This window comes from Sinorhizobium fredii USDA 257, from assembly GCF_000265205.3.
GTDB classification, from domain to species: Bacteria; Pseudomonadota; Alphaproteobacteria; order Rhizobiales; family Rhizobiaceae; genus Sinorhizobium; species Sinorhizobium fredii_B.
Map to the genome: position 1 here is coordinate 2,567,221 of NC_018000.1, position 55,178 is coordinate 2,622,398.

A 55,178-nucleotide genomic window follows, 5' to 3' on the forward strand; every position below is an offset into this window, starting at 1 on the left:
GGAAGCGACGCTTTAACCCGCGCTCGGGCCAAATTGAGGCGGGTTATCGAGGAGATGGATACATGGGAGCCAGTGACACGCAGCACCGACTTCAGAGATGATTCCGGCGCTAGCTAGCAGGAGGTGAGAACATGGATGCTCGGTCGCCGCTGGTCAGCAACTTCATCGAGGCTGCCCGCGCCGTGTTTTCGTCCACAAAACTGGACGACCACACGGCGTCTGCCCTGAGCGACGTCTTCGAAACGATAACATCGGGCCGCCCCATTTCCCGCGCTGGAAGGGAGACGTTTCCAGTCTGTGCGCTCGTCGAACCGCGTCTCGATGAGCTCGAACGTACCGACGAGGGGCTTCGTGATGTAGCGCAGGCTATGCGGCCGCTGCTGCCTCACATCGGTTGGAAACGAAGACAGCCCGGGAAGAACGCGTCGGACAATTTCATGGACGGGCACGCCACCGGCATGATCATCGGACCCGGCGGCGCTGAGGATCGAGAGGACGTATGGATCGGCATGACAATCATGGGACCGAACGTCCGTTACCCCGACCATTCGCATCCCCCGGAAGAGGTCTACCTTGCTCTGTCGAACGGGGCGTTCCGGCAGGGTGAAAACGAATGGTTCGATCCGGGCATCGGTGGCGTCTTTCATAACCCGCCGGGCATAGTCCACGGCATGCGCTCGGGAGATGCGCCAATGCTGGCCCTCTGGTTTCTTCCGATCGTTCCGGCACCCGCATGGAATTGAGCGTGCGGCTGTCGGCAAGGCCCTTCAACCAAAGTGAGAACACACCGCGTCTGTTGCTTCCGACGCGCCACTGCGAGGAATACCAATGCGAAACGAACTCTTTATCGACGGCCGTTGGGTCAAGCCGATTAGCGGAGGCACCTTCCCCATCATAAATCCGGCAACTGAGGAGGTCGTGCATCATGGACCCGCCGGAACTGCTGAAGACGTTGACCTCGCAGTTAAAGCAGCGCGAAAGGCCTTCGATCACGGGCCATGGCCCAGAATGTCCGGAACCGAACGCGCCCGGTACCTGCGTGCGATTGCGACGGGTATCCGCAACAGGCTCACGGAGCTTGCCCGAATGGAGACCATCGACAACGGCAAGCCAATTCCCGAAGCCGAATGGGACATCGGCGACGCGGCAGGTTGCTTCGATTTTTACGCCGACCTTGCCGAAGAACTCGACCGGAATCCGGAAGAACCGATCGCAGTTTCCGACGCCCGCTTCACCTCGAAGGCAGTCAAGGAACCCGTGGGCGTGGCCGGAGCCATCATCCCGTGGAACTATCCGTTGCTCATGGCCGCTTGGAAGGTTGCGCCGGCGCTTGCGGCAGGCTGCACCATGGTTCTCAAACCCGCCGAATTGACGTCGATCACGGCGATGGAGCTCGGTGCGATCGCAAGGGCTGCAGACTTGCCGCCCGGAGTGCTCAATATAGTAACCGGAGCCGGATCGGTTGCCGGACAGGCGCTGGCCGATCACCCCGATGTCGACAAGCTCGCCTTCACCGGTTCCGTTCCCGTGGGCTCCAAAATCATGCAGGCCGCCGCCCGCGACATCAAACGCGTGAGCCTCGAGCTTGGCGGCAAGTCGCCGTTCCTCGTCTTCGAGGACTCCGATCTCGACGCGGCCGTCGAGTGGGTCATGTTCGGCATATTCTGGAACCAGGGTGAAGTCTGCTCGGCAACGTCGCGCGTGTTCGTCCAGGAAGGTATCTATGAAACGTTCCTCGAGCGCCTTGTCGAGGAGACGAAGAAGATCAAGATTGGCGACGGCCAAGAGCCAGGTGTGCTGCTCGGACCTTTGGTGTCTCGACGACAGATGGATCAGGTCCTCGCCGCCATCGACAAGGCTCGCTCCGACGGCGCTAAAATTGCTGTCGGCGGCGGCAGGCCCGCGGGATTCAACAAGGGCTTCTATGTCGAGCCGACGGTGTTGGTCGACGTCCCGCTGGAAAGCGACGCCTGGAAGGAAGAGATATTCGGCCCGGTTGTCTGCGTGCGGCCGTTCGCGACCGAAAACGAGGCAATCGCATTGGCAAACGACAGCAAGTTCGGTCTCGCGGCGGCCGTGATGTCGACGGACGACGCACGCGCTGACCGGGTTGCCGCGGCGCTGCGCGCCGGCATCGTCTGGATCAACTGCTCGCAGCCGACGTTCACAGAAGCGCCATGGGGCGGCTACAAACAGTCCGGCATCGGCAGAGAGCTCGGCCGCTGGGGTCTCGATAACTATCTCGAAACCAAGCAGATCACTCGCTTCGTCAGCGAGGAACGGTGGGGCTGGTACATCAAGTGAACAGTGAAAATTGCTTCGATCGGGACGCTTCCGCTGAGGCCTTGGCTTCCCAAATTGCCTATTTCTACTGAACTGGAGGTCTCGCAAATGCTCTCGATGGTGCGGCGGCGTTTCAGCATATTCCTTACGGATGGCTTCTCTCTGATGGCCTTCACTTCGTTGACCACTCCCCTAAGGATTGCGAACGATGTTTTGGGATACCAAGCCTATTCCTGGAATATAGTCAGCCACGACGGTCGACCAGTTCGATCGAGCTGCGGCGTCAGCCTGTCCGCCGAATGCGACCTCGATTGCGCAAGGAATACCAAGGCGATTGATCACGCCCGCTTTTTGGCATTGCTGCCCGGGGACAAACACGAGGTGTTTCCGGCTCGGTTGATTTCATGGGTTAGGGAGGCCGTGTCGCGGGGCGTTTCCGTCGCGGGCGTTGGTCGCGGGGCATTGGTTCTTGCGGAGCATGGCCTCCTCGACGGGCGTCGTTGTGCGGTTCACTGGAGTGTGTTCGCGCCGAGCATCGAGAACTTCCCGCAAGTCGTCTTTTCAAGGGCCTACTACGAAATCGACGGTCTCATCCACACTTGTGCCGGCGAGGCGGCAGCGTTTGATCTGGTGTTGGAAATCATCAAGCAGGACTTCGGCCAGGAGCTCATAGACTCGATCAATGAGATCGCGCTGCAAGGAAGGCCGCGAAGCCGAACGGACCGCCAAGCGATGGCGCTGCATATGCGCCTCGAAAGAATGTCCTCCCCGTTACTTGCGGTCGTCAAACTCATGGAGCGAACAGTTTCCGCCCCCCTGACGATGGAGGCCCTTGCCGCGTCCTCTGGCATGTCGCGCCGCCGTCTCCAGCGGTTGTTCCAGCAGCATCTTGGCACGACGCCACGCAGCTTTTATCGTCAACTTCGGATCGAGCGCGCGCAGGCCCTCCTTGAGAATTCCACGCTTCCCGTCATTGATGTCGCGATGGCGTCGGGTTTCGTCAGCCAATCCCACTTCACCAAGGTCTATAAGGCTTTCACGGGCTGCACGCCCCAAGAAACCCGGACGGCCCGGAAACGTGAAGGAGGACTGGTCGGTTCATATCGCGAGCGAGCGATAGTGATGTCCGCGTTCGCCTAGAACACCTGCGCTCCGTCGAGGTCCGCTCAGGGCCCAGCACCGGAAATTCCGGTCGGTCGGCGAGCGGCAGCTCTGGGTTGAAGGGAGCCGTTCTTCACGAGCCCTGTGCTCGGCTTGTTGCGAGGACGTTCACGTTCTGGGCTAAAAAGACCGTATAATGTATCGAATGGAACTGCCGGCGCCGCGAGCCACGGAAACAGCAGAAGTCGCATCAACGCTCGTCAACGGCTTTCCGCCGATGCGATCTCACGCATTGCCTCCAAAGTCGAGGCAAGCAACATTTGCGCGCCGGTGGCCGCGTCGGCTGGCTCGACATATTCCGCCTCGTTGTGGCTGAGGCCGTCGCGACAAGGCACAAAGATCATTGCGGCCGGAGCCACGCGATTGACGAACAGGGCGTCGTGAAAAGCTCCGGAAATCATGCGCTTGGCGGGAAGCCGCAGCGTCGCCGCAGCCCGGCCGAGGCAGTCGAGGAGGTCTTGCGAGAACGTGGCTGGCGGCATCTCGAAGAACCGGCGGAACGCGGCGTCGCAACCGTGAGCCCCAGCGGCGGTTGGGCAGGTGCTGCGGATTTTCGCTTCAAGCGCATCGATTACCGAAGGTTCCGGGTGCCGTAGGTCGACCGTGAATACGACTGAGCCAGGGATCGCGTTTACCGATCCGGGCTCCACCGCAAAGCGGCCGACGGTGAAGCGAGCCCGTTCGTCCCCCGGCATGATGCTCTTGAACAGAATGTCGAGCGCTGCGACGGCAGCCGCCATCGGGTCGTGGCGAAAGCCGAGTGCCGTCGTCCCGGCATGCGCCGCCTGGCCGGTGATCGTGATCTCGAGCCACCGTGTCCCCTGGACGCCATGAACGATGCCGATCGGTATGCCTTCCCGTTCTAGCGAAGGTCCCTGTTCGATATGCAGCTCGAGATAGCCCGACATCCGGAAACCGAGCGGCCGCATCTTGGCCTCCGGCAGTGCGTCGAGCGTGGCCTTGAGCTCGGCGGCGAAGAGTGCTCCGTCCCTGCCGCGAAGATGCGACCAAGCCCCGGGTATCGCGCCTGCCGCGAAGGCCATGGAGCCCATTGTACCGGGAGCGAACCGGCTGCCTTCCTCATTGGTCCATGCCACGACCTCGAGGGGGAGATCGGTCTCAATGCCCGCATCCTCCAAGCTCTCGATGACCTCGAAGGCGCTCAAAGTGCCGAGCGCCCCGTCGAAGCGGCCGCCCGTCGGCTGGCTGTCGAGATGGCTGCCGATGACGAAGGGCGGCCGGTCGGCGAGGCGGCCCTCGCGACGGATGAAGAGGTTTGCCATCGGATCCTGAAATACGCGAAAGCCGCGGGCGCGTGCGAGTTCGGCAAGCAGGCGACGCGACTGCCTGTCTTCCTCCGACAGAGCCTGACGGTTGACGCCGCCAGCGGGCGTCCCGCCGATCCGGGCGAAGTCGTCAAGCCGCTGCAGGAGACGCTGAGCGTTCGTCGTGACCTCCAATGTCATGCGGAATCCCCCGGTCTTGCTTCATAGGGCGCGTCGTGGAAGGCGATCTCGAGCCGCTGCACGCGGCCGAAGATGCCGCTGAGCCGCGCACGCTGCCCGGCACTCAATGTGGCACCCGCCTTGTCGAGTTCGTCTTTCAGCCAGCTGGCCTGAGCGGCGAATTCATCATCCGCATGCATGGCGACCCATTCCTTGAGCAGCGGGTTGCCGGTCACGCTGCCTGCCGCCGCTTTCGACCAGGTACAGTACATCCATTCGGCCGCGAACATGGCTGCGATGATGTCGAGGAATGCGCCCTCGCGCGCGATTTCCAGCATGCCGTTTCGGAATGCTTCGACCGCAGGATGGTTAAGATCATAGCCCGCCGGGTCGATGCCGCGCTCGGCAAAGGTCTTCTCGAAATAGGCGATCTGCCGGTTGGCGAGCGCATCGAGCACGGCAATGAGCCAGCGTTTCTGCTCGATCGTCTCGGCCTTCGCCCCGCCATAGGCGAAGATCGCAATGGCGGTGTCAACGAATGCGCCTTCGAAGACGAGATAGCGATCGAAGACCTCGCCGCTCAGTCGATTGGTCTTGATATCCTCCACGAAGCGGTGGTTCACCATGGCCCGGAATACGGCCGCGTTTTCGTCGAGCATCTGCTCGGAAAGAGTCCTCGACGACACCGCCTCACGTCTCCAGGACTGGGGCTGCCGCGGCCCGCAAGGCCCGCACGCGATCGATATCGACAGGCTTCCACCACACCCCGCAATGTTTCAGCGAGGAGGCGACGATTACACCGTTGGTGCGCCTCAGGATTTCGACGACATTGTCCTTCGTCACGCCCGAGCCGACGAGAAGCGGCAAGTGGGTCGCCGAACCGATTTCCTCGATCTCTCCAATCGAGGCAGCATTGCCGGTGCGCTGTCCGGTAGCGATCACCACATCGGCGTTGAAGAAGGCGAGATCGCGGGTCAGCTCTTCGATCGAGCGGTCGGCGACGATCGCGTGGCTGCCGTGCTTCACGTGGCTGTCGGCAAAAACCTTGATGTGCTCGGCGCGCAGCAGCGACCGATAACGCATCGCCTCGGGCGCGCGTCCTTCCATGAAGCCTTCATTGGCGACATAGGCGTTCGCCCACTGATTGACCCGGATGAATTTGGCGCCGCCCGCCATTGCGATCGCGAAGGCCGGAATCGGGGCATTGGCGAGCACGTTGATGCCGAGCGGCACGCCGACGGCGCTGGCGATACGATCCGTGACCACGGACATGAAGGCTGCGGTCTCATGGCCGATATCCTCCGGTTTGGAGAACGGTATGTCGCCATGGTTTTCGACGATCAGCCCATGCATGCCGCCTTCTATCAACGCCGCGGCGTCGCGCATGCACGTGTCATAAATCTCAGACATTGCCGCGCCGCGGTAGCGCGGCGCCCCGGGGAAGGCGGGGCAATGGATCATGCCGATGAGCACCTTGTCTGTTCCAAATATTTCCCTTATGGCGCTTGATGATTTGTCGGATATTTCCTGCATTTCCGTGCCTCTCAAAGGTCTGTTCATGCGCGCTTACGTCATCGGCAATGTCACTATCGACGAAACCATTGCCGTATCTGAAATGCCGGCCGCCGGGGCCTCCGTGCTCGGCCGTCAACGCTCCCGCGACCTCGGGGGGAAGGGGGCGAACCAGGCCGTCATCATGGCGCGTTGCGGCCTCCCGACAACACTTGTTGCTGCGATCGGCGAAGGGTTCCGCGCGGATGCGATCCGCGAACATCTCGCCGAAGAACCGGTCGTCAACCACCTCATTGCACTCCCCGGCAGATCCACCGATTTCTCGGTCGTCCTGACCACACCCGACGGCGAGAATCTGAACGTCACCACGACGGATGCCGCCCAGAACCTGCCGCTGGCAGAGGCGGTTGCCGGCCTCGCCGACGCCGGCCCTGGCGACCTTGCGGTGCTGCAGGGCAATCTCACAGATGAAACGACCCGCGGTGTTCTCGAAGCGGCCAGCTCCCGCGGCATGATCACCGTCTTCAATCCATCTCCTCTCCGCTCCTTCTTCTGCGGCCTTTGGCCGTTCATCGACATTGCCTTTCTCAACGAAGGTGAGGCCCTGGCGCTTACCGGCACAAGCGGCGAAGAGGCCTGCCGCAGGCTGCTTGCGACCGGCGTTCGCGAAGTCGTACTTACCTTCGGCGGCAACGGCGCCATGCTCGCGAGCGGGGACGCCATGATCCGTGTTCCCTCCGTCCCATGCACCGTCGTCGACACCACCGGCGCGGGCGACACGTTCATGGCAGTCGCCCTTGCCTCCGCTGCACTTCGCGGCAGCCGGCTTGATCGAACAGCGATCGAACACGCGGCCCGGGCCGCCGCCATCACCGTCAGCCGCCCGGGCACGCGCTCGGCCTTTCCGACGAGAAGCCAGCTTGCGGCAATCTTCGCCGTCGGTTGAGCAGTGCGCCCTCGCGGGCTCTCAGGTTCAGCGCCCGCCCTCCGTCATCCAGCCAAGAATATTCTTCCACAGACGGCCGTAGCCTTCCCATTCGCAGAAGGCCGGTGACAGCCAGTGCGGACCGATATCCGAGGTCCAGGCAGCGGTGCGGCCCTTGCCGTAGCTGCCGAGAACGAGCAAGGGATGGCCGCCTTGGTCTTCCGGAAGGCGGGCAATCACTTCAGCGCCGTCGCGAACCCCCACCTCATTAACGCCGAGGAGCAACGGCCAATTGCCCGTAAGTCCGGCCATTACCGGGTGCTCCGGCTTGATTATGTCGGCGACTGCGCCCTCCGGGATCTCGACGCGATCATCATAGGGCAGGCAGGTAACGGGCAGTGCGTCTTCAACGGGTGTCCGCCGCCAGCGGGCCTTTCCGTCGATGCCCTGGAAGGAGAAGTAGCCGCCTACCATCAATAGCGCGCCGCCCTTTTCCACCCAGGCTTTGATGAGCTTCAAGCGGTTGGGCACGGTGCGAGAATGCAGCCACACCTCCGGCGGTAGAAGGAGCGAGTTGGCGCCGATATCGGAAAGAATTATTGCGTCGAAGGCGTCGAGGTCCGCCATCTCGTATGGGAACTTGTCCACGGCCTCGTGCGCGGTCATGTAGGTCAGCTCGAATGCGCTGCCGGCAAGCGCCTTGACTAGCGGCTCGGCGCCGAGGTGGAAGGTGACGCTGCCGAACTGGTCAAAGCCCTTGTAGTGCGTGGCGGAGCTGACCCAGCTTTCGCCGACGAGGAGTACTTTCTTTGTCATCGTCTATCGTCTCTCTTGAATTGCGTTTTGGCGGGGCGATGCCCAAACTCCGGCCTGGAATACCGAGCGGGGATTTCCCCGTATCATCCGATCGAGAACTGGCTCCTCGAGCCCATGGCGCTTCAGGCGCGGCAGAAAATGGCGCAGCACATGGGCGTAGCCGTTGCCGCCATAATGCGTCAGCATCATCTTGAGGAAGACGTCGTGCGACAGCAGGATTCGGTCGAGATAACCGGCCTCCACCAGCCTGACGATGGCGCGCGCCGCCTCCTCGTCGCTCGGGCACTGGACCTGCTGGTCGGAGTAGAAGAAATCCATGCCGATCATGTCGTACTCGATGAAAGCACCACGGGAGGCGAGCTCACTCTGATAGATGAAATCGTCGTGCGACGGGTTCATGTGGCAGAGCACCGTGTGGCGCAGGTCGGCGCCTTCCTCGGCGATGATATCGAGCACGCGATGCCCGAGTCGAAACCAGCCCGGCAGATGCACCATCAGCGGCAGGCCGGTTCTCACCTGCGCCCGCGCAGCACCACGCAGTGATTTCTCCTCGGATGAGGTGAAATCGGCCGAGACGCCAATCTCGCCGATGAGGCCGATCCTGACGTCGGTGCCCTCCGCACCATCGACGGCCTCGTGGACGATCTCGTCAGCGATTTCGTCGGGACTCATTTCGGCAACGTCCGCCGGATGCGAGGAGGCGAGGTAATAGCCGGCCCCCATCACGATATTCAGCCCGGTCGCCTGGGCGATCCGCCGGAGCGCCAACGGATTGCGGCCGATGCCCCGGCAGGTCGGCTCGACCACGGTCTGGCCGCCGGCGGCAGCGAATGCCTTGAGTTCGGTAATCGCCAGCGGTTCGTCGTCCAGCGCGATATTGTGCTTGTTGACGAACGGGTCCTGCCTCAGCTCGCCAAGGATCTCCATGCAGACGAGCCCTTCGGCCAGATACTGCCGCTCCTTGGTCTTCGGCGCATGCCACCAGCAACGGCAATCATTGAGGACATGCTCATGCATCAGCGTAACGCCAAGCGCCTCGGCGGCAATGAGCCCGGTCACGGTCATGACCTGACCGGAGCGGACATGCCCTTCTGACAGTTCGCGGCCCATGGCGTTCACTTCTTTCTGGCCGCGCCGAAGCGGAAGCTGGTGGTGAAGATGCGTGTGTTGAGCCAAATCGCAATCAGGATGATGGCGCCGGTGACGATCTGCGTGAAGAACGGCGAAATATGCATGAGGATCAGACCATTGCCGATGACGGCAATCGTCAGCGTGCCGAGGATGGTGCCGAGAATGGTGCCACGGCCACCCATGAGCGAGGTGCCGCCGAGCACGACCGCCGCGATCACCTGAAGCTCGAAGCCGACTGCGGCATTCGAAGAACCTGACCCGAGGCGGGCCGCGATCAACAGGCCAGCTAGCGCGCAGGCGACGCCGGAGACCAGGTAGACCGAAGCGGTGATCCAGTTCGCAGGCATGCCGACCCGCCGTGCCGCCTCCATGTTAGAGCCGACGGCCACCACTTGGCGGCCGTATTTGGTCGAGCGGATCACCACGTAACCGATGACGGCCACCGCAATCGCGATCAGCGCCGGCACCGGAATGCCAAGCCATTCACCGCGTCCAAGCGCGAAAAAGCCCGGCGCATCCTTGATCGGAATAGAATAGCCCTGGGTCAGATAAAGGGCGAACCCGCGCAGAATCGAAAGCCCTGCAAGCGTGACGATAAAGGCTGGAATGCCCTGATAGGCCGTAAACCAGCCTTGAACGAAGCCGAGAAGCGCACCAAAGGCAAGCATAACAAAAACGACGAGCGGCCAGGGATATCCCATGGCGAGAATGATCGCCGCCACGGCATTGACGAGCGCAACTTGCGAGCCGACCGAAAGGTCGATGCCGCCGGTGACGATCACGAAGGTCATGGCGACCGCGACAATCAGGATGGGTGCTGCCTGACGGATGACGTTCAGGATATTGCCGAGCGTCATGAACGTGTCGGTCGTGGCAGTGAAGAACACGACACAGGCGAAGAAGAAGAAGGCGATTGAAAGGACCTGCGCGTGCTCGGCGAAGAAATCGGCGGCCAGCGAGCCCTTGGCGCGTTCGGTATAGGTCGTCATTGCTTCGCTCCCTCCCCGACGATCAGTCTGACGAGGTCTTCGAGATCCGTTTTGCCGATGTCACGTTCGGCGACTTTCGTGCCCTCATACATCACGGCAATGCGATCGCAGACACGGAAGAGGTCCTGCAGGCGATGGGTGATCAGGATCACCGATACACCTCTTGCCTTCACCCGATTTATCAGCGCGAGCACGGCCTCGACTTCGGCGACCGCGAGCGCCGAGGTGGGCTCGTCCATGATCAGCACCTTGGGACTGAAGGAGGCGGCGCGCGCAATGGCGATCGCCTGGCGCTGGCCGCCCGAGAGCTTTTCCACCTTGGCGGTCAGCCGCGGGATGCGGATCTCGAGCGCATCGAGCATCTTGCGGGCTTCCGCCAGCATCGTCGCCGTGTCGAGGAACGGGCCCTTACTGATTTCGCGGCCAAGGAAAAGATTGCCGACCACGTCGATGTGATCGCAGAGGCTCAAGTCCTGGAAAACCATCTCGATATTGAGACTGCGCGCGTCAGCGGGACCGGAGAAGCGCACCTCTTTGCCCTCGATTGCAATCGTGCCGTCGTCGGGAATGTAGGTCCCGGAGATGATCTTCGTCAGGGTCGACTTGCCGGCTGCGTTGTCACCGACGAGACCGAGACATTCCCCTGGATAGAGGTCGAGATCGACCCCGCGCAGCGCTTGATGCGAGCCGAAGGTCTTGCGGATCCCTTTAAGGGATACCCGCGGCGCAGGGCCAGCGCGGGAGGGCGAAGCCCCCCCGACACCGGATACAGCCGCGATATGCTGTGTGCCTGCCGCCATCACTTGAATACCGTGCGATAGGGTTCGACATTGTCCTTGGTGACGATTGTCACCGGGACGGCGATGTTCTTTTCAACGGTTCCGCCTTCCGAGACTTTCTTCAATGCATCGACCGCCGCCGCGCCCATTGCGGCCGGATCCTGTTGGATGACGGCCACGACGTAGCCGGCGTCAATGCCGGCGATCGCCTGTGCCGTCAGGTCCCAGCCGAAGATCTTGATGCTGTCCTGTTTGCCCTGGCTTTCGACGGCGGCGATCGCGCCCATCAGCGCCGGTTCGCCGGTCGCGTAGATGGCGGTCAGGTCCGGATTGCCGGTGATCAGGTTTTCAGCCGCGGCGAGAGCGGTGTCCTGGACGTTCTGACCGTCGACAACGCCTGCAACCGAAATGCCCTCGGCACCGTCAAGCGTCTGCTCGAAACCCTTTTGGCGGATATTCTGAATGAAGGAGTTCAGCGCGCCGACGATGCCGATCTTGGCTTTGCCGTCGGCATTGGCTTTGACATAGTCCAGGAAGAACTTGCCCATGTCGGCACCGGCCTTCTCGTTATCGACGCCGATTTGGGCCTTTTGCGGCCCTTCCGGGAGAATCGCGTCAATTGCGACCACCGGGATACCGGGCTCGGCCGCCTGATTGACGGCCGGCATGATGCCGTTCACGTCAATGGCGACGACAGCGAGCCCGTCGACTTTCTGCTGAATATAGGTCTCGATCGCGCTGTTTTGAGCGGCCGGATCGTTATTGGCGTTAAAGATAACCAGTTTTGCCCCTGCGGTATCCGCGGCTTTCTGCGCGCCTTCGTTCATCTGGTTGAAGAAGAGCGCCTGCTGGTTGATCTGCACGAGGGCGAAGGTCTTTTCCTGGGCTGCAGCCGGATAAAGACCTCCGAGTGAAGTCAGGGCGCTGAAGCCGAGCGCGGCAACGAAGCTTCTGCGTTTCAAGGTCCAGGTCATGTTCTCATCCTCTGTTGGTTTTACGCTGCGATTATTGTCTCGTCGGCGGCGCAACGGATTTCCGCACAACGATTTCGACCGGCAGGAGGATTTCTTCCGACGAGCGCGGGTTCTCCTGCCAATTGGTTTCAAGAAGCAAAGCCACGGCGCGCTCGCCAAGCGTTCTAACTGGCTGACGGATCGCCGTAATGGGCGGTCCGAAAAGGTGAAGCGGCCCGACATCGTCGAAGCCGACGAGCGAGACGTCCCCGGGGATCGACACACCTTCAGCGCGCAACACCTCGATCAGGCCGATGGCGATTTCGTCAGAGCTTGCGAAGATCGCCGTCGCCGGCCTGTTCTCGGCCAGGAACTGCCTCCCCGCCTCACGACCGTATTCGATCGTGTATTCGCCATGATACTTCGCGATGCTCGCGGGACCTGCCCCGGCCTCGCGGATTGCTCGCTCCAGACCCTGCAGTCGCCGGCAGGAGCTGATCATTACCTCAGGCCCGCCGATGAACAGGATCCGCTCATGCCCGTGTTCGGCAAGATGACTTCCGGCGAGATAGCCGCCGCGCTCATTGTCGCAGAAGAGTTTAGGAACCCTGGCATCTGGCACATCTTCGTCGACCACCACGACCTTGCCAGTGCGATTAATGAGCGCCGCAAGTTGCCCGTCGTCGGGATGATTCGTGACGAAGATAAGCCCGTCAACATGGTTGCGCTCAATAAGCTGCAGATAGGCGACCTCGCGCCCAGACCTGTTCAGAGTGGCATAAAGTGAGACGGCGAGTCCGAGCTTGTCCGCCTCTGCCTCTACGGCAGCAACCAGCGTTGCGAAGAAGGGGTTTGCGATATCGGGAACGACGAGACCGATCGTATCGGAACGACCGCGACTTAGACGGCGCGCATGCGGGTTGGGTTGATAGTTGAGCTCGCGGATAGCGTCATCGATGCGCTTCCTCGTCTCGAACGGCAGTTCGAGCGAGCCATTGAGGAGCCGCGAAACCGTTGCCACGGACACGCCGGAGGCGGCCGCGACATCCTTGAGACTGGTCACTCGTTCCCGCGCCACGGTTCTCTCCACCTGTAAAGCGCTTTAGTAAACCGCTTTACAGGTGAATGCTACAGCGATGTTTTGTCAAGTCCTCACTTTCGACGTGGCCCTGTTTATCGTTCTTCGCGAGCGAATCTGTGTGTAGCCGCCCCGAAGCGAGTTCGAAAGAATCGGCCATCGCGCCCGACGGAGCTCAGAACGAAGGCGGGCTGCGGCTGCCTGAGGTCGAATCAGAGGCAAGCGCGGCGGTTTGATAGGCCTCCGCCACCCTCGGATCGCGCCAGGTGGCCTTGTCCTCGACCGGAATCGAGCGGTCCCACGATGGCAGCAAGGAGGCGGCCGTGTTCAGGCGGTAAGCCCCGAAGCGCTCGACGTGGAACTGGTCAGGGTTATTGGGATCGGCCATGTCAGAGCCCGGCCCCAGGGTCTTGTGACCGGAGTGCGCACCGTAGAGGCTGTTGTAGATCACGAGATGGCTTACCTCGTCCGGGTTCTGGCTGGAGTACATGCCGGCCCAATGACCGCCGGTGGCCCAGCCCAGGAGTGCAACTTGCGACCGCCCTGTCCTCGCCTGCCGAGGAGCTTCACTTCGGCAGGGCCGCCGTCCGTCTTCACATGGCCCAACCGCCGCTCTCGCAGTCGATCAAACGCCTTGAAGCCGCACTCGGCTTTCCGCTCTTCGTCCGGACGCAACGGCGGGTCGAACTGACCCCTGCAGGTCAAGTGTTCCTGACGGAGGCGCGTCGCACGCTACAGCAGGCCGACGAAAGCGTAGGAATGGCGCGACGAGCCGCATCGGAAGATCTGGCCGAAATCACGGTGACCTTCACGAGCGCGGCGCTCTACCGCGTTTTGCCTGCGGCGCTGCGCGCCCACCGCGAACGCTTCCCGATGGTTGAGATCCGCTTGGATGAACGGTCAACCGACGCACAGCTCCAGGGATTGCTGGAGGGCTCGATCGACGTGGGGTTCGTTACGCCGCCCCTGAAGACGGCATCAGGGCTTGAGGTCGAAGTGATCGATCGCGACCGCTTTTGCCTCGCAGTGCCGCGTATGAGCCCTTTGGCGAAGAGGAATCCGGTCAGCTTGGCTGAACTCTCAAACGAGTCCTTCGTACTTTTTCCGCATGTGCAGGGACCATCGCTCCACGGTCAGTTAATGAGGGCCTGCCGGCAGGCCGGCTTCGTGCCGCGCGTGCGCCAGGAGGCCCGCCAGATGCATACGATCTTGAGCCTTGTCGCCGCCGAGATGGGAGTGGCCCTCGTGCCGGAAGGGGCGCGCTCGATGCGGGTGGACGGCGTGGCTATGGTGCCGCTGGAGGGAATGCCGGACGACCTTACCTGGGATCTCGCGATGGTGTGGAAGCCGCGCAGCGCCCGCCGGGCGCTGGTCGCGTTCCTGCAGACGGTCAGATCCCTGCGGCGGAGCTAGCCGTGCGGCGTCGCGGCTAGCTCGATCCGGTGCTTCTAAGATCGCATGCCGACGCCGGCCCGATTTCGATCTACTACGCTAGCCGGACTCTGCTACCCAGCAAGACAAGGGTGTTCATCGATTTCGTATCAGAGGTTTTCCAGCGCGAGCGGTGCCGGAACGATTTGCAGGAACATTAGGCTGATAGCCGCTGTCGACGCATGGCAGGCGCTCCGGCTGAGGTTCATGCTTTGTGCGTTGAAAATCGCATAATGTATCGACGGGAACATGCCCTTGAGGGTAAGCGATGTTTTGACCGCACCTCCCGCATGAGTGCGTGATTGACGATGTTGAACCCGAACGAGGGCTTGGACAGATGTCGATTTCACAGCTTACGCTTACATCCAGTGATGAAGAGCCGGTGCGCCGGTTCGAGGTTTTCACGGGCAGTGTCGAGTGGAACGGCATCGCGAGCGAGTCGCATGCGGTAGTACCAAGCCTCACAATAGCCGCGGCAACCGCCAGCGCCCTCGGTGCCACCACGCGGAAAGAAGTCCTGATCCTCTTCAATCCGATGATGGGCCGGTTGGATTTAAGCTTCCCGAGCCCGCAGGCGCAAGTTGATCGTGGAGCTGACCATTTCGGATTCCAGGTGCAGGGCGGGGATATCGGTGAAGCCAAAGCTTACGGCTGGAGGACCGAAGCTTGGTGCTGATGTGTGCCGCCTGATCCAGATCAAAATGGGAACAAAGCGCCGAGCCGCTCGTTCGAGCGCCTTTGGGGGCGCAAGTCGCGTCCTCCAAACCGGGAGACCCCGCATGGGCAGTGCAAAGGACAAAGTGGCCGGCAAGGCCAATGAGCTCGCTGGTAAGGCCAAGCAGGCCGCAGGCGATGCAACCGACAACAACTCGCTCCGCGCCAAGGGCGCGGCGCAAAAGGCAAAGGGCGGTGCCCAGCAAGCCAAGGGAAAGCTAAAGGACGCAGCTAAGGACGCTGTCGACAAGACTTAAAGCATTGAAGCTGCGGTTAGTGCGAACCTGTTCTGTGCCCTGCCGGAACAGGTTTCTCTTGTGAGCAAAGGAAAGCCCCTGCGAGCGTTTGCCCGAGGGGCCAAGCTACCCATCGGTACGCGGGGTTGAAGCGGCCGATACGGCCGCTCCCTTGAGGCGCCACTAAAGGAGGGCGGATTGCCATGCAGCAGACCGGGCGATGCCCTGCGGCAGCGAGAAGGCCTCGTCGGTCGGGGCGAACACCGGGAACGGGCAGTCTCCTTTCAATGTCGTCTACAAGCGCGGCATCAACGGCGGCAACCAGAGTTTTGAACTGACGGTCGCCACCGCCGTGCCGATGATGTCGTTGTCGGCGGCGATGATCGCCTTGTTGCCGTCAATCCTGCCCCTCGAGGAAGAACCGAACCATTTGAGAAGACGCATCCGGACCATGCGGGTCCGTATACGTTCCAGAGGGATGGCCGCCGGACCAGGCATGGCCGGCACCGTCCACCAGCCAGTATTCGACCGCCGGCCCTGCCGCGGGGTCCGTTACAATGGTTCTTGTATAGCTCCGCCCGCTGGCGCAGCGGCCGGGTTCCTGACGGACGGCGCATCCCGCGCCAGTTGGCGTTGCCGCCGCGACGATCCGATCGGCGTTGGAGGGATGCACCGTCCGATCCGCACGTCCTTGGAAGACGATCGTCCGGAGCCGGTGCCCATTGGCGAGCCGCTTCGGACTGGATGCAGGACCGCCATCGCCACGCATCGCGGAGAAAGCTGACATAACGTCGTTGGCCGATCCGTAAGGCAGGCCGGAATGGATCCCCACGGCGGAATAGAGATCGGGATAGGTCTCGCCCATGACCGCCGCCATTGCGCCCCCTGCTGATAGGCCTGCCACGAAGACTCGGCTGCGATCGAGGCCGAATTCCGACATGATCTCCTTGGTGATCCCGGCGATGATCGAGGGTTCTCCCCCGTCGCGCATCTGGTCGGCGGGCCTGAACCAATTCCAGCAGGACGACGCATTGTTAGCGCCGCTTTGACGGGGATAGGCAATCACCAGACCGTGCGTCTCGGCGACCGCGTTCATGCCGGTTCCTGCAGCAAAGTCTTCGGGGTCCTGCTTGCAGCCATGAAGCATGACGACAAGGCCGCGGGGCCGCTCGGTTGCGGATGCGGGAACGTAGAGCCTGTAGCTTCGAGAGCCCGCAGGGCAGGTGAAGGCTCGCGCCAGGAACTGTGCCCCCTCCGGCATGATGGGCTGGCGGGCATGTTTGGCGGTGCCCGGCAGGCCAGCGCCGTGTAGCGATCCCAAAACGCCGGGTGCCAACCGATTCTCGCGCAAGATCCGTACTGTTTCTCCCAAGGGTTTCCGCAACCTTCGCGACGCGGTGCGATGGGCAACCTCTTGGGCGGGCTCTTCGGCCTCAGGCTTTGCCGACGGTTCGATGATCTCCGCATCCGGATCGACCGGAAATGGGGTGGAACGCTGAATTGGCGGCGGTGGTGTGATCTCCGGATGTGTCGAGGTCCGAGTATAGGAGGCCGGCCGGCCAGCCAGTGCATCCTGGATCACGCGTGTCGCCTCGGCGAGGTTCAGGGCGCGCGTGGACCGTACGGCACGACGCATGGCCGTGGCAAAATCTTCATTCATCGACTTGTCCTTGTTGGTCGGGCAGCAGTTCTATCGGATACGTTCGGCCAACGCCGATTTCAGCTCGGCACTGGCTTGGAGTGCGCCGAGCACGGTGATGGACTCAATTGTTGCCAGAGCAAGTTCCGGTGTGACGTCGGGCGCGATGCGGGCAAGTCCGACCACCTTGATGTGAAGTCTCTCTCCGGCCGCCTTCAGTGATTCCAGATCGGCTCTGCTGTAGTCGCGCAAACCCAGCTCCAGCGTGTGCCGGACGATCGACTGCTTGACGGCCTCGGCCTCGGCCGTGAGCTGGTTGCGGATCGCTGTGCGGATGAAGTCGGTGCGATTGGAATAGAATCCTTCCTGCACGAGAAGGTCGATGCGACCGAGATCGACATAGCCGAGATTGATGGTGATCTTCTCCGATTCACCGCCCTTTTCGCGCAACTTGGAGGCATCATCCTTCATATTGTCCATCCGATTACCAGGTATATGGATGGTATATGGATAGTTCCAGCTCAATTGCAAGAGCCAAAGTGCTCGCGGGCGGCGTAATTACAGTCCGCTCGGCGTTTCTACGGTTTTTGCTCCCTCGCGTTCCGTCGCCGATACACTTCTAACACTTGCTGATGCTCAGGAGCAGTTCTGCCGCTCGCACGGTCTTCAGACCGCGCGGAACTAAGATCAATATCGGATGTTCTTGCTCCATCTAACAGGAGCGGCGCCATGGCAAAGGTGCAGTATGAGATAGTAGAGCATGACGGGGGTTGGGCGTACAGAGTTGTCGACGTCTTCTCTGAAACCTTTCCAACCCATGCCGACGCACTTGCCGCAGCGGAGATTGCGGCGCATCAGCATGAGGTTCCCGGTTCGACGGAGAACATCGAATTCCAAGATTCCGCCGGTCGTTGGCATGAACAGGTGGCGTCTGGTTTCGATCGCCCGCGTACCGAGGTCGTCGATACACCGGACATTCGGCACACGGCAGAACGCCGGTTTCCAGGGCAACGCAGCGCATTTGGTACCGTTATGCTCGTCGCTGGTGTTGCCTTCGCGATCGGCTACCTTCGTCGTTTTACCCGCCGTCGGTAACTCAAGAGCCCTGACCTACCGCGCACATAGAGAGCATACAGACAGGCTCGTCAGCGCTTCGAAGGCGAGGGAGTAAAAGTGTGACACGGCGGCTTTGCCGGTCCCCCCCAAGCGTCCGCATGTGAGGGAAGGACTAAGCCACTCGCGGCAATGGCGCTTGTAGCTGGCGGTTGCAGCCGTCGGCGTTCCGACCTTGATTCTCGCCCAGCAACCCCCAAATCGCTACGTGGGCTTGCTGTCCAGTGGATGACCGGAGTTCGATGGGCACTTTTCGAAGCGCGAGCCGAGCAAACGCAATCGCGCATCGATTTGCCACCGCAATCCAGTCAGGAGTAGCGATGCGGGTATGTGAGTTTCACTGGCAACGCGAATTGATAATCAAGGCACCCTGCCAAGACGGACGATCCGACCTTCAAGCGATCGCTGTAGATCTATCGGGGTGTACCGGTGTCGAGACACGCAGCATACTGGATCATCTTTTGGCGCGTGAGGCTCTGGGATCGACCGGTTTTGGTGGAGGATTTGCTCTGCCCACGGACTCGTGCCGAAGCTTCGCTCACCCGCAAAGGTGCTTATGACGCTTCGACAAGGTATAGAGTTCGGGGCACCTGACGACGAACCGGTGGACATTCTTCTGGCAGTGCTGTGGCCGCAGGACCATCAGGACGGCTTTTTGCCGGCACTTGCCAAATATTGCCGTCTGTTCAGATCGAACCAGGTTCTGCAAGGGCTCCGGAACGCCCGCTCGAAAACCGAGGCAATGATGGTCCTGCAGCCATTCTCCAGCGATGTCTTGGCGCCCTCGGATCGTCCGGAGCTCAGAATCCACCGGCAATAATCCGCGGCGTCAGTGGACGCTCGCAGGCACGACCGGGGACTCGTTCGGTGCGTGACTGCTCGCCGAACAGGCATGCGGTCACGTGCCTGCATTGGCGAACGCTTCGGGCACTTGGAGTTTAGGAAGATCGGTGACGGGCAGGTTGACGAAGATCATGCTGTCCATCCTTATTCCGGCTGTGGATCGGACAACGCCTTGCCGCTTTCTGGGTCCTAGCGGCAGTCCAAGGGCAGTGTTCCCGGCAATTCCGGCTGGGCACCGCCAGATTTTCCGCTGAGAACAATATTTGCTTGGAGCGGTTCTTGCCTCACCGCCCGCCGGTCGTCCCGACCTGACGGGTGGTTCGAGCACTCCTTCCCTTGTTGCGTTGGCCGGCCGGGAAAGTAGAGGCTAGAGATCGCGGGCAAGAAGACGGCAGCGTTGACCACTCACAAGGTGGTGGGTGGGGTGCTTCTCATGAAAAGAAAACCTGTCGCTGACATTCAACAGAGACAGGTTAGATCGGACGCTGCCGCTGAAGGCGCTGTCCAGCGATGCGCTTGGGAGGAATTTCGCATCGCACATTGTTCATTTAATTGATGTCTGCCTAAAAAGAAAGCAAAATCGTAATTGCCTTCTTCGTGAGCATCAGACGGCTGTCTGCTTTCGGCCCCGAAGCGGCCCTGCCGCACGGCTGCCAATCCGTTTCCCTGCGATCGGGACATTTGCGGAACGGATGCCAATTGGAAACGTTCTTCCAGCCTCAAACGCGCTTGCCTTCGATCGGCCGTGGCAGGGGTGCTAGCAGCCAGTCAGGACTGGTGGAACAGGAACACTCATTCACGCCGAGCGTATCACGAGCTGAGACCATATCTCGAAAATGCAAAGAACGCGGTCCGACGCTGCGTCGCCAGGTCAGGAGGTCGAGAACACAATGGCTAACCAACCTGGCCAAGATTATTCATCCGGCAAGAACATCGTGACGGTGGTCGGCGGAACTGGCTTCCTCGGGCGGCGGATCGTGAGCAGGCTTCTGGACAGGGCCGTGGATGTACGTGCCGTCTCGCGTCATCCACACAAGGATAAAAGCGCGTCCGGCAAGAGGCCATCTCAGCAGATCGAGGCGGACATACTGGACCCTTCCTCGATCGCCGCTGCGGTGGCTGGATCTCGCGCGGTTGTGAACGCGGTCAGCCTTTATGTCGAGCGCGGCGAGCAGACCTTCGAGCGTGTTCATGTAGAAGCCGCCGCCGATCTGGCGACCGCTTCGCGGCATGCAGGCGTCGAGATGTTCGTCCAGATTTCCGGCATTGGCGCGGATCCGAAATCCCGTTCGAATTATATCCGGGCCCGGGGCCGCGGCGAGGAGGTGGTGAAGGCGGCGTTTCCAGGCGCGGTGATCGTCCGTCCCGCTGTCATGGCGGGACCCGACGACTTGTTCATCACAACGATCGCCAGGCTGGTGCAGATCCTCCCGATCTATCCGCTGTTCGGCGAAGGCGGCACACGGCTGCAACCGGTTTATGTCGAGGACGTGGCGGAAGCCGTGAGCCGCCTGGCCTTGGGGCAGCATTCCACGGCTGCTTCGATCTTCGAGTGCGCCGGTCCGCGCATTTATTCCTATCGGGAACTCGTCCGGCAGATTGCCTCTCAACTCAAGGCGCGAATCGTGCTGGTGCCCGTGCCATTCGCGGTATGGGGCATATTGGCGACTGCTACGGAGTTTCTTCCCGCCGTGTCGCTGACGCGCAACCAAGTCGATCTCATGCGCCATGACAATGTCGCGGCGAAGGATTTGCCGGGCCTGGAAGAACTGGGCATCGAACCCCGCGGCCTAGAAGAACTCATCCACATGATCGATCACAAGGCTCGAGCCGGAACCTAGGACGGAACCTATCGCTACTCGCGAGGTTGGTCGGACGGAACAGGAGGAATACAGCCATGGCCAAATGCGACCAGTGCGGCAACGACTATGACAAGGCCTTCCAGGTGAATCTGGGAGGTGAAACCTACACCTTCGATAGTTTCGAATGCGCGATCCAGAAACTCGCTCCGACATGCCCGCATTGCGGCGTCCGGATCATCGGGCACGGAGTCGAGCAGGGTGACATCATTTACTGCTGTGCGCATTGCGCCGAACAGGAGGGAGCCGACGCTCTTACCGATCGCGCGCCTTGAGGCCAGCCCCGGCCGCTCGTCAGGGGCATCTCTAGAACCTCGATTCTTCCTGGTCCGAGCGTTGGCGGACCCTAAGTGGATTCCGCTCGTCACGCGCGGTGGGGCCGCACTTCGGATTGACGCCGAAGAAATATCAATCGGGCGAGACCGATCATAGCGGTCGCATCTCGAAGATCGGCGACGGCAGCGTGCGCACCGCGCTCTACGAGGTGGCCAACGTCATCATGACACGACCGGTCAAAGGTTCCGATCTGAAGGGCTGGGCACTGGCGGTCGCAAGACGTGCCGGTCCCAGAAAGGCGCGTGTGGCGCTGGCCCGCAAGCTGGCGGTGGTGCTGCATTGCCTGCTCAGGGACAGAACCAACTTCATTGCTCATAAGGGAGCGCCAGCCCTGGCGGCTTAATCGGGAGGAGCGAGCAAGACAGGCTTTCGGACGGGCACAGCCATCGGCCCTCCGCAGCAAGGTCCCTTCGCCGGGACGATGGATGGGTTAGGCCGCTATGCGATCAGCAGCACAAGGTTGACTGCGCCTCTAAAAGATTGGCCAACCGGTCCTCAGCAGACCCCATAGAGCAGCGGCAAAGCTCCGACTGCGGACAGAAGCAAGCACTCGGCGAGGGATTAAGCGCACAAGGGATTGACGCAAAGCCCGTTACAGAAGATCGCATAATGTATCAACAGGAACCTGCGTCATTGCCATGTCGCGGTTTCGGCATTGTGACGTCGGTCTCGTGGGTCGAAGGCGAGCGAGCGTCTTGCCAATTTTTGCCAAAGCCGGTATGGTCACTTGCATGGGCACAATGAACATTTCCCTGCCGGACCATCTTAAGAGCTTCGTCGATGAGCAAGTCGCGGGACGCGGCTATGGGACAAGTAGTGAGTATATCAGGGAGTTGATACGTCGAGATCAGGATCGCCTCGCGTTACGCAGGCTGTTGCTTGACGGGGCCTCGTCCGCACCAACTGAGCCGGTCGATGCGGAATATTTCACCAGTCTGCGCGATCGAGTTCGTGGTCAGCACAGCAAGTGAATAATAAGACTATTATCCCGCGGGAGTTGGCGCGCAGCGACGTCGAGGCGACCATCGACTATTACGCACGCGAAGCAGGAACCGAGGTCGCCATCGGCTTTATCGACGCACTTCAAGCGGCGTACGCTTTGATCGCAAGCCATCCGGAGTCCGGATCGTTGCGGTATGCATACGAGTTGGGATTGCCTGACCTGCGGTGTGTCTCTCTGAAGCGATATCCTCATCTAATTTTCTATCGCGACCAGCCAGGTCACGTGGACGTCTGGCGCGTGCTACACGCCAAGCGGGACATTCCGCAATGGATGCAGGAGCCGAACAGTCACTAGACCTGGGACATTCCCGCCGTTGGAAGCTATTGGTGGGCCGGCGGTTCGCATACACTCAAGGCGAGGGGTTCAATCGGCGGGCATCGGCTGGTCAGTTGATTGAGAGTTTTCGCAGCGATCCTTCCGTTTGCGAGCGCCGTCGCAATGGCGTCGTCGACCGCATAGGCGAGGTCCTTGTGCTGAAATTCACCGACTCCGAGGGCCATTTCCCGCGGGCGAAACCGACAAGCGCCGGCTCGTGCACCGCCACGTCGGACACAGCGTGGGTCGCCTCAAGCTGTGCGCGCGCGGAGCAATGGCGGCCGGTCTCGCCGGGTGCGAGCCCGCCCATGGCGAGCGTGGTGCTGCGTAGCGATGGATCTTGTCCACGGGACCACCTGAACCGTCCGCACATGAGCCTCGATGGTTTGGGTCCTTACGACGTGCAACCCGGTCCAGACAGGACCAAAACTTGAACAGAGCGAACTTATAAACGCCGACAATTAGGGGAGCAGGTCAGTCGATCAGGCCCCAAAGCCCCGCGCAACTCATTTCTGCTCCTTCAGCCAGTCTTGCAACTCCGCCTCGGCCCTCTCCAAAGCGCTATAGTTCAGCAGCTTGCGCAAGAATGCGACGGTGACAGCGCGGGCGCGAAGGTTGAACTGGCCGTCGAGGTGATCGTCGGCAGCCGCCTGGTAGACGTCAAGCTTGTCGTAGAGCTGCTGGAGTCGGTTCTGAACGCTGCGAAGCGATAGACTTCGGCGTTTCGCAATAGCCCGGTCAGTCAAGCCGAGCGCGATATCGACGAGGATCTCATATTCCGAATCAGTGAAGCTGTTGGCGCGACCGATACTTTTTTGCTGCAGCCCGCGCACCTCGCGGTCGATCACGCACTGGTTTTCGACAAAGATTGAACGGAGTGCCAGCTTTAGTCGCTCGTCGGAAGCGGACTTCAACACGTAGCCATACGCCGCTCCGTCGGGAACAATGCGCGAGACACCGCGGACATAGGCCTCATCCGAATAGTTCGACCAGAAGAGGATGCGCGTGTCGGGACGCTCTTTCCAGATGGTGCGCGCCGCCTCGATCCCGTTGCGGCTCGTCATCTGCAGGTCCATGACGATGTGCGCGGACTTATAATCACGGGCGAGCTGCTCGCCGACAATGCCGTTCTCCGCCTCAATGACGGTATCGCATTCGGGCAGCGCCGAACAGACCGCCTCGTGCAGGTATGAACGGTGAAGCGGATCGTCCTCGACGATCAGTACCTTCATCGCTGGTCCCCCTTATGGCTGTGCCTCCGCGTCTGCTGCGGGCCGCTCCAGCGGCACCAAGACAGTAACTGTCGTGCCGCGATTTTTACGCCCCGGCCCAATCGCAAACTTAGCTGAAATGAGCCGCGCACGCGTCTTCATATTGTCGATGCCACCGCCGATGCGCCCACGAGCCCTTGCAAGCCCGCGCCCGTCGTCCGATATCTCGACGGCGAGCTGACCGGCTTCGAGCTTGAGTTGAACGGTGACTGCCATTGGCTGGGCGTGGCGAACCGCGTTGTTGATCGCTTCCTGCGCAATGCGGAAGAGAGCGATGCTGACCGTCGGTTCCAGGCCATCGAGGGCCCCCGCAGTCTCGTCGACGAGTGCCCACTCAATCGGCATGGCACTGTCGCGCACCGACCGGCCGAGATGGTTCTCGACTGCCTGAGCGAGACCGAAGAGCTGCAAGACGGAGGGTTTTGCCTGCTCGATGATTTGCCTCAGGTCCTGCATGCAATGATGGAGGCCGCGCGAGACGGGCTCAAGCGCCTCGCCGTTCAGCTCGCCAGCCCGGGCCAACCGATCAATGCGGCGCGACAGGCGCGTGAGATCGGCGAGCGTCTGATCGTGGAGGTCCATGCCGATTCGTTGGCGCTCCTGCTCCAGGGCTTCGGTCAACTTCAACGCCCCCTGCCGCAAGCCTTCTTCGCGCGCCCGCGCTTCAGCTTCGACGATGGCCGATTGCTGCGCCTGTTCGGCGGCGCGCAGGGCGAAGAAATAGGGAGCCAGCAGGTCGGCGATAATGCGGGCCCGGGCGACGTCCTCCATTGTGTATATCCCCGGCTCCTGCGACGAACAGCTGAGTGCGGCGATGATTGTGCCTTGGACCTTCATCGGCACGTGCAGACGGCTGCGCAGGGACTGCTCGATAATCGGCCGCTTGAAGGCTCCCTCGAAGTGGAAGCGCGCATCATTGATGGCGTCGTCGGTCAGCAAGTACTCCACCTCACCCCAGAGGAGCGAGCGAATCGGACTGTTGACAACGGGCGCCGAGGCGACGTTTCCCCAGGCGGTGTCCATGCCGGTCTCGTAGGCCGTGTGATAATTACCGTCGACCATCAGAATGCAGACGTCGAGGTGATCGTGCGGGATGATATGGGCTACTTCGGCCGCGACAGCGCGAATGGCAGAACGGAAGTCAAGCTGCCCCGCCAGCAGCCGGGAAATACCAAGATAGTGATCGACCAATGCGGCCGGCGCCATGTGCAGCATGTCCGCAATTCCTCCCCGCGAGCGCTTGGTGCTCCTTGAACCCGCGACCCGCTCTTCATTAAGCTCCCGACGGCATATGGGTGTCCTGCATAAACCCGCAACTTATGATGCAGAACCCGCAAACGACTTGCCGTATGGCGCCTGTACAGGCTGCCCGTTCTCCCTCATCCTGCCACTACTGAGAGGAGGAAGCTCAGTGCAAGAACAATTTTCAGCCGACTGCGGGAAACGCGCAGGGGGATGAAGCGATCCGATCTAAGGACGGGTCCGAGGGAGGAAGACATGACATTTCGCAAGATGCTCCTGGCATCGGTGGCCGTCGCCTGCGCCGCCATGCCCATATCCGCATTCGCCGACACGTCCGGCAAGAAGATCGCGCTTTCCAACAATTATGCCGGAAACTCCTGGCGCCAGGCAATGTTGACGAGTTGGGAAAAGGTGACGAGCGAGGCGGTCAAGGCCGGCGTCGTCGCCGCTGCCGACGCCTTCACAACGGCTGAGAACCAGGCAACCGAGCAGGCGGCGCAGATCCAGAACTTGATCCTGCAAGGCTATGACGCAATCGTCCTCAATGCAGCGTCTCCGACAGCCCTCAATGGTGCGGTTAAGGAAGCCTGCGACGCCGGCATCACGGTCGTCTCCTTCGACGGCATCGTGACCGAGCCCTGCGCCTGGCGCATCGCCGTCGATTTCAAGGAAATGGGCCGCAGCGAGGTCGAATATCTCTCCAAGAAGTTGCCACAGGGCGGCAACCTGCTCGAGATCCGCGGCCTCGCCGGCGTTTTCGTAGACGACGAGATTTCGGCCGGCATCCACGAAGGCGTCAAGCAGTTCCCGCAGTTCAAGATCGTCGGCTCGGTCCATGGCGACTGGGCTCAGGACGTCGCTCAGAAGGCCGTTGCCGGTATCCTGCCGAGCCTGCCGGAGATCCACGGCGTCGTAACGCAGGGCGGCGATGGATACGGCGCGGCGCAGGCGATTGCCGCAGCAAAGCGACCGATGCCTGTTATCATCATGGGCAACCGCGAGGACGAGCTGAAGTGGTGGAAGGAGCAAAAGGACGCGAATGGCTATGAGACCATGTCCGTCTCCATCGCACCGGGCGTCTCCACGCTCGCCTTCTGGGTCGCCCAGCAGATCCTCGACGGCAAGGAAGTGAAGAAGGACCTCGTGGTGCCATTCCTGCGCATCGACCAGGATAATCTCGAGGAAAACCTTGCCAAGACACAGGCCGGGGGTGTCGCGAATGTCGAGTATTCGCAGGAAGACGCCATCGAGGTCATCGGAGCCGCCAAGTAAAGCGTGCCAGTGCGCCCGCTCGGTTCTCCGGAACCGCGCGGGCGGTTCCCCTTGGAGCAAAGACGACATCAATGACGGGTGACACGCTGAAGGCGATGATCGAGGTCGCTGACGCCAGGGTGAGTTTCGGTGCGGTCAAGGCGCTCGATGGCGTGACGCTGGCGATCATGCCCGGCGAATGCGTGGGTCTCGTCGGCCACAATGGCGCCGGGAAGTCGACCATTGTCAGCGTCATCAACGGCGGCCTGACGCCAAACCAGGGCACCGTTTCCTGCGACGGCGAGGCGATCACGCGCTATGGCATCAATACCGCCCGGGGGCGGGGCGTGCGCTGCGTTTTCCAGGAGCTGTCGCTCTGCCCCAATCTCACGATTATCGAGAGCACCCGCATTCTGCACCGCCATCTCGGCGGCTTTGGTTGGCGCAAACGTGCGAAGCAGGTGATCGAGGCGAGCCTCGACGCGGTCTTTCCGGGGCATGACATCGCAAGCGACAGCACCGTCGGCGAACTGACGATCGCCGAGCGTCAGATGGTCGAGATCGCCATGGCCTTCTCCGACGCCGGCATCGCGCCCCGGCTCGTCATCCTCGACGAACCGACGTCCTCGCTCGATGCCAGCCTTGCGGGACAGATGCTCGCTTATGTCCGTCGCTTCGTCGCCGCCGGCGGATCGGTGATTTTCATCTCGCACATCCTGCACGAGATTCTCACCACGGCGAATCGAATCGTGGTGATGAAGGACGGACGCGTGGTAGCCGAGCGGCCTGCCGCCGACTGGACAGAGCACAGCCTCGTCGAGGCCATGGGCAGCGTCGTGAGAGGCGAGGGGCGTCGCCGGACGATCCGGGATCTTGCGAAGGCGCCGGTCGTCATCGAGCTGGGCGGTCGTGGCATTCACTTCCGCGCGAAACGTGGGGAGGTCGTCGGCCTTGCAGGGCTCGCCGGACATGGTCAAACGCGCATGCTGATGAGGCTGCATGCGGCGGCGAGCAGTGACTGGCTGCCGCGCCGCGAGTCGGCCGTCACGTTCGTCGCCGGCGACCGCCGCCTCAACGGTGTGTTCGAACTCTGGAGCATCCTGAAGAATCTCTCCATCGCCTCGCTCGGCGATCTGGCCAAGCGCGGTGTCGTAAAGGTGGAGGCGGAGGTGGAGCGCGGCGCCGAGTGGAAACGCCGAATCGACATTCGGACGCAGGACCTCGCGAACCGCGTCCTGTCGCTGTCGGGCGGCAATCAGCAGAAGGTGCTCTTTGCGCGGGCGCTCGCGACCCGCGCCCCCGTGGTGCTGATGGATGACCCCATGCGTGGCGTCGACGTCGGCACGAAGCAGGAGGTCTACGAGATCGTCCGCCAGCAGGCCGCGACCGGCCGGACCTTCGTCTGGTATTCGACGGAGATGGATGAAGTCTGCCTCTGCGACCGCGTCTATGTCTTCCGCGAGGGCGGGATCGTCGCAGAACTCGCCGGCGATGCTGTCAACGAACAGAACATCCTTGCCGCCTCGTTTGAGGGAGCCGCGGCATGAAGGTCAGGATTTCCGCGGACGCGATCCGGCTCACCATCCCGGCCCTTTCGCTTACCGTCCTGCTTGCCGCCGTGTTCTGGCTGCAGCCGCGCGCGATGAGCTATGTCGGGCTTAACCTGCTCTTCAACCTCGCCGTTCCGATCGCGCTCGCGACGATCGCGCAGATGCTCATCATGTCGGTCAACGACCTTGATCTGTCTATGGGCACCTTCGTGAGCTTCGTCGCCTGCGTGACGGCGACGTTCCTGCGCGAAGCCCCGCTTGTCGGCACGCTCATCCTCGCCGGCGTGGTCATGGTCTATGCGGCGCTTGGTATAGTCATACACCTTCGCAACCTGCCGTCGATAGTGGTGTCGCTCGGGATGAGCTTCGTCTGGGCGGGCCTTGCCGTTCTCCTGCTGCCGGCGCCCGGCGGACAGGCGCCGGACTGGGTGCGCGCGCTGATGACGACGAAGCCGCCCGTCGCCCCCATGGCGATTATCGCGAGTATCGTCATCGCCATCCTTGCGCATCTGATCGTCATGCGCTCCTCTCTCGGTGTGCTGATCCGCGGCGTCGGCGGCAACCAGCGTTCGGTGGAGCGGGCCGGCTGGTCGGTGCTCGCCGCGCGAGCCGCCGCCTATGGCCTCGCCGGGATCTTCGCGGTCCTCGCGGGCATCGCGCTCGTCGGCCTCACGACGTCGGCGGACGCAAATATCGCGCTCCGGTACACGTTGCTGTCGATCGCCGGCGTGATCCTCGGCGGCGGCGAGTTCATCGGCGGTCGGGTTTCTCCAATCGGCGCCGTGATCGGAGCTATGACGCTGACGCTTGCCGGTTCATTCCTGTCCTTCCTGCGCATCGCGCCCGACTGGCAGATTGGCGCTCAGGGTGCGATCCTCGTTATAGTGCTGGCGCTGCGCCTGCTCCTCAACCGCATCGAGAGCCGGGAGAAGGGCCGATGAAGACGCTTGCCCGGGTTTCGCGAAAAGCCTGGATATGGTCGTGGATCGCGGCCTTCGTGGTCTGGTCCGGCGCCATTGTGGTGACAGGCGGCGCCAGCACGATCGGCCTCTCGCAGGCAGCGCTCACCTTCGCGGCGTTTTCCATCATCGTTGGCCTCGGCCAGATGTTCGTCATCACGCTCGGCCCCGGCAATATCGACCTGTCGGTACCGGCCACGATGACGCTTGCGGGCACGGTCGCGCTGAAGCTCATGAACGTCGAGAACGGCATGATCCTGCCGGGGCTGCTCATTGCCGTGCTTATCGGGGTCACGGTAGGCGTGTGCAACTACGCGCTCATCAAGGCGCTGCGCATCCCACCGATTATCGCGACGCTTTCGATGAGCTTCATCGTCCAGTCGGCAGCGATCTGGACCAATCGCGGGCTTCGCATAAAACCACCCAGCTTCCTGGCGGATTTCACGACAGCCAGCACGCTCGGTATGCCCAATGTCACCATCATCGCGCTCCTCATCTCGCTTGTCGCCTGGTTCCTCCTCGAAAGGACGATCTACGGCCGCTGGATCTCGGCGATCGGACAGAGCATGCCGGCGGCGAGGATGGCCGGAGTTCCGGTCGACGGCACTCGCTTCATCACCTATGTGTTCTGCGCCGTGCTCGCCTCGCTTGCCGGTTATCTGCTCGCCTGCTTTTCCGGGGGCGCGGCTCTCAATATGGGTTCGGAATATTTGCTCATGTCGATTGCCGTCGTCGTCCTCGGCGGCACCGCGGTCGCCGGCGGCGATTCCAACGTGCCGGGCATTTGGGGCGCCTCGCTCTTTATGTTTCTCGTCGTTTCCATGCTTAATACATACGGGCTCGGTGCTGGCATCCGCCTGATCATGACCGGGCTCATCATCATAGGCGTCATCATGCTCGCAGGCGGCCGACAACCGGGTGTGCGCTAATTCCAGGACGGTTCGCATGGCTAAGAACCCCATTTACGAGATCCATGACCCGCGCTTCACCAATTTGATCGTCGGCAGCGCCCGTCTGGAAGAGCTCTATTCCGGTTGCCGTTGGGCCGAAGGGCCGGTCTGGTTCAGCGATGCCAATCACCTCATTTGGAGCGACATTCCGAACCAGCGCATACTGCGGTGGACGCCGGAGGGTGGTGTCTCGATTTTCCGCCAGCCGTCAAACTTCGCCAACGGCCACACGCGCGACCGACAGGGCCGCTTGATCTCCTGCGAGCACGGCACGCGACGGGTGACCCGTACAGAGCTCGATGGCTCGATCACCGTGCTCGCAGAAAGCTATAACGGCAGACGGCTCAATTCGCCCAACGACGTCGTAGTGCGCTCCGACGGAACCATCTGGTTCACTGACCCGACCTACGGCATCCTTTCGGATTACGAAGGCCACCGGGCGGAGCCGGAACAGGCGACCCGCAATGTTTATCGGCTTGATCCGCACGCCGGCGAGGTCGAGGCGATCGCCACGGACTTCAACCAGCCGAACGGTCTCGCCTTCTCACCTGACGAGCGCACGCTTTACGTAGCAGATTCGGGTGCGAGCCATGATGAGCGCCTGCCCCGCCACATCCGCGCCTTCGACGTGGTCGACGGCCGGGGACTGGAAAACGACCGAGTCTTCGCGTCGATCGACGACGGCATCCCAGATGGCATCCGTACAGATTTGGCGGGAAATCTCTGGTCGAGCGCTGGTGACGGTGTCCATTGCTTTGCCCCTGACGGCTCGCTCCTGGGCAAGGTACTCGTACCGCAAACCGTTGCAAACCTCACCTTCGGCGGTCCGCGCCGCAACCGCCTCTTCATCGCCGCGACGAGGTCGCTCTATTCGGTCTATGTCGCCGTCACCGGTACGCAGGAGCCTTGAGAACGCGCATCATTCGGGAACAGCCAACTGCATGATGAAACGTCCACTACGGTTATTTACGGTCAGCGACGCCCTGACGCGTGCGGCCGCTCCCCCCGCGCAGCAGAGGGCGGTGGCTTCGCCGGCATTCACCGGTCTGCTGAATAGATATCCCTGAAGTTCGTCGCAGCCTGACAGCCGCACTACGGTTGCCTGCCGTTCCGTCTCGATGCCCTCGGCCGTGACAGGGATTTGGAGCGCATTGGCGAGAGCGACGGTTGCCTGCAGCACGGGTTACCCGGTGAGCTCCTGAGCTCGCCGGGTTCGAAATCCGCAAGACCCGCTCTCTGCTTGTCTTACACTGTCGCGCTCGCGGACGAGTCGACAGAGCCGGGTTTGGCCACCCCGCGTGCCGCGCGGTCGATGACGTCGGCAATCGCCCTGGGCTGGGTGAGGAACACGACATGGCTTCCTGCCACCTCGGCCGTATGGGCTCCGATGCGCCGGGCCGTGCTGCGAAGAAGCTTGGGCGCTATTGCCCCGTCCTCGGTTGCCACAACGTACCAGCTCGGCTTGACCTTCCACGCCACCTTGCTGACCTTTGCCTCCAGCGCCTTCATCGCGATCGGAATGCGGCGTCGCTGTCGCTGGTGTCGGCGGCGAAGCCTGCATGAAACGTCTCCGATTTGAGATAGGCAGCTCTGGGCGTTCTAGTCCGCGGAAATCGATGATTTGTATGGGGATAAAACCAATGGCCGTTTGATCCGGTCCGACAACTTTCCCATGCACCAGTGCAAAGGTATTCTCGGGAAGTCGCGAGATCTTCGACCTGTCGAAATTGATTTCGCGAGCGCCACCTGAGACGGGTACGCCCTCGGTTATAGGGTTCACGTCTGCACCTGGCTGCACCGTTACGGAGACCGTGCCTTCGGATGATTCGCTGCCAAGATCAATGGTTAGCTTCAGGCGAAAGTCTTGCGTAAAACGCTAAAGGGCGCCATGGCGAAAATCGCCAACGCTCCAAACAGCTTCGCGATACTGATCGCAGTGTTCGGATGTTCCTGCTTTGTGCTTCGAAGATCGCATAATGTATCGTCTAGGAACGACGGCGTGGGATTTTCGGTAGCCGTCGTTCCATACGTGAGGAAGATCAAGGTCCGCGCGGACGGACAATCGAGATCGCCGATCATGCGGCGTCGCGCGCAGGCTGTCGATCGGCCGCGCGGTACATTGGCACTTTCAATAGCAGACAAATAGGACTATAGCTAGACAGTCTAGCCAACTTGGAGCGGAACTATGGAATGGCAACTGCAGGACGCCAAGAACCAATTCTCGAAGGTGGTGCAGAAGGCGCGCCATGAAGGGCCGCAGATTGTCACGCTGCGCGGTGAGCGCACGGCCGTCGTGCTGTCCGCTCATGACTACGACGCTCTGCGCGCCGGCCGGCCAACGCTGGTCGATGATCTGCTTGGCGGTCCCGCTTGGGACGATCAGCTCGCTGATGCGGTGAATGTACGCGTCAAGACGCCAAGCCGCGATGTGGCCTTCTGATGTATCTGGTTGACACCAACATCGTCTCAGAGGCGCGACGCGGCACGCCGCAGGCGGTGTCCTGGCTGCGCTCTGTCGATCCGCTCAGCATCCACCTGAGTGCGCTCACCCTCGGCGAAATCATGCGCGGCATTGCCCTGAAACAGAGGTCGGATCCGAAGACTGCCGCGCACCTCACCGAATGGCTGCGCAAGCTGCGCCACGACCATGGCGACCGCATTTTGCCGATAACCGACCAAATCGCAGTCGAATGGGGCCGCATCGCGGCAATCCGCCCCCGCGGCGATATCGACGGGTTGATCGCCGCGACCGCGATCGTACACGATCTCATCCTTGTCACACGCAACATCAAGGATTTCGAAGACACTGACGCCTCCGTGATCAACCCTTGGGAGACGTCGGAGTGAGCCGCTCGGCGTCTAACACCCGCAGTAATGCCGGCATTCAATGTGTCCATTCGACGGAAGTACGGGTTCCTGTTTTAGACCTCTGAAGTTGCATAATGTATCGACTGGAACGTTCGGCCGGGCAGGAGGGGCCGCAACTAGGCACTCAAATTCAATCTCTGAGACCTGCTAGACTTCTGGAATGGGTACCGGAATCTGCCGGGGTGATGCCGCTGGATGAAAGTTCAGTGGCAGGTCACCAAAAGCTGGATCCCGTTTCAGAATGGGCAATCGATTCGATTCCGTCTTCTTCGAAGTTATATCCCGAGATGATCTGCTTTTCGTCGGTTCGAAGTGGCCCAGGAACGTGTGCGTTTCCTAATAAAACTTGAGTCGCTGTAAACCAATTAGCCCCCGCGCCATTGCGCTATAGTCTGCCGCGGCCAACAAAAACAATCAAAATTCCGCCGCGGCATCAGAACTCGGCCGTACGGGCCGCAATCAGGGGAACAATAAAATGAAATCGAATTGGGGTTCTACGACCTTCCTCTTCACAGCGCTTCTCGCGAGCCCTGCGCACATCGCGCACGCAGGGGATATCTGGCCATTCGATGTGATCAACATCGATGAGGGTAAGTCGCAAACGGTGGCTTATAACGGCCTCGAGAAGGCGGAGAAGCCATGGAACATATGCGTCCTGTTTCCGCACATGAAGGATAGCTACTGGATCGGAGTCAACTACGGCATCGTCGATCAGGCGCGCAAGCTGGGAGTTCACGCTACCATCCTTGAAGCAGGCGGCTATACCGAGGCAGCCAAGCAGGTATCGCAATACAACGACTGCCTCGCCAAGGGCGCAGACGCCATCATCATCGGTGCGATTTCCGAAGCTGGCCTCGCCAAGAGCGTAGAGGAGGGAAAGCGGAAGGGCGTGGTGCAGGTCGGGGTTATCAATCCGCTGAAAAGCGATCTGGTCGACGCCAAGATTTTCGCTAATTATGACGACGCGGCCGACGCCGGCGCCAAATTCGTGGTCGATCAGGCCGCAGGCAAACCGTCAAAAATGGTTCACTTCCCGGGGCCCCAAGGATCGGGCTGGGCCGAGGCCTCGACCGAAGGCGTGAAACGTGCGATCGCCGGATCCTCGGTGGAGCTCCTGGAGGCGAAATACGGCGATACCGGCAAAAGCGAGCAGCTCCGTCTCGTCGAAGATGCGCTGCAGGCCTATGACGACGTGAATGTGATCTTCGGCACCGCCGTGACTGCCGAAGTAGCTGGTCAGGCACTCGAGTCTGCCGGGGTCGAGGATGCGATCATCGCCGCCTACTACTCGAACGAGGGGATCGTCGACCTGATCAAATCCGGCAAGGTGACCGCAACGGTCACGGAATCGCCCGTCATGGAGGCGCGGATTGCCGTCGACCTGGCCGTGCGCCTACTCGAAGGCAAGGAGCATTACAATCATCTGTCACCGACGATGACCGTCGTCACATCCGATAACATCGGTAGCCTGGACCTGACGCGCACATTCGCTCCGTCCGATTGGTCGCCGGTCTACTCGGTGGAATAATGTCGGTTCTGTCGCTTGAAAACACATCGCCTTGCGAGCCAAGCTCGCAAGGCGAAACCGCTGAGCCGCTTCTGCGGCTCCATGGAATTTGCAAGTCCTTTGGGGCCTTTCAGGCGCTGAAGGACGTGCCCTTCGATCTCCGATCGGGCGAGGTGCACGTTCTGTTCGGCGAGAATGGCGCCGGAAAATCGACGCTGATCCAGATTCTCTGCGGCGTTCAGAAATTCGATTCTGGCCGGTACGAGCTCTTCGGCCAGGACATCGCGGGCCTGTCGCCCGTCGAGGCGCGGCGGCGCGGCATCAGCGTCGTGTTTCAGGAATTCAGTCTTATTCCCGAAATGACGGTGGAGGAAAACCTCTTCCTGGGACACGAGTTGACCCGCCATGGTCGCCTGGCAAAGTCCGAGATGCGCAAACGGGTGCGCGCGGTGCTCGATCGTCTCGGCTTCGACCTTCCGCCGGCCGCGCGCGTGTCCAGCCTTCGCCGCGCCCATCAGCAGATGGTCGAGATCGCCAAGGCGCTGCTCCTCGAATGTCGCGTTCTTGTATTGGACGAACCTACGGCATCGCTGACCGACCACGAGGCGGGTCGGCTTCTGTCAATGGTCGAGCAGCTTCGCAGCGATGGGCTCGGTATCATCTATGTTTCGCATCGCATGGCCGAGATCGACCGGCTTGCCGACCGGATCACCGTCCTCAGGGACGGTCGCCACATCGCCACCCTGCCGCGCGAGCGCGCCACCCACGGCGAACTCATCGAACTGATGACAGGAAGAACCTTTGAAAAGTTCTATCCCGAGATCATGCGAAAGGCCGGTCGCGTGCTCATGCGGATCGATAGCCTGTCGCTGCCGCGCGGCCTCGCCAAGGATGTGAGCTTCGAGGTCCGCAGCGGCGAGGTGTTGGGGCTGGCGGGCCTCGCCGGCTGCGGTAAATCCGAAGTCATCCGGGCCGCCTTCGGCCTCGAGAAATCCACGGGCGGGAAAATCGAAGTCGGCGGTCGACAGCTGCAGGATCATGGCCCGCGCGAGGCGATTGCCGCGGGTATCTGCTATCTTCCGGCCGACCGCGGCCGCGAGGGCCTGGCGATGCACCAGTCGATTGGCGCCAACGCGACCATGGTTGCACTGGATGTACGAAGATTCGCGCGACGGGCGTTCGGGCTGCGGCTGAAGGCCGAGCGGGCCTTTACGCGCGAGATCGTCGACAGGCTGAAGATACGCACCCCCGACCTGAACGCCACGCCCGACCAACTGTCGGGCGGTAACAAGCAGAAGGTCATGATCGCCCGTGGCATGGCGCGCGACTTCGACATCTATCTGTTCGACGAACCGACTGTCGGCGTGGATGTCCAGGCGAAGCTGCAAATCTACGATGTGATCAAATCACTCGCCGAAAGCGGCAAGGCGGTCGTCGTGGCCTCCTCCGAATTGGCGGAGGTGCTCCATCTGTCGCATCGGCTTCTGGTGATGCGCGAGGGTGCTGTCGTTGGGTCGCTGGAAGGCGCCGAAGCCACTGAGGATGCGGTCCTGTCGCTGTTCTTCGACAATAAGACGGCCAAGGGAAAGGTGAATAGATGACGAGCCTTGCTTTGCTTCGAGGACGCACCGGCGTCCGGCTGGGGCTGTTTGCCGGACTGCCCCTGATGCTGGTCGCCGCCTGTGTCCTGACAGCGCTTTACGAACCGCGATTTCTCAGAGCGGCCAATCTGATGAATGTGCTGCGCAACGCGTCGTTTTTGACCGTCATCTCCGCGGGGCAGATGATGGTAATGATCGTCGGCGGCTTCGACATTTCCGTCGGCGCAGTCGTTGCCCTCACCAGCGTCAGCACCGCAATGGCGCTGGTGTTTCTGGCGGGCTGGGGGATGACCGGCGTCGGCTTGCTCGTACTTGGATGTCTGGCCGGGCTGCTTCCTGCCTTGCTGCTTGGGCTGTGCAATGGACTGCTTGTCAGCTTCGGACGAATCTCCCCCTTCATGGTGACGATCGGTACGATGTCGATCGCAACCGGATTGGCCGCCTATGTCACCGGCGGCAGCCCGATCTATGATCTACCGACGTTATTCCTGGAGGCCCTCGGCAATGGGCGGCTCTTCGGCGTTCCGGGCGTTGCCTTCATTGCGGTCGCAGTCGTGTTCGGCCTTTGGTACCTCCAGAGCCAATCGCCCTACGGGCGATATTTCTATGCCGTCGGCGGCAATGAGAAAGCAGCCCGCCAAACCGGTATCGACACCCGCACATATATCTGCGCGGCCTATATCGTCAGCGCTCTGTTGGCGGGGCTGACCGGCATCCTGCTGACGGCAAGAGTGGGATCAGGCGAGGCCACGCTCGGGGGTAACCTGATGCTGCAAAGCATTTCGGTCGCCGTCATCGCCGGCGTCTCGCTCAAAGGCGGCGTCGGCAAGGTGCAGAACATCGTCCTCAGTTCGCTTTTTCTTTCAGTCCTCAGCAATGCGATGAGCCTCGCCCGCATCGACAGCAAGTATCATGTGATCGTGATCGGTCTGGTCGTGCTGATTGCCGTTTGGGTCGAGGCTCGCGCCGGTTCAATGGAGACGTCGGATGCTTAACTCGTTGCAACAGGCGCCGATCCGGCCTCGGGAGTCACTCATGCAACTGGCGTTGCCGGCGATCATCGTCGCGGTGTTCCTGGGGTTTGGCCTTGCGGAGCCAGCGATGCTGTCAAGCGGCAATATCGCCAACGTGCTGAAGCAGGGGGCGCTCTTCTTCTTTCTCGCCGCGGCACAGCTCGTCGTGCTGATCACCCGGGGCTTCGATCTGTCGGTGGGCGCATGCGTTTCACTTGTTTCGGTTGCGGCCTCAATGGTGATGACCACCGTAACGGCGATGCTCGGTCCGGTTGCCGGCGTGGCAGCAGGGGTCGCGACGGGCCTGCTGATCGGTGCCGCAATCGGAGCGATCAACGGCACACTGGTTGCCTATGGGAGGATCAATCCTTTTGTGGCCACGCTTGCGACCATGAGCATCTTCGGCGGTCTTTCCACGACCATCTCGGGCGGCTTCCCGATCTTCGACCTCCCACGGACCTTCACTTTCGCCTTCAACGAGGCATGGTGGCTGTTCCTGCCCGCACCGGTGACAATGGCCGTCCTCGTCGGATTGGCACTTCATGTCGTGCTGTCGTCGACGGTCCCGGGACGTGTGCTCTACCTGCTGGGCGACAGTCCGGCGGCGGCTCATGCAGCCGGCCTGCGGGTCCGGCTGAATCTCTGCGCCGCCTACGTGGCAAGCGGTCTGCTCGCGGCGCTGGCAGGGCTGCTGATGACCGCGCAGATCGGCTCCGGAGAGCCCAATCTCGGTACCAACCTGGTGCTTGGCAGCATCGCCGCCGCGGTGGTCGGAGGGGCATCCCTTCGCGGCGGAAAGGGAACGGTCCTGGCCCCTGCCCTAGGGTCCTTGCTCGTCATCGGTTTGTCCGTGGGCATGAACCTGTTGCAGATCAACGGCCAGCTTCAGCCGGTGGTTATCGGTGCCATTCTGATCGTCGGCGCCGCATTCGACATGTTGCGCTCTCGCGCACGCTGACTCGAGAGTTGCGCCTGCCACAGGCGGCCGCAACTGAGCGGAGACATTGCGCCATCGGTGGGCGTGAGTCGCAGAAAAATTATACGCTTTTGACCAAGCAAACCTGACCGATCCGTGTAAAGTCATTCCAGAGAAAGAAAGCCGGCGAAAAGACCGGTCATCAAGAGGGGTGAACATGAAGTACGTCGTTGACAGTGGCGGGATCACCAATCGGGGTGCGGATGCCTGGCAGCAGGCCGTTACCGAAACCTACTTCCCGCTCGATACCGAATATCGCAACCGTGCCGAATTTTCGGGCTCCCTCGAGACCTGGTCGCTCGGCATTGTGGGTCTGTCTAAGATGCGTTGTGACGGGATCCTCTATCGCCGCCATCGCCGCCATTTCCTGAATGAACGCGACAGCAGCATCCTGATCACGATCCCAGAGCTGAACGAGGTGAATTTCTCGCAAGGGTCCCGCACGGCGAAATGCGGCGTCGGCGGCTTTCTGGTGGAGCGTGGCGATGCGCCCTATGAGTTCTGGCACGGCAAGGCGAATTCGCTCTGGGTGCTCAAGGTGTCCTCGGCCAGCGTGCGCTCGCGTATCGGATCGGCCGAGCGCATCGGTGCGCTGATCTTCGACGCGACGCAGGGCGTGGCGTCCTATTTCATCGACACGGTCAAAACCACGGTCGCCCACATCGACCACATCGGCGAGGCAGCGCGCGAGGCTGCGGGAATGCACATCCTGGATATGCTCTGCCTTGCGATCCGCAGCGACGATCGAGTTCTCGACAGCATGGTGTCGCCTATTCGGGCGGCGCATCTGCAGCGCGCGGAGCAGTATATCCGTGACCACTTGAAGAATGCCGACTTGCGGCCGCAATCGGTGGCGGATGCTTGCGGAATCTCGCTGCGTTACCTGCAGCGGCTCTTTTCGGATAGCGAGCAGTCGATCAACAGCTTCATTCGGAACAATCGCCTGAACCGCTGCGCCGAGGAACTCGCCGTGACCAGCAGTAAGCGGTCCGTTGCGGAAATCGCCTACCGCTGGGGTTTCACCGATCAGTCCCAGTTCTGCAAACATTACCGGGCGCATTTCGGCGTGACGCCGACCGAGGCGAGGAGACAGGCCCTGGCGGCCGCCCTGGCGCAGCGCTGAGCTGGCTCGAAATCACTAACCATCCCCATGAACCCGACGCCGGCATTCCGGCGCAGGGCGGAGCTTTGCCTGCGCCTCATACATCAGGAGCCAACATGAAGAAGATCCGAGTTGCAGTCGATGTCGGCGGCACATTTACCGATATCTGCATCATGGACGAGGATAGCGGCGCTATCCGCATTGAAAAGACCTCTTCCACTCCCGACGACCCGATGGTCGCGATCCTGAACGGGGTCGAGCAGGGGAGAATCGACCTCAGTGAAGTGTCGATGTTCTCGCACGGCACGACCGTGGCGACCAACGCCTTGATCACGCGCCGCCTGCCCCGGACCGCCATGGTCTGCACCGAAGGGTTTCGTGACGTGGTGGAGATACGCCGCGCCAACAAGGAGGATCTGTGGGACACCTATAAGGACGTCGCCAAGCCTTACATCCCGCGTCGCGATCGCCTGACAGTGCGCGAGCGCATCGATGCCGAAGGCACCGTGCTCGAGGAGTTGAACGAGGAGGATGCGCGCCGCGTTGCGGAGGTTTTGAAGAAGCGGGATGTGAGGTCGATCGCCGTCTGCTTCATGAACTCCTATGTGAACGGCGCCAACGAAAGGCGGATGCGCGCAATTCTCAAGGATGCGATGCCGGACGTGCCCGTATCCATTTCCTCCGAGGTGATGCCCGAAATATTCGAACATGAACGCTTTTCGACGACCATGGCCAATGCGGTCTGCGCACCGGTCGTCGTGGACTACGTCTCCCGGCTGAGCGAGAAACTGGCCGCGGGCGGGTATGAGCGCGATCTTCTCCTGCTGCATACCGGCGGCGGCGTGATGACTCCGGGAAGCGTGAAGGATTTCTCGGCCCGCCTCGCCGGATCGGGGATCGCGGCGGGGGCTATCGCCAGCCGCTTCATCGGCAATCTCTGCGGCTATCCCAATTCCATCGGCTTCGACATGGGGGGCACATCGACCGACGTTTCTCTAGTCTTTAATCGCGAGCCGCGCATCACGAAGGACTGGTACATCGAATACGGATACCCGATCCGCTTTCCCTCAATCGAGGTGCTGACGATCGGTGCGGGCGGCGGCTCGCTGGCCTGGCGCGACGAGGGCGGTTCTCTTCGCAATGGTCCGCAGTCGGCGGGCGCCTATCCGGGCCCAGCCTGCTACAAGAACGGCAATACGACTGCAACCAACACCGATGCCAACGTCGTCCTCGGAAGGCTGGGGACAAGTCTCGCGGGGGGCAAGATCACCCTCGATCCGGCGCTCGCCGAAACCGCGGTCAGAGAGACGGTTGCAAAGCCTTTCGGTATGAGCCTGCATGAGGCAGCCGAAGCCATCGTCGCCGTCGCCAATGCCAATATGGCGAATGCGGTGCGGCTGTTATCGATCAGTCGAGGCTATGACCCGCGTGACTTCGCGCTGGTCGCCTTTGGCGGGGCAGGGGCGCTGCATGGCGCTGCGGTTGCCAAGGAACTCTCTATCCCGACCGTGATCGTGCCGCCTAATCCAGGCGTCACCTCGGCACTCGGTTGCCTCCTCGTCGACGTGCAGCACGACTTCTCCGAAAGCTTCATGGCGAGTGCCGCGGCGACCGATCCCAAGGATATCGAGGAAGCCTTCTTGCGCATGGAGAAGAGCGCCGTCGAGCGCCTGGTGCATGAGGGCGTGCCCGAAGCCGACATGATCCTGCAGCGCAGCGTGGAGATGATGTACCAGGGTCAGTGGCGCTCCCTTTCAGTTGCCGCCCCGCCGCGGATCGAACGTGTTTCCGACCTGATCGAGGCCTTCCATGGCGAGCACGAGCGCGAATACAATTTCCGCCGCGACGAGGCTCCGGTCTCGATCTTCCGGATCGCCGTGAAAGCCATCGGTACAGTGCCGAAGGCGGCCATCCCGGAATATGAGGCGACCCCGCACCGCCCCGATCCGACCAGCCGGCGAAAGGTCTGGTTCGACGGCAAGGCCTACGATGCCGACATCTATCAACGCGAAACCCTTGCCGCTGGCGCCGAACTGTTCGGACCGGCGATTGTCGAACAATTCGACTCCACCACCGTCATTCCCGCCGGGATGAGCGCGGTTGTGGACAACTTTATGAATATCCTGATCCGTACGAAAGGCTGAGAGATGAACAAGATGATGAAACCGGGCCTCGATCCGGTGACCTTCGAGGTGCTGAAGAACTCGTTCATCTCCTCGGTCGACCAGATGGCGGAGCGGATGCTGCGCACCTGCTACTCTTTCGTGATCTACAACCGTGACTTTTCGAATGGCCTGCATGATTCCGACGGGAATTGCGTCGCCCAGGGCAACCAGGATATCGCGGTCCATGTCGGAACGCTGCATTTCACCTGCAAGGACGTGATCCGCGCGTTCGAGGGCAATATGCTGCCGGGTGATGTATATGCGATCAACGATCCCTATGCCGGGGGAACCCATTTCAGCGATGTTCGCCTGATCCGGCCCATTTTCGACGAAGACCATCTGATCGGCTTCTCGCAGTCGAACGGCCACTGGTCCGATCTCGGCGGCTCGGTACCAGGGTCGTTCGATGTCGCTGCGCGCGAGATGTTCCGGGAAGGCATGCGGATCACCCCGATAAGACTGTTCCATGGCGGACGGTTCTGCGCGGATGTGGCGAACATGATCGCCGCCAATACGCGCGATCCCCAGTCGATCATTGGTGACATTCATTCGCAAGCCCAGGCCACCCAGGTTGCAGAGGTCGATCTGCTCCGGCTGGTCAAGAAATACGGTCGCAGTCAGGTCATGCAGGGCATGCAGGAAGTGCAGGATTATGTCGAGCGCGCGGTCCGTCAGCGCATTGCGGCCCTGCCGGATGGCAGTTGGGAAACGGTGGATTACATCGACCGCGATCCCGCCGGCAGCGAGGGGATGATACCGATCCGGATCAAGATGACGATCAAGGGCGACAGCATCCATTACGATTTTGCCGGAAGCCATCCGACGATCGGCTCGATCTACAATTCGGCGCCCGGGGCAACCTTCTCAGCCGTCGTGGCGGGAATGAAGACCTTCTTCCCGGACTTACCATTGAACAGCGGCTTCTATCGGATGATCGAAGTGATTGCGCCCAAGAACAGCGTCGTGAGCGCAGAATGGCCCGTCGCCGTCACGGGCTTCCTGATGCCCTTCGAGAAGATCATGAACGCAATCTTCGAGATGTGGTCGAAGATCATCCCCGAGCGCGCAATCGCGTGCGCGTTCAACCTCGAATATCTTCTGGCCGGCGGTCGCGATGCTCGCAAGGAAGACAAGCCGATTTTCATGTTCTACGAATGGCTTCCCGGCGGGTGGGGCGGACGGAACGGCAAGGATGGCGCGGATGTGACCACGGCCGCATTCGGGACCGGCCTGATGTCGCAGCCGAACGAGGGCAATGAGCGGGTCAATCCGACCCACACTGTTGAATTCCAGATCCTGCGGGATTCGGCCGGTCCCGGTAAGTGGCGTGGCGGCACGGGCGTTCAGAAAACCTCGGTCCTTCTGAAATCAGAAAACGCCGTGATGTCCTACATCTGCGATCGGGAGCGGGCGGTAGTTTGGGGGGTCGAAGGCGGGCTTCCTTCCATGCCGCATGGTCTCTCCATCAAGCAGGCGGGCAGCGATGAGGAAATCTGGCTCGGCTCGGTGTTCTCGGACTATCCTGTGCAGACGGGCGATCAATTCGCGCGACCGACGGCCGGCGGCGGCGGTTTCGGCGACCCGCTGGAGCGCGATCCTGCGAAAGTGGTCGAGGATGTAATCGACGACTACGTCTCAATCGAGCGCGCTGCTCTTGATTATGGCGTGGTCATCCGCGCGATCGACCCCGATCTCTGCCAGTACGAGGTCGACACCGAAGCTACCGAAGCCCTGCGCGCCGAGATCCGTTCCAAACGCAAGGACTGGGCGCGGATGGATCCGGAAGAGGTCAGCCGCCTTTACAAGGCAGGCGAGCTCGGCAAGCTGGATGTGCTCAGACGTCACGCGGTGATCCTCGACTGGGAAACCGGCGAGGCGTTGGAAAAGACAACCGCACAGTTCCGCGAAAGCTTCGAGAAGCGCACCGTCGCCCACTGGGCCTGAGCGGACGGGGATGCCACCCTCCGGCATCCCCGCCACATGGAATCCAACTCCGAGGACCGAGGGTTATGCCGGGCATTGCGGAACAGCGGCTGATTCTGGCCGAAACCATCGAACAAGCGCGCGAGGCGCTGCGGCAGGGCAGGGCAGTGCTGGCCGGGGGAACCTGGCTGATGCGGGCGCCGGTGCGCGGGCAGGTAATGCCCGAGAGGCTGGTGTCGGTAGGCCGCATCGCAGCGCTTAATCGGGTCGGAGCGGAAGCGGAAGAGTACGTGATCGGCGCCGCCGTCACGCATGTTGCGTTGGTCGAGGCCCTGCGGAACGTGCAGCAATTGGCCGGTCTGGTGGCGGCTGCGGTTAGCTCGGCCAATCCCGCCGTCCGGCGGGTGGCGACACTGGGGGGCAACCTCTGCTGCGTCGATTTTGCGGCATCGGATTTCGCGCCCGCTCTGCTCGCCTGTGGCGCGCATGTGGAACTGGAGACCGCGCAAGGCGCGGCAACCCTGCCGATGTCGGAGTTCCTTGCACGCCGGGCCGAGCTTTTGTCACAGGCGCTCTTGACCGGCGTCCGCGTACCGCGCTCGGTTGAGCGCAGCGCGCACCAGCGACTGCCGATGCGCAAGGCCGGAGACTATCCGGTCGCCATCGTTTCCATGGCGATATGCGACGGCGAGCTTCGCATCGCGGTCGGATCGGTCGAACCGGTGGCGCGGCGCTGGACGGCGCTCGAACAGGCGCTGCATGGGCAGAAGCTCACGCCCGAGCTTGCCGCGGAGCTTGCCGCCACCCTTAACGATTTCAGGGGCCGCGACGGGATCGAAGCCGTCGGCTGGTACCGGCGCGAGGTCCTTCCCGCGCTTGTGCGCCGCTGCACTGCCGCACTGCTGTCGGGAGAGAGCAAATGACCACGACCTTTCAGCTCAATGGTGAATCCTGCCGCTTCGACGGCGATCCGATGACTCCGCTGATCGACCTGCTACGCCGCGACAGGTTCATGACCGGCACCAAGGCGGTCTGCCGCGAGGGTTTCTGTGGCGCCTGCATCGTCCATGTAGAAAGCGAACCAGTGCCGGCATGCCTGCGCCCCGTGGGTCTTTTGGAGGGGCTGTCGGTCACGACGATCGAGGGTGCCAGTCAGTTCGATGCCGAGGCACAACGGCTTCAGGCCGCTTTCGAGAGGGTCGATGCCGTGCAATGCGGCATGTGCTTTCCGGGTATGGTCATGAGCCTTTCCGAATTCCTACGCGAGAACTCTCGCGCCGACCGCGATGCCGTAAAGCACGCCATGGTCGGTAACATCTGCCGCTGCACCGGATATGAACGGATCGTCGATGCGGTGATGGAATGTCTTGCCGAGGGCGAGCACGCCGGAGGCGCCGATGTCTGAGGTCGAGCGGACGATCATGAACCTGCCCCGCCGCGATGCGCCCGACAAGCTGCGCGGCAGGACGAGATACACGAATGACCGGATGGACGCGACCACGCTGCACACGGCACTCCTGCGCTCGACCGTGCCGGCCGGGCGGATCGTCCGGCTGAATGTCTCGCGCGCGCTGAAATGCCCCGGGGTGCGCGCGGTAGCGACGGCCGCCGATGCGCCAGGTCTTTTCGGCATCGGCGTTGCCGACCATCCGCTATTCGCTTCGGATACGATTCGCTACATCGGCGAACCCATCGCAGCCGTTGCCGCCGAGACTCAGGAGCAGGCCCGCGCTGCCGTTGCCGCGATCGAGCTTGAGGTGGAGCCTTTCGCACCCGTCCTCACGATGGAGGAAGCCTTGGCTGCTGGGGCGCGGCTGGTCCACGAAAACTGGCGCAACTACGAGGATCTCTTCGAGGGCGGCAGCCGTCGCGGCAATGTTGCCTGGGAGGCAAAGGCGGTGCGCGGCGACGTGGATGCCGCCTTTGCGCAGCCCGATGTGAGGATCGTCGAAAGCACCTTCCGCGTCGGCCGCCAGAACCATGTGCCCTTCGAGCCGCGCGTGGCTATCTGCACCTGGGAAGACGACCGCGCGCATATCCAGACCTCCACCCAGGTGCCCTGGACGGTGCGCAATGTTACGGGCAAGGTGATGGGATTGCCGCCCGGTCGGGTGCGGGTGACGGTGCCGCCGGTCGGCGGGGGCTTCGGGCTGAAATTCGATGCGACGATCGAGCCGATCACGGCAGTCTTGGCCCGAAAGACCGGCCGGACCGTCATGATCGAGAACAGCCGCACTGAGGAGATGACGACCTGTCTCTGCCGCGAGAATGCGGATATTCGCATCCGCTCGGCCGTGACGGCCGACGGCGAGATCGTCGGGCGCGAGGCGACCGTGCTGATGGACTGCGGCGCCTATGGCGGCGAACAGATATTCCTCACCACCATGACGGCGCATACGCTCGGCGGCAACTATCGTCTCGGCGCCGTCCGGCTGACGAGCCGCGCGATCTATACCAACACGCCGCCGAACGGTGCCTTCCGGGCTTGCAACGGCGTCTACAACACGTTCGCGCTGGAGCGGCATACCGACGAAATCTGCGCCGAGCTGGGCTTCGATCCGATCGAGTTCCGTCGCCGGAACGTTCTGGGCGACGGCGATCTTGGCGCTACCGGTCAGGTCTTCGAGGGCGAGGTGTTGCGGCCGATGCTGGAGCGGATGGAGGCCTTGCGCGAAAAGGTCGGCTCCGCACGCGAGCGGGCGGCGGGGCGACTTTACGGCCGCGCCACCACCGTCGGGACATGGTTCATCTTCGTCGGACCTTCTTCCGCCACGGTGAATCTCAACGCCGATGGCAGCGCCACTCTGGTCACCTCGGGCGTCGAGATCGGCTCGGGCACCATGACGCAGTCCCTCCCGCAGATCGTGGCAGGCCAGTTGGGGCTCGACCCGCGTGACGTGATCGTGAAACAGGCGGACACCGATGCGGCGGGGCTCGATGTCGGGGTCGGCGGTGGGCGGACCACGGTGTCGATTGGCGCCGCCAGCATTGAGGCCTGTGTCCCGATCCGGGAGAATCTGCTTAAGACCGCCTCCGAGATGCTCCAGACGCCGCCCGAGCGGCTGGCCCTGCGCAACGGCCGGGTCGAGATCGCTGCCATTCCTGGCTCCGGCGCCACCGTCGCGGCAGTGGTGCAGCGGGCACAGTCGATCGGCGGGCCGGTGACGGGAACCGGCTCGTTCACCGCGAAGAACGTGCCCGCCATGGCGGGCTGCGCAATGGGTCATTTCATCGAAGCCATCGATATTCCCGTTTTCGCCGTCCATGATGCCGAGGTGGCGGTGGATCCGGAGACCGGTCACGTGGAAGTGCTTTCGTACAACGTCGTTCAGGATGTGGGCCGCGCGCTCAATCCCCGCGCCATCCACGGGCAGGTACAGGGCGGTGTCGTGCAGGGGCTAGGCTATGCGCTGCACGAAGAAGTCACCCTTGGTCCCCAAGGCGAAATCCGGCAATCCGGATTCGAGACCTATCGCCTGCCGCTGGCTCTCGATGCGGTGCCCGTCGCAATCGACCTCTACGAGGGAGCGCCTTCGATGGGGCCGCTCGGCACCAAGGGCGCGGGCGAGGTGCCGATCCTGAACACGGCGGCGACCATCGCCTGCGCGGTGGCGAATGCCACGGGGCGCCGGATCCAGCAGATCCCACTGACGCCCCCGCGCGTCCTTTGCATTCTCCGTGGCCGGGAGCCCGAGCTTTCGCACCCGCATATTTCTGCCGATTGGCTGCAGAACACGCTGGATTAATGGCTTGCCTTGGACGCCTGGCTCTCCTGGTTGCCCGAGGCGAGCACTGATCCTGCTCGTCTCGTCCGCGGACGTTTCGCCATCGCTGGGATGAAGCAAGAAGACCTTTGACTATCAACGGGAACGTACTGGAAGGGGTGGTTCATGACCAATTCGCAAACACTCAAATCAAGACAGGCAAATGCCGTCGTCGCGGGGGTGGCGACGAAGAGCATCTTCGTCGAGCGCGCCGAGAATTCGGAGTTGTGGGATGTCGATGGACGGCGCTTCATCGATTTCGCGGCAGGCATCGCGGTAACCAACACGGGCCATCGGCATCCGCGCGTCATGGCCGCCGTTGCTGAACAGGCTCAGCAATTCACCCACACCTGCTTTCATGTCGCTCCCTACGAAAGCTATGTCCGCCTGGCAGAGCGCCTGAACGCCCTCGTCGACACCGGCGAAGAAAACAGAACCATGCTGGTGACCACCGGTGCAGAGGCGGTGGAGAATGCGATCAAGATCGCCCGCGCCCATACGCGGCGCTCGGCGGTGATCGCGTTTTTCGGCGCTTTTCATGGACGCACCGTGCTCGGAATGGCACTCACGGGGAAGGTGGTGCCATACAAGAAGGGCTTCGGACCATTTCCTGCGGAAGTCTACCATGTGCCTTTCCCGGCCGCCTTTTCTGGGGTGACGGCCGAGGGGTCGCTGTCGGCTCTCGACAGCCTGTTGGCATCCGACGTCGATCCCGAACGCGTTGCCGCTTTCATAATCGAGCCCGTTCAAGGTGAAGGCGGCTTCAATGCCGCCCCGAGCGAGCTCCTCCAAGGACTGCGCCTGCGGGCCGACAAATATGGCATCGTCCTTATCGCCGACGAAGTTCAGGGCGGGATGGCGAGGACCGGAAAGATGCTTTCCATCGAACATTCCGGCGTCAAGCCAGACCTCGTCACTCTAGCAAAGGGGCTGGCCGGCGGTTTCCCGCTTTCCGCCGTCGTCGGCAAGGCGACCGTCATGAATTCGGCGCACCCTGGCGGTCTCGGCGGGACCTATGCCGGAAATCCGATCGCCGTCGCCGCGGCACATGCGGTTCTTGACGTCATCGAGGACGAGAAGCTTTGCGCACGTGCCGCGTGGATCGGGAAAAAGATCGGAAGCCGTTTGAAGTCCATCGCGCAGCGCCAGGGCATGGAGCGTATCGGCGACATACGCTGCCATGGTGCGATGATCGCTTTCGAACTGGTCGACGATCGGAACGGCAGGATTGCTGCGCCGCAGTTGACCGCGCAAATCGTCGCGGAAGCAGAGCAGAGAGGGCTGATATTATTGTCCTGCGGCACGCGCTTTAATGTCATCCGGCTGCTCCCTCCTTTGACTGTCCCCGATGACGTTCTCGACCAGGCGCTAGACCTCCTCGAGGCCTCCTTGGAGGCGGCGTTCTCGAAGATTGGCGCGGCAGATCATAGGGGTTAGGAGCGGGATATTTCTGAACCTGCTTACCGGCGCAGGGTCGGCGGCGACGGCGCCGCCACCATCGATAGTGGAACATTAAGGATCTTGTCGGCGAATGCGCCGCCAGCACCGATGGCGGCTTAGCCGCGAGGCCGCGGCCAAGCCGCCGTCCCGGCCAATCGTAGCGGCAAATCTAGCTTCGAATCCCTACGATGCTGTCTGAACCTCCTTTGCGAGCCACGTGCGGAACGCTTGGAGGGGAGGATAGTTGGCTCGGGATTGCAGGCAGACCAGCCAGTACGATCCCGACCCCGGTACCGATCTCTTCAAGATCAACACGAGGCGCTTCTCCTCTATCTCGATGTAGCTAGGTAGTCGGGAAGAAGCGCTCCGAATGGCAGCCTGCGTCGGCCTGTGACGCTGCAACCTTTCCGGACTGGTCAGAGATCCTTCAGCCTCTCCTTCTAGGCTGTCCGGAACATTGTTTGTTCGGGCACTTGCGGCAAGCCGACCGAGCCAATAGGCGGGCGAAGAGACCTCGGCGCGCTTGAGAGGCGTCTGGGACTATCAACACTTAGCGCGACTACCAATCATTGAGCAGGCGGGTCGCCGGTTCAAAGTCGACCCGACCTTTACATCGGATCGCGATTAGGCGTTCCACACGCTGCAAGCATACGTCTCAAAAGTCGTTTTGGGCCCGTCGTGTACGAGGAAGTCAGCCAAACGCGAATTGCGAGAGGAACACCGAAATACCGAGCTCTCGCATGTCACTTCCGAAGATCAAGACGCTGATCGATTTTGTTGGACGATCCGTGAGTCCCAGGGATCGACGGGGTGCACTGTCGTCGAGTCGGATTTTGCGACTCGCTGCGTACCATCTTCGCAACATGGCGGCGCGCGTTCTTAAATCCCTGACCCGTCGAGCTCTTGCTCGTCATCGCCTTCCCAGGGTGAGGGCATGGAGGTGCGATTGAGATTGGCCGAAGGCATCGGCATCCAGCGCTTCAATTCTGGCTCGGCGTATTCGATGATGCGGCCGGGCGACGAATCAGCGGCGCGCCAACCTTCTGCGCCGAACTGATCGCCATTCGACCAGTGCGCGAGGTCAACTTCTGCCGCCCCCTGTTCGGACGGGCGGATCGTGACGAGGATCCGACTCCGTTTTTCGGCGCGCTTGCCATGTGGCGCCAGTGGTCTGACTCGGCCATCATTTTTCCTCCTGCCTTGCTGCAGGTTGCAAGTGTCGCCTTGCCTTCGAAAACGTCAACTGCCTTCGCGAGCGCGCCCCTCGAGCGCGCCGTAGCCAGCGAGCGGCAGTGCCGGAGGCTCGGTGTGCCTTTTCAACAGATTTCCGGGCATTTTGGCTTGTGTGTCCGGTTCTGCCGACCTCATTCGCGTTGCCAGGGTCTCTCTCGGTTTCTATCCTGACGCATGATCCGCACCCTACTGGTGCGCAGAGCCCGGGGACACTGGAGGCCGATGTCTCAACTGGATATGTTTTCCTCGTCGCGCCAGTCAGGCGATGACGTCGTTGTGAGGCTGCGAGGACCCTTGAAGCAGCGGCGGAGGCCATTCGATAACGAGAGCATGGTCCGGCTTTTGGAGGAGAGCGGCAGCTATCGCGTCTTGCGCAAGCTTGTCGGCCGCCAGATCGTCGATATACCGCGGCCGGGATTTCCTCGCATCGGAGTGATCGTCGACACCGAGACGACCGGCCTCGACCACAGCACGGACGAGATCATCGAAATCGGCGCAGTTGCGTTCACCTTCGACGACGAGGGCCATATCGGCGACGTCACGGGCGTTTACGGCGGCCTGCAGCAGCCATCTGTTCCAATCCCTCCTGAAATCACCCGCCTCACCGGAATCACCGACGAGATGGTTGCCGGGCAGATGATCGATGTCGGGTCGCTTCGAGCGTTGCTCGACCCGGCCGACCTGGTGATCGCCCACAATGCCGGCTTCGATCGTCCGTTCTGCGAGGCGTTTTCAAGCATGTTTTCCGGCAAGGCATGGGCCTGTTCCGTCAAGGAAGTCGATTGGGCGACGCGCGGGTTCGAGGGCACGAGGCTCGGCTATCTGATTGGTCAAAGCGGCTACTTCCACGATGGCCATCGCGCCGTCGATGACTGTTTCGCTCTGCTCGAGGTGCTCGCCGGCGCCGGCGGTGTGACGGAGCCAGGCGCGTTTGCGGAACTTCTCAAGACAAGTCAGCGCTCACGCGTGCGCATCTTCGCCGAGCACAGCCCCTTCGACATGAAAGATCATCTGAAGGCTCGGGGATACCGCTGGTCGGATGGCAGCGACGGCCGTCCGAAATCCTGGTGGATCGAAATCGACGAGGAGCGGCTCACCGCGGAGCTCGCCTTCCTGCGGTCAGAGATCTACCGGTGGGAAGAGGCCGACCCACCGGTCATAAGGCCGACGGCGTTTGATCGGTACAAGGCTTGAGGGAATGGCCTTGCCGGGCAGGCCGTGGCATGCAGGTTGCGCCGGCTCGTTACCGCGAGGGTGTTGCCGTTTCGAAAGTTGTGAGGAAGCAACAGCTGCAGCAGGATTAAAGTTCGGCTTGCTCAAGGGGGGAACACAATGAAAACACCGTGGGAATTCCTTGTTCGATTGACGTCGCGGCGACCATCGGCGAAAGCGCAAGACAGTTCGATCGGCAATAACGCCGATTCCAAGGCTTTCGAGAGCGATGCGGAGCATACGCCCGCACTTCGGCTGAGTTTGAGGGTAGCTGCCAGCCCACCTGCTCACGTAGAGGGCGTCTCGGCTGATCAAGGGTCGGTTGCATCGGATGAGGCGAAAGGCGATGACGAAGTCGAGCAGGCGTTAGAACCGCCGATCGATGCTGAATTGGCTCGAACAACTGCGCGGAACGAAGCCAGCCAATCGGATGCCGAGGCGAATTCGTTAGCTCCGAAAAGAGCGGCAAGCACAAAGTCGCAGAGCAAACCGCGGGTCAAGCGTCGAGAACGTGGGAAGAGAGCCAACGCCCACGTGGCTGCCCAGAGCGCCATCGCCCCAAAGCATCATCAAAGCTTGCAGCCCTCGTCTTCACGTGACGTGTTCTTCCAGGAAGTGGGAACACTTGAAGAAGAAATCAAAATGCTGAGGACCCAACTCGCTCGAAAGCTTCATCTGCAGAACGTTCAGCTAAAGAAGATGCTCGAGCGCTTCGACATTTCGTGAGCTTGGCAGCGCGTCTTACAAGCGCTCACTGGCGTTATCTTTGCCTAGCGGCGAAGGCCTCGCCGCCACTCAATTGAATGAGTGCGAGAACCTGGCGAGCAGGCAGCCATCAATCGGCTCAGTGGGTATTCGCCGCTGGACGCGCTGCGCCTCAGGATAGCTATGAACCATGACGGTCGCTTTGGCCGTGAGGGGCGGGCGTGGAATCTCGACTAAGTAGGCGGTGCCCCGCGGTACCATACTGCAATACCGTTCGCGCTCGCGCCGAACCTGAGCCATCCTGTACGGTCGCCACGATTGGTAAAAAGGGGGGTAGTTGCAAGCAGGGGGCCATTTTATTTCAGGTGATAGCTGGGAGCCTTTCACCGTGTCCGGCTCTGGGCACAAGCCAGACATCAACGATCCGTAAAGCAGGACTCCGATGGTTGTGTTGACTCTGTGGAGCACTCAGCCGAAAACAGGCGATGACTCAAGGAGGGAATTGCTGATGGCTGACGAGAGTAATGCGGGACCAGTTGCTGCGGCTGTAGCGACGGATGCAGAAGTGAAAGCAGCAACCGCTAAGAAGCGGAGGTCGCCACCGCCTCAGAAGGCGGCTTCCGAACCAGCTCAACCAACGACGCCGGCCGCTAAACGCAGGGGGTATAGCGAGCAAGAGAAGAGCGCGAAGCTCAAGCTGATCGCGACGCAAGTCGGCGACGGCAACACCCTCAAGGACGCCATCAAGAGCGCCGGCATATCGGAGCAGACCTACTATCATTGGAAAGGTGCTGCGAAACCTGTCGAGCATAAGGACACCAAGAGCACCAAGCCCCTACCGGCCGGCGATGCGTTGGCAGATCTTGTCCAGCTGGAAGAGGAAAACCAGCGGCTCCGCAAGCGACTGGCGGAGAAGCTGCGAGCGGAAAATGCCGAACTGCGCAAGAGGCTCGGTCTGGATTAACAGGTCGGGAATGCACCGGACGACGCTTTCATCGGCGTCCTCCGTGTTACGCCGAAGCTTATATTTGCTCCCCATTTGGCATCGTCGCGGCAAACGTAGCCCTGCTGTTTCCCGCTCTCGCGGTGAAGGGCCCGCCAGCTGCGAGGTTGGCGAGCAGTTGATGCGCGCGAGGAGGGACTGTATTGGTGCGCCAGCAGGAATGCAGCGGCGCCAATCGGCGTTGGCTTTCTCAAGGTTTGCCTAGGATTGAAAATAGATGAAGACGCCACAACGGAGATTCGTTGTCGAATTCAAGTCAGGGCGACGACAGCCAAAAGCCCAGACGAACTCAATCTGGGGAGACACAGATCTCAAGAGTTTGGCCCGCGAAGTGGAAGATGCGGCGTCGCACCTGTTCAATTCAGATGAAGCACCCGGAACGCCTGACGCGGGTGAAACTAGGCGCGCTGCTCCGATCAATTCAGAGTCTGTCAACGAACGCGCTGACGATGTCGACGTTGCTGCACTAGGAGCGACATCATTTGCCAACGGCGCAGAGGTCGAAATCTCGAAGCACTATGAGGCCGATCATCCGGCCGAAGCGGTTGTCCAAGTACAGGAGAGCCAACCGGCATCGCAGCCTCGAACCAGATCAACCGGCACTCCTCGAAAGCGCGCCAAGCGCGCCGCCGCCCAGACGATGGCGCACAACTCGAAGGTTGGGCACGAGGATCGACAGGCGCAGACCGGGATTGTCGACAGTCCGATCTCCCCCGACGAGCTTGCCGTCCTGGACGCAGACAACAAGCGCCTCAAGAGGTTGCTGGCTGAACAGCTTCGTGCACAGAACCTCTGGCTCAAGAAGATGCTCGAACGATTTGATGCCGAATAGCGAGGTGGCACCACTGGCGTCGGGGCCAAGAAACCCGCTGAGGCGCGAGTTCGCGGATAACCTCGCGCGGGCTGCGCTACCTCGATGTCAACTGCCGGGTTTTCGCGGCTTTGCACTGAGCAAATGGCCGGTCGCCTTTTGACCTCGTCATCATTAATCCGCATATCGTTCAGGATCTGACGGTCTTAGGGAAGGTAGAGGCGGGGTCTTTCGCCGAGTAGCAATGGGCTGCCAGTTAGGGCGAGGTGGTCGCCTCATCCTCAAAGACGTCTGAGCGAGCTACTCTACCGGCTTCAAGCCTGACTTCTTCAACACTGCCGATCGACAGCAGCCGCTGATCGAAAACTCTCGTGCGATTGCTGTTGGCGCAATTGTGAGCTCCATTCTCCTCACGGCGGCTCGCTTGTGCAAGCTAAGTCTCAGCCTACGTGTTCGACCGCCAGCGTTCCGGCCGGAAGCGGTTTGATCAGGGACTTCGCAGAAACGGTTGGATCGAGCCAATCAGCCCACGCATTGCGCTCCAGGATGACGATCTGCCGGTCGTGGTACGCTTCTATGCGCCCGCTCAGATCGTCGCCGATGCCAGGAAGCACGGCGTAGAGGTCCGTCCCGTCTGCATCAACCGCTCGCGCTGGGACTGCACGCTGGAACCGATCGACGACACCGGCCTGCATGTGGTGCGGCTCGGCACGCGTCTTGTGCGTTCACGCCGGATCTTCATATCGATACGCTGAAGATCAAGAGCCGGAATTTCCAGTAGTGCGCCGGAGCGAGGCTCCTGGTCGTCACAAACTAAGGTCAGCGGTCATCAAGGGCTTCGAGCGCCTGCTCGGCGAAACCAGGTGACGTGAGGGCAAGTCTTTCGATCAACTCCCGTGTGGTCAGCGCTGGTCGCCGGTACGCGGCTGCTTGAGCCGTGATTGCCTCGAGTACCGCCGTTGGATCTTTTGCGAAGATTTTCGAAAGGAATTCATCAGGGGTCATGGCAACGATGCCGTCGGGAACGTTGCTGAAATCGCGGATGTTCGACGTCACGATGACAGTAGCACCGGCTGCAACCGCCGCCGCTACGACATGTCGATCCTTCGGATCGTTTCGCATGTCCGGCTCTAGTTCCTCCCATCCTTCCACGCTCGCGTCAGGAAATGCTTCCTCAATGACAATGCGCAATGCTTCGGCCCTTGATGGCTCCATGCCGTAGTCGCTGAGGAGGTTGCGGGTCATTTCCTCGAGGATGCGAGCCGACCAGTGAGCCCGAAAACAACCTGCTGCCGCGACACGTAGCAGTGTGTCGCGCAGCAGCATGGGAAACAGGACATTGGCGTCAAGAACGGCGACTAGCATGGCACTCATGGGATCTTCCGATCGCTCGGAGAAGTATTAGGTTGCGTTTATAGCGTTTATGCGCCATATTTTTCGCATGGCCGTATCACATCGCACATCGTCGGACAAAACCACCAAAACGTCGAATGCCATTCCGGCACCCGAGAGGTCGGCTGCTGCGCGCGTCGCGTCGCTATTGGGGGCGAAGCAAGCACTCGTTCAGCTCATCGATGCCGATGGCGAGCGACTGGAACTGCCCCAAGTATTGGCCGACGTCATGTATCAGGCTGCGGAGCTTCTCGCCGAGGGGCGTCCGGTGACGGTGCTGCCAGACGAGGAGATGCTGTCGACGCAGGCTGCGGCGGATATTCTCAACGTGTCCAGGCAGTATCTGGTCCGCTTGGTGGACACTGGAGAGCTCCCAGCGGAAAAGGTTGGCAGTCACCGGCGCTTGCGAGCAACGGATGTGGCGGCATTCAAGACGGCTCGCGACGCCAAGCGGGCGTCGGCACTGGATCGGTTGACGTCGCTGAGCGAGGATGTCGGCGGCTATGAGCTCGGGACCAAGCGCCCCTCACGTGAAACCTGAATATCTCCGACAGATCCCTGAAGTCCCAGAGGACCTCTTTTGCAGTTCCAGAACTCCTTACGCCAAGCCAACTTGGGGTCGGTTTCCGGTCAAGACTCGAGAGTTGCAACCACCACCGCGGTGGAACGATGCGGGCTG

General features: G+C 61.5%; 55 protein-coding genes and 5 pseudogenes (1 of these 60 running past the window's edge). 40 read left to right on the plus strand and 20 right to left on the minus strand.

What is annotated here, in order from left to right:
- The 4 genes from USDA257_RS11810 to USDA257_RS11825 form a co-directional block, all read left to right on the plus strand.
- Nucleotides 1-117 carry the end of an SDR family NAD(P)-dependent oxidoreductase gene (locus USDA257_RS11810; protein ID WP_014763185.1) on the plus strand. Its footprint begins 723 nt before the window's first position, so 117 of the gene's 840 nt are visible here — the last part of the coding sequence; its start codon lies off the left edge, out of view; its stop codon occupies nt 115-117.
- Between the two features lie 14 nt (nt 118-131).
- Nucleotides 132-743 (plus strand): dimethylsulfonioproprionate lyase family protein, encoded by a 612-nt coding sequence (locus tag USDA257_RS11815; protein WP_014763186.1) that lies wholly within the window; start codon nt 132-134, stop codon nt 741-743.
- A gap of 85 nt (nt 744-828) precedes the next feature.
- Nucleotides 829-2,304 carry an aldehyde dehydrogenase family protein gene (locus USDA257_RS11820; protein WP_014763187.1) on the plus strand — a complete coding sequence of 492 codons (1,476 nt, stop codon included), beginning with the start codon at nt 829-831 and terminating at the stop codon, nt 2,302-2,304.
- A gap of 87 nt (nt 2,305-2,391) precedes the next feature.
- On the plus strand, nt 2,392-3,423 hold the full coding sequence (locus tag USDA257_RS11825; RefSeq protein ID WP_014763188.1) for a GlxA family transcriptional regulator: 1,032 nt from the start codon (nt 2,392-2,394) through the stop codon (nt 3,421-3,423).
- A 221-nt stretch (nt 3,424-3,644) separates the two neighbouring features.
- On the opposite strand, the gene USDA257_RS11830 is transcribed toward USDA257_RS11825, so the two are convergent.
- The 3 genes from USDA257_RS11830 to USDA257_RS11840 are packed head-to-tail and all read right to left on the minus strand — an operon-like array spanning nt 3,645 to nt 6,422.
- On the minus strand, nt 3,645-4,910 hold the full coding sequence (locus USDA257_RS11830) for a Zn-dependent hydrolase (protein WP_014763189.1): 1,266 nt from the start codon (nt 4,908-4,910) through the stop codon (nt 3,645-3,647).
- On the minus strand, nt 4,907-5,548 hold the full coding sequence (locus USDA257_RS11835) for a TenA family protein (RefSeq protein WP_041414121.1): 642 nt from the start codon (nt 5,546-5,548) through the stop codon (nt 4,907-4,909). The genes USDA257_RS11830 and USDA257_RS11835 overlap by 4 nt, the downstream gene beginning before the upstream one ends.
- A gap of 31 nt (nt 5,549-5,579) precedes the next feature.
- Complete coding sequence (locus USDA257_RS11840; protein WP_014763191.1) at nt 5,580-6,422, minus strand: BtpA/SgcQ family protein; 843 nt, start codon at nt 6,420-6,422, stop codon at nt 5,580-5,582.
- Nucleotides 6,423-6,447: 25 nt separating this feature from the next.
- On the opposite strand from USDA257_RS11840, the gene USDA257_RS11845 reads away from it, so the two are divergent.
- Nucleotides 6,448-7,347, plus strand: a complete 900-nt coding sequence (locus tag USDA257_RS11845) for a ribokinase (protein ID WP_041414123.1) — start codon at nt 6,448-6,450, stop codon at nt 7,345-7,347.
- Nucleotides 7,348-7,374: 27 nt separating this feature from the next.
- Here the strand turns inward: USDA257_RS11845 and USDA257_RS11850 are convergent, their stop codons facing one another.
- The 7 genes from USDA257_RS11850 to USDA257_RS36025 form a co-directional block, all read right to left on the minus strand.
- Nucleotides 7,375-8,142, minus strand: coding sequence for a glutamine amidotransferase (locus tag USDA257_RS11850; protein WP_014763193.1), 768 nt, complete (start codon nt 8,140-8,142; stop codon nt 7,375-7,377).
- A gap of 3 nt (nt 8,143-8,145) precedes the next feature.
- Nucleotides 8,146-9,252, minus strand: a complete 1,107-nt coding sequence (locus USDA257_RS11855; RefSeq protein ID WP_014763194.1) for a phosphotriesterase family protein — start codon at nt 9,250-9,252, stop codon at nt 8,146-8,148.
- Between the two features lie 5 nt (nt 9,253-9,257).
- Nucleotides 9,258-10,262: an ABC transporter permease gene (locus USDA257_RS11860; protein WP_014763195.1), complete on the minus strand. Its 1,005-nt coding sequence runs from the start codon at nt 10,260-10,262 to the stop codon at nt 9,258-9,260.
- Entirely contained in the window at nt 10,259-11,062 is an 804-nt protein-coding gene (locus tag USDA257_RS11865; RefSeq protein WP_014763196.1) for an ATP-binding cassette domain-containing protein, read from the minus strand. Before USDA257_RS11865 ends, USDA257_RS11860 begins: the two co-directional genes overlap by 4 nt.
- Nucleotides 11,062-12,015, minus strand: a complete 954-nt coding sequence (locus USDA257_RS11870) for a substrate-binding domain-containing protein (protein ID WP_014763197.1) — start codon at nt 12,013-12,015, stop codon at nt 11,062-11,064. The genes USDA257_RS11865 and USDA257_RS11870 overlap by 1 nt, the downstream gene beginning before the upstream one ends.
- 31 nt (nt 12,016-12,046) lie before the next feature.
- Nucleotides 12,047-13,072 carry a LacI family DNA-binding transcriptional regulator gene (locus USDA257_RS11875; RefSeq protein ID WP_041414124.1) on the minus strand — a complete coding sequence of 342 codons (1,026 nt, stop codon included), beginning with the start codon at nt 13,070-13,072 and terminating at the stop codon, nt 12,047-12,049.
- 175 nt (nt 13,073-13,247) lie between these two features.
- Nucleotides 13,248-13,523: a hypothetical protein gene (locus tag USDA257_RS36025; RefSeq protein WP_174900816.1), complete on the minus strand. Its 276-nt coding sequence runs from the start codon at nt 13,521-13,523 to the stop codon at nt 13,248-13,250.
- A 74-nt stretch (nt 13,524-13,597) separates the two neighbouring features.
- Between USDA257_RS36025 and USDA257_RS11885 the strand changes: the two genes are divergently transcribed.
- The 4 genes and pseudogenes from USDA257_RS11885 to USDA257_RS11895 all read left to right on the plus strand — a co-directional run bounded on the left by USDA257_RS11885 (nt 13,598) and on the right by USDA257_RS11895 (nt 15,474).
- Nucleotides 13,598-14,485 (plus strand): LysR family transcriptional regulator, encoded by an 888-nt coding sequence (locus USDA257_RS11885; protein WP_041414126.1) that lies wholly within the window; start codon nt 13,598-13,600, stop codon nt 14,483-14,485.
- A gap of 44 nt (nt 14,486-14,529) precedes the next feature.
- A pseudogene (locus USDA257_RS36030) lies at nt 14,530-14,669 on the plus strand (LysR family transcriptional regulator); the annotation flags it as partial.
- 132 nt (nt 14,670-14,801) lie between these two features.
- Nucleotides 14,802-15,179 carry a hypothetical protein gene (locus USDA257_RS36590; RefSeq protein WP_153297025.1) on the plus strand — a complete coding sequence of 126 codons (378 nt, stop codon included), beginning with the start codon at nt 14,802-14,804 and terminating at the stop codon, nt 15,177-15,179.
- A 103-nt stretch (nt 15,180-15,282) separates the two neighbouring features.
- The gene (locus USDA257_RS11895; protein WP_014763202.1) at nt 15,283-15,474 is read left to right on the plus strand and encodes a CsbD family protein; all 192 of its coding nucleotides are present in this window, start codon (nt 15,283-15,285) and stop codon (nt 15,472-15,474) included.
- A 376-nt stretch (nt 15,475-15,850) separates the two neighbouring features.
- Here USDA257_RS11895 and USDA257_RS11900 read toward each other — a convergent pair whose 3' ends face one another.
- Both USDA257_RS11900 and USDA257_RS11905 read right to left on the minus strand, forming a co-directional pair.
- A complete protein-coding gene (locus USDA257_RS11900) occupies nt 15,851-17,113 on the minus strand; it encodes an extracellular catalytic domain type 1 short-chain-length polyhydroxyalkanoate depolymerase (RefSeq protein ID WP_014763203.1) in 1,263 nt (420 codons plus the stop codon).
- 30 nt (nt 17,114-17,143) lie between these two features.
- Entirely contained in the window at nt 17,144-17,563 is a 420-nt protein-coding gene (locus USDA257_RS11905) for a CopG family transcriptional regulator (protein WP_041415166.1), read from the minus strand.
- A 258-nt stretch (nt 17,564-17,821) separates the two neighbouring features.
- Here USDA257_RS11905 and USDA257_RS11910 point away from each other — a divergent pair, with 258 nt between their 5' ends.
- The 7 genes and pseudogenes from USDA257_RS11910 (at nt 17,822) to USDA257_RS11940 (ending at nt 22,540) form a co-directional block, all read left to right on the plus strand.
- Nucleotides 17,822-18,187, plus strand: a complete 366-nt coding sequence (locus tag USDA257_RS11910; RefSeq protein WP_014763205.1) for a hypothetical protein — start codon at nt 17,822-17,824, stop codon at nt 18,185-18,187.
- Nucleotides 18,188-18,761: 574 nt separating this feature from the next.
- Nucleotides 18,762-19,025, plus strand: a complete 264-nt coding sequence (locus tag USDA257_RS11915; protein ID WP_231698933.1) for a PTS sugar transporter subunit IIA — start codon at nt 18,762-18,764, stop codon at nt 19,023-19,025.
- Between the two features lie 958 nt (nt 19,026-19,983).
- Entirely contained in the window at nt 19,984-20,889 is a 906-nt protein-coding gene (locus USDA257_RS11920) for a complex I NDUFA9 subunit family protein (protein WP_223843422.1), read from the plus strand.
- A gap of 56 nt (nt 20,890-20,945) precedes the next feature.
- Nucleotides 20,946-21,182, plus strand: coding sequence for a hypothetical protein (locus tag USDA257_RS11925; RefSeq protein WP_014763208.1), 237 nt, complete (start codon nt 20,946-20,948; stop codon nt 21,180-21,182).
- A 74-nt stretch (nt 21,183-21,256) separates the two neighbouring features.
- Nucleotides 21,257-21,586: pseudogene (locus USDA257_RS11930) on the plus strand (transposase); the annotation flags it as partial.
- Nucleotides 21,587-21,938: 352 nt separating this feature from the next.
- Nucleotides 21,939-22,214, plus strand: a complete 276-nt coding sequence (locus USDA257_RS11935) for a type II toxin-antitoxin system ParD family antitoxin (protein ID WP_041415170.1) — start codon at nt 21,939-21,941, stop codon at nt 22,212-22,214.
- Nucleotides 22,211-22,540: a type II toxin-antitoxin system RelE/ParE family toxin gene (locus USDA257_RS11940; protein WP_014763210.1), complete on the plus strand. Its 330-nt coding sequence runs from the start codon at nt 22,211-22,213 to the stop codon at nt 22,538-22,540. The genes USDA257_RS11935 and USDA257_RS11940 overlap by 4 nt, the downstream gene beginning before the upstream one ends.
- A 527-nt stretch (nt 22,541-23,067) precedes the next feature.
- On the opposite strand, the gene USDA257_RS11950 is transcribed toward USDA257_RS11940, so the two are convergent.
- On the minus strand, nt 23,068-23,793 hold the full coding sequence (locus tag USDA257_RS11950; RefSeq protein WP_014763212.1) for a response regulator transcription factor: 726 nt from the start codon (nt 23,791-23,793) through the stop codon (nt 23,068-23,070).
- A 12-nt stretch (nt 23,794-23,805) separates the two neighbouring features.
- Nucleotides 23,806-25,047 (minus strand): GAF domain-containing sensor histidine kinase, encoded by a 1,242-nt coding sequence (locus USDA257_RS11955; protein WP_014763213.1) that lies wholly within the window; start codon nt 25,045-25,047, stop codon nt 23,806-23,808.
- 282 nt (nt 25,048-25,329) lie between these two features.
- Here USDA257_RS11955 and USDA257_RS11960 point away from each other — a divergent pair, with 282 nt between their 5' ends.
- From USDA257_RS11960 to USDA257_RS11980, 5 genes are all read left to right on the plus strand, one after another.
- The gene (locus USDA257_RS11960; protein ID WP_014763214.1) at nt 25,330-26,346 is read left to right on the plus strand and encodes an ABC transporter substrate-binding protein; all 1,017 of its coding nucleotides are present in this window, start codon (nt 25,330-25,332) and stop codon (nt 26,344-26,346) included.
- A 71-nt stretch (nt 26,347-26,417) separates the two neighbouring features.
- Nucleotides 26,418-27,872 (plus strand): ATP-binding cassette domain-containing protein, encoded by a 1,455-nt coding sequence (locus USDA257_RS11965; protein WP_014763215.1) that lies wholly within the window; start codon nt 26,418-26,420, stop codon nt 27,870-27,872.
- Nucleotides 27,869-28,816 (plus strand): ABC transporter permease, encoded by a 948-nt coding sequence (locus tag USDA257_RS11970; RefSeq protein WP_014763216.1) that lies wholly within the window; start codon nt 27,869-27,871, stop codon nt 28,814-28,816. Before USDA257_RS11965 ends, USDA257_RS11970 begins: the two co-directional genes overlap by 4 nt.
- Nucleotides 28,813-29,763: an ABC transporter permease gene (locus USDA257_RS11975; RefSeq protein ID WP_014763217.1), complete on the plus strand. Its 951-nt coding sequence runs from the start codon at nt 28,813-28,815 to the stop codon at nt 29,761-29,763. Before USDA257_RS11970 ends, USDA257_RS11975 begins: the two co-directional genes overlap by 4 nt.
- A 16-nt stretch (nt 29,764-29,779) precedes the next feature.
- Nucleotides 29,780-30,694 carry an SMP-30/gluconolactonase/LRE family protein gene (locus USDA257_RS11980; protein WP_014763218.1) on the plus strand — a complete coding sequence of 305 codons (915 nt, stop codon included), beginning with the start codon at nt 29,780-29,782 and terminating at the stop codon, nt 30,692-30,694.
- Between the two features lie 9 nt (nt 30,695-30,703).
- Here the strand turns inward: USDA257_RS11980 and USDA257_RS35460 are convergent.
- The 3 genes and pseudogenes from USDA257_RS35460 to USDA257_RS11995 form a co-directional block, all read right to left on the minus strand.
- Nucleotides 30,704-30,964 (minus strand): annotated as a pseudogene (locus tag USDA257_RS35460) (EAL domain-containing protein); the annotation flags it as partial.
- Between the two features lie 65 nt (nt 30,965-31,029).
- Nucleotides 31,030-31,293, minus strand: coding sequence for an alpha/beta fold hydrolase (locus USDA257_RS35465; RefSeq protein WP_014763220.1), 264 nt, complete (start codon nt 31,291-31,293; stop codon nt 31,030-31,032).
- 342 nt (nt 31,294-31,635) lie between these two features.
- On the minus strand, nt 31,636-31,863 hold the full coding sequence (locus tag USDA257_RS11995) for a hypothetical protein (RefSeq protein WP_014763221.1): 228 nt from the start codon (nt 31,861-31,863) through the stop codon (nt 31,636-31,638).
- A 106-nt stretch (nt 31,864-31,969) separates the two neighbouring features.
- On the opposite strand from USDA257_RS11995, the gene USDA257_RS12000 reads away from it, so the two are divergent.
- The 13 genes from USDA257_RS12000 to gabT all read left to right on the plus strand — a co-directional run bounded on the left by USDA257_RS12000 (nt 31,970) and on the right by gabT (nt 48,140).
- Nucleotides 31,970-32,224: a type II toxin-antitoxin system Phd/YefM family antitoxin gene (locus USDA257_RS12000; protein ID WP_014332761.1), complete on the plus strand. Its 255-nt coding sequence runs from the start codon at nt 31,970-31,972 to the stop codon at nt 32,222-32,224.
- On the plus strand, nt 32,224-32,631 hold the full coding sequence (locus USDA257_RS12005) for a type II toxin-antitoxin system VapC family toxin (protein ID WP_014763222.1): 408 nt from the start codon (nt 32,224-32,226) through the stop codon (nt 32,629-32,631). The genes USDA257_RS12000 and USDA257_RS12005 overlap by 1 nt, the downstream gene beginning before the upstream one ends.
- A 496-nt stretch (nt 32,632-33,127) precedes the next feature.
- Entirely contained in the window at nt 33,128-34,180 is a 1,053-nt protein-coding gene (gene torT / locus USDA257_RS12010) for a TMAO reductase system periplasmic protein TorT (protein WP_014763223.1), read from the plus strand.
- A gap of 125 nt (nt 34,181-34,305) precedes the next feature.
- Nucleotides 34,306-35,760, plus strand: coding sequence for a sugar ABC transporter ATP-binding protein (locus USDA257_RS12015; RefSeq protein WP_231698934.1), 1,455 nt, complete (start codon nt 34,306-34,308; stop codon nt 35,758-35,760).
- Nucleotides 35,757-36,755: an ABC transporter permease gene (locus USDA257_RS12020; protein WP_014763225.1), complete on the plus strand. Its 999-nt coding sequence runs from the start codon at nt 35,757-35,759 to the stop codon at nt 36,753-36,755. The genes USDA257_RS12015 and USDA257_RS12020 overlap by 4 nt, the downstream gene beginning before the upstream one ends.
- A gap of 40 nt (nt 36,756-36,795) precedes the next feature.
- A complete protein-coding gene (locus USDA257_RS12025) occupies nt 36,796-37,731 on the plus strand; it encodes an ABC transporter permease (protein WP_048657378.1) in 936 nt (311 codons plus the stop codon).
- 175 nt (nt 37,732-37,906) lie between these two features.
- Complete coding sequence (locus tag USDA257_RS12030; protein WP_014763227.1) at nt 37,907-38,872, plus strand: helix-turn-helix domain-containing protein; 966 nt, start codon at nt 37,907-37,909, stop codon at nt 38,870-38,872.
- A gap of 95 nt (nt 38,873-38,967) precedes the next feature.
- Entirely contained in the window at nt 38,968-40,995 is a 2,028-nt protein-coding gene (locus USDA257_RS12035; protein ID WP_014763228.1) for a hydantoinase/oxoprolinase family protein, read from the plus strand.
- A 3-nt stretch (nt 40,996-40,998) separates the two neighbouring features.
- On the plus strand, nt 40,999-42,960 hold the full coding sequence (locus USDA257_RS12040) for a hydantoinase B/oxoprolinase family protein (protein WP_014763229.1): 1,962 nt from the start codon (nt 40,999-41,001) through the stop codon (nt 42,958-42,960).
- Nucleotides 42,961-43,025: 65 nt separating this feature from the next.
- Nucleotides 43,026-43,862 (plus strand): FAD binding domain-containing protein, encoded by an 837-nt coding sequence (locus tag USDA257_RS12045; protein ID WP_014763230.1) that lies wholly within the window; start codon nt 43,026-43,028, stop codon nt 43,860-43,862.
- On the plus strand, nt 43,859-44,344 hold the full coding sequence (locus tag USDA257_RS12050; RefSeq protein WP_014763231.1) for a (2Fe-2S)-binding protein: 486 nt from the start codon (nt 43,859-43,861) through the stop codon (nt 44,342-44,344). The genes USDA257_RS12045 and USDA257_RS12050 overlap by 4 nt, the downstream gene beginning before the upstream one ends.
- Nucleotides 44,337-46,685, plus strand: coding sequence for a xanthine dehydrogenase family protein molybdopterin-binding subunit (locus USDA257_RS12055; protein WP_014763232.1), 2,349 nt, complete (start codon nt 44,337-44,339; stop codon nt 46,683-46,685). Before USDA257_RS12050 ends, USDA257_RS12055 begins: the two co-directional genes overlap by 8 nt.
- Nucleotides 46,686-46,829: 144 nt before the next feature.
- Nucleotides 46,830-48,140, plus strand: coding sequence for a 4-aminobutyrate--2-oxoglutarate transaminase (gene gabT / locus USDA257_RS12060; protein WP_014763233.1), 1,311 nt, complete (start codon nt 46,830-46,832; stop codon nt 48,138-48,140).
- A gap of 882 nt (nt 48,141-49,022) precedes the next feature.
- Here gabT and USDA257_RS33900 read toward each other — a convergent pair.
- Nucleotides 49,023-49,327 (minus strand): annotated as a pseudogene (locus USDA257_RS33900) (hypothetical protein).
- A gap of 271 nt (nt 49,328-49,598) precedes the next feature.
- Here USDA257_RS33900 and USDA257_RS12065 point away from each other — a divergent pair.
- The 4 genes from USDA257_RS12065 (at nt 49,599) to USDA257_RS12080 (ending at nt 53,128) form a co-directional block, all read left to right on the plus strand.
- A complete protein-coding gene (locus tag USDA257_RS12065) occupies nt 49,599-50,570 on the plus strand; it encodes a 3'-5' exonuclease (RefSeq protein ID WP_014763235.1) in 972 nt (323 codons plus the stop codon).
- A 138-nt stretch (nt 50,571-50,708) separates the two neighbouring features.
- Nucleotides 50,709-51,314 carry a hypothetical protein gene (locus USDA257_RS12070; protein ID WP_014763236.1) on the plus strand — a complete coding sequence of 202 codons (606 nt, stop codon included), beginning with the start codon at nt 50,709-50,711 and terminating at the stop codon, nt 51,312-51,314.
- A 487-nt stretch (nt 51,315-51,801) separates the two neighbouring features.
- Nucleotides 51,802-52,257 carry a transposase gene (locus USDA257_RS12075; protein WP_014763237.1) on the plus strand — a complete coding sequence of 152 codons (456 nt, stop codon included), beginning with the start codon at nt 51,802-51,804 and terminating at the stop codon, nt 52,255-52,257.
- Between the two features lie 256 nt (nt 52,258-52,513).
- Nucleotides 52,514-53,128: a hypothetical protein gene (locus tag USDA257_RS12080; RefSeq protein ID WP_014763238.1), complete on the plus strand. Its 615-nt coding sequence runs from the start codon at nt 52,514-52,516 to the stop codon at nt 53,126-53,128.
- 419 nt (nt 53,129-53,547) lie between these two features.
- On the opposite strand, the pseudogene USDA257_RS33905 reads toward USDA257_RS12080, so the two are convergent.
- A pseudogene (locus USDA257_RS33905) lies at nt 53,548-53,685 on the minus strand (SOS response-associated peptidase); the annotation flags it as partial.
- On the opposite strand from USDA257_RS33905, the gene USDA257_RS36915 reads away from it, so the two are divergent.
- Nucleotides 53,671-53,862 (plus strand): hypothetical protein, encoded by a 192-nt coding sequence (locus tag USDA257_RS36915; protein WP_080605568.1) that lies wholly within the window; start codon nt 53,671-53,673, stop codon nt 53,860-53,862. The pseudogene USDA257_RS33905 and the gene USDA257_RS36915 sit on opposite strands and share 15 nt — an antisense overlap.
- 64 nt (nt 53,863-53,926) lie before the next feature.
- Here USDA257_RS36915 and USDA257_RS12090 read toward each other — a convergent pair whose 3' ends face one another.
- Entirely contained in the window at nt 53,927-54,472 is a 546-nt protein-coding gene (locus tag USDA257_RS12090) for a PIN domain-containing protein (protein ID WP_041415175.1), read from the minus strand.
- Between the two features lie 76 nt (nt 54,473-54,548).
- On the opposite strand from USDA257_RS12090, the gene USDA257_RS12095 reads away from it, so the two are divergent.
- Nucleotides 54,549-55,040 carry a helix-turn-helix domain-containing protein gene (locus tag USDA257_RS12095; RefSeq protein WP_223843423.1) on the plus strand — a complete coding sequence of 164 codons (492 nt, stop codon included), beginning with the start codon at nt 54,549-54,551 and terminating at the stop codon, nt 55,038-55,040.
- Nucleotides 55,041-55,178: the final 138 nt, after the last annotated feature.

Excerpts from the sequence above, each read along its gene's own strand:
- USDA257_RS11815 (WP_014763186.1), top strand. The coding sequence starts at position 132 with ATGGATGCTCGGTCGCCGCTGGTCAGCAACTTCATCGAGGCTGCCCGC.
- USDA257_RS11820 (WP_014763187.1), top strand. The coding sequence starts at position 829 with ATGCGAAACGAACTCTTTATCGACGGCCGTTGGGTCAAGCCGATTAGC.
- USDA257_RS11825 (WP_014763188.1), top strand. The coding sequence starts at position 2,392 with ATGCTCTCGATGGTGCGGCGGCGTTTCAGCATATTCCTTACGGATGGC.
- USDA257_RS11830 (WP_014763189.1), bottom strand. The coding sequence starts at position 4,910 with ATGACATTGGAGGTCACGACGAACGCTCAGCGTCTCCTGCAGCGGCTT.
- USDA257_RS11835 (WP_041414121.1), bottom strand. The coding sequence starts at position 5,548 with ATGCTCGACGAAAACGCGGCCGTATTCCGGGCCATGGTGAACCACCGC.
- USDA257_RS11840 (WP_014763191.1), bottom strand. The coding sequence starts at position 6,422 with ATGCAGGAAATATCCGACAAATCATCAAGCGCCATAAGGGAAATATTT.
- USDA257_RS11845 (WP_041414123.1), top strand. The coding sequence starts at position 6,448 with ATGCGCGCTTACGTCATCGGCAATGTCACTATCGACGAAACCATTGCC.
- USDA257_RS11850 (WP_014763193.1), bottom strand. The coding sequence starts at position 8,142 with ATGACAAAGAAAGTACTCCTCGTCGGCGAAAGCTGGGTCAGCTCCGCC.
- USDA257_RS11855 (WP_014763194.1), bottom strand. The coding sequence starts at position 9,252 with ATGGGCCGCGAACTGTCAGAAGGGCATGTCCGCTCCGGTCAGGTCATG.
- USDA257_RS11860 (WP_014763195.1), bottom strand. The coding sequence starts at position 10,262 with ATGACGACCTATACCGAACGCGCCAAGGGCTCGCTGGCCGCCGATTTC.
- USDA257_RS11865 (WP_014763196.1), bottom strand. The coding sequence starts at position 11,062 with ATGGCGGCAGGCACACAGCATATCGCGGCTGTATCCGGTGTCGGGGGG.
- USDA257_RS11870 (WP_014763197.1), bottom strand. The coding sequence starts at position 12,015 with ATGACCTGGACCTTGAAACGCAGAAGCTTCGTTGCCGCGCTCGGCTTC.
- USDA257_RS11895 (WP_014763202.1), top strand. The coding sequence starts at position 15,283 with ATGGGCAGTGCAAAGGACAAAGTGGCCGGCAAGGCCAATGAGCTCGCT.
- USDA257_RS11900 (WP_014763203.1), bottom strand. The coding sequence starts at position 17,113 with ATGAATGAAGATTTTGCCACGGCCATGCGTCGTGCCGTACGGTCCACG.
- USDA257_RS11905 (WP_041415166.1), bottom strand. The coding sequence starts at position 17,563 with ATGAAGGATGATGCCTCCAAGTTGCGCGAAAAGGGCGGTGAATCGGAG.
- USDA257_RS11910 (WP_014763205.1), top strand. The coding sequence starts at position 17,822 with ATGGCAAAGGTGCAGTATGAGATAGTAGAGCATGACGGGGGTTGGGCG.
- USDA257_RS11915 (WP_231698933.1), top strand. The coding sequence starts at position 18,762 with ATGACGCTTCGACAAGGTATAGAGTTCGGGGCACCTGACGACGAACCG.
- USDA257_RS11925 (WP_014763208.1), top strand. The coding sequence starts at position 20,946 with ATGGCCAAATGCGACCAGTGCGGCAACGACTATGACAAGGCCTTCCAG.
- USDA257_RS11950 (WP_014763212.1), bottom strand. The coding sequence starts at position 23,793 with ATGAAGGTACTGATCGTCGAGGACGATCCGCTTCACCGTTCATACCTG.
- USDA257_RS11955 (WP_014763213.1), bottom strand. The coding sequence starts at position 25,047 with ATGCTGCACATGGCGCCGGCCGCATTGGTCGATCACTATCTTGGTATT.
- USDA257_RS11960 (WP_014763214.1), top strand. The coding sequence starts at position 25,330 with ATGACATTTCGCAAGATGCTCCTGGCATCGGTGGCCGTCGCCTGCGCC.
- USDA257_RS11965 (WP_014763215.1), top strand. The coding sequence starts at position 26,418 with ATGACGGGTGACACGCTGAAGGCGATGATCGAGGTCGCTGACGCCAGG.
- USDA257_RS11970 (WP_014763216.1), top strand. The coding sequence starts at position 27,869 with ATGAAGGTCAGGATTTCCGCGGACGCGATCCGGCTCACCATCCCGGCC.
- USDA257_RS11975 (WP_014763217.1), top strand. The coding sequence starts at position 28,813 with ATGAAGACGCTTGCCCGGGTTTCGCGAAAAGCCTGGATATGGTCGTGG.
- USDA257_RS11980 (WP_014763218.1), top strand. The coding sequence starts at position 29,780 with ATGGCTAAGAACCCCATTTACGAGATCCATGACCCGCGCTTCACCAAT.
- USDA257_RS35465 (WP_014763220.1), bottom strand. The coding sequence starts at position 31,293 with ATGAAGGCGCTGGAGGCAAAGGTCAGCAAGGTGGCGTGGAAGGTCAAG.
- USDA257_RS11995 (WP_014763221.1), bottom strand. The coding sequence starts at position 31,863 with ATGATCGGCGATCTCGATTGTCCGTCCGCGCGGACCTTGATCTTCCTC.
- USDA257_RS12000 (WP_014332761.1), top strand. The coding sequence starts at position 31,970 with ATGGAATGGCAACTGCAGGACGCCAAGAACCAATTCTCGAAGGTGGTG.
- USDA257_RS12005 (WP_014763222.1), top strand. The coding sequence starts at position 32,224 with ATGTATCTGGTTGACACCAACATCGTCTCAGAGGCGCGACGCGGCACG.
- torT (WP_014763223.1), top strand. The coding sequence starts at position 33,128 with ATGAAATCGAATTGGGGTTCTACGACCTTCCTCTTCACAGCGCTTCTC.
- USDA257_RS12020 (WP_014763225.1), top strand. The coding sequence starts at position 35,757 with ATGACGAGCCTTGCTTTGCTTCGAGGACGCACCGGCGTCCGGCTGGGG.
- USDA257_RS12025 (WP_048657378.1), top strand. The coding sequence starts at position 36,796 with ATGCAACTGGCGTTGCCGGCGATCATCGTCGCGGTGTTCCTGGGGTTT.
- USDA257_RS12030 (WP_014763227.1), top strand. The coding sequence starts at position 37,907 with ATGAAGTACGTCGTTGACAGTGGCGGGATCACCAATCGGGGTGCGGAT.
- USDA257_RS12035 (WP_014763228.1), top strand. The coding sequence starts at position 38,968 with ATGAAGAAGATCCGAGTTGCAGTCGATGTCGGCGGCACATTTACCGAT.
- USDA257_RS12040 (WP_014763229.1), top strand. The coding sequence starts at position 40,999 with ATGAACAAGATGATGAAACCGGGCCTCGATCCGGTGACCTTCGAGGTG.
- USDA257_RS12045 (WP_014763230.1), top strand. The coding sequence starts at position 43,026 with ATGCCGGGCATTGCGGAACAGCGGCTGATTCTGGCCGAAACCATCGAA.
- USDA257_RS12050 (WP_014763231.1), top strand. The coding sequence starts at position 43,859 with ATGACCACGACCTTTCAGCTCAATGGTGAATCCTGCCGCTTCGACGGC.
- USDA257_RS12055 (WP_014763232.1), top strand. The coding sequence starts at position 44,337 with ATGTCTGAGGTCGAGCGGACGATCATGAACCTGCCCCGCCGCGATGCG.
- gabT (WP_014763233.1), top strand. The coding sequence starts at position 46,830 with ATGACCAATTCGCAAACACTCAAATCAAGACAGGCAAATGCCGTCGTC.
- USDA257_RS12065 (WP_014763235.1), top strand. The coding sequence starts at position 49,599 with ATGTCTCAACTGGATATGTTTTCCTCGTCGCGCCAGTCAGGCGATGAC.
- USDA257_RS12070 (WP_014763236.1), top strand. The coding sequence starts at position 50,709 with ATGAAAACACCGTGGGAATTCCTTGTTCGATTGACGTCGCGGCGACCA.
- USDA257_RS12075 (WP_014763237.1), top strand. The coding sequence starts at position 51,802 with ATGGCTGACGAGAGTAATGCGGGACCAGTTGCTGCGGCTGTAGCGACG.
- USDA257_RS12080 (WP_014763238.1), top strand. The coding sequence starts at position 52,514 with ATGAAGACGCCACAACGGAGATTCGTTGTCGAATTCAAGTCAGGGCGA.
- USDA257_RS12090 (WP_041415175.1), bottom strand. The coding sequence starts at position 54,472 with ATGCTAGTCGCCGTTCTTGACGCCAATGTCCTGTTTCCCATGCTGCTG.
- USDA257_RS12095 (WP_223843423.1), top strand. The coding sequence starts at position 54,549 with ATGGCCGTATCACATCGCACATCGTCGGACAAAACCACCAAAACGTCG.